This is a genomic window from Sphingomonas cremea (genome assembly GCF_021502585.1).
GTDB classification, from domain to species: Bacteria; Pseudomonadota; Alphaproteobacteria; order Sphingomonadales; family Sphingomonadaceae; genus Sphingomicrobium; species Sphingomicrobium cremea.
In genome coordinates, this window is the sequence record NZ_JAKFGM010000002.1 from 599,145 (window position 1) to 653,549 (window position 54,405).

General features: G+C 63.2%; 61 protein-coding genes and 1 tRNA gene (2 of these 62 running past the window's edge). 31 read left to right on the top strand and 31 right to left on the bottom strand.

All coding sequences use genetic code 11. The features are described from left to right. Positions 1–379: the start of a DUF3089 domain-containing protein gene (locus LVY65_RS09400; RefSeq protein WP_235067799.1), read on the bottom strand. The gene continues 770 nt to the left of window position 1, outside the view; the window shows 379 of its 1,149 coding nt (coding positions 1–379); the start codon lies at positions 377–379; the stop codon falls past the left edge of the window. Continuing rightward, complete coding sequence (gene ruvB, locus LVY65_RS09405; protein WP_235067800.1) at positions 376–1,416, bottom strand: Holliday junction branch migration DNA helicase RuvB; 1,041 nt, start codon at positions 1,414–1,416, stop codon at positions 376–378. Before ruvB ends, LVY65_RS09400 begins: the two co-directional genes overlap by 4 nt. A gap of 193 nt (positions 1,417–1,609) precedes the next feature. Here ruvB and LVY65_RS09410 point away from each other — a divergent pair, with 193 nt between their 5' ends. Beyond that, entirely contained in the window at positions 1,610–2,731 is a 1,122-nt protein-coding gene (locus LVY65_RS09410; RefSeq protein WP_235067801.1) for a dipeptidase, read from the top strand. Between the two features lie 81 nt (positions 2,732–2,812). Here the strand turns inward: LVY65_RS09410 and LVY65_RS09415 are convergent, their stop codons facing one another. Genes LVY65_RS09415 through ruvA form a run of 3 tightly spaced genes read right to left on the bottom strand, consistent with a single transcriptional unit; the run spans position 2,813 to position 4,532 of the window. Then, positions 2,813–3,214: a GFA family protein gene (locus LVY65_RS09415; protein ID WP_456242941.1), complete on the bottom strand. Its 402-nt coding sequence runs from the start codon at positions 3,212–3,214 to the stop codon at positions 2,813–2,815. After that, complete coding sequence (locus LVY65_RS09420) at positions 3,211–3,939, bottom strand: ParA family protein (protein ID WP_235067804.1); 729 nt, start codon at positions 3,937–3,939, stop codon at positions 3,211–3,213. The genes LVY65_RS09415 and LVY65_RS09420 overlap by 4 nt, the downstream gene beginning before the upstream one ends. Beyond that, positions 3,936–4,532, bottom strand: a complete 597-nt coding sequence (gene ruvA / locus LVY65_RS09425; protein WP_235067806.1) for a Holliday junction branch migration protein RuvA — start codon at positions 4,530–4,532, stop codon at positions 3,936–3,938. The genes LVY65_RS09420 and ruvA overlap by 4 nt, the downstream gene beginning before the upstream one ends. A gap of 181 nt (positions 4,533–4,713) precedes the next feature. Here ruvA and LVY65_RS09430 point away from each other — a divergent pair, with 181 nt between their 5' ends. After that, positions 4,714–5,589 carry an alpha/beta fold hydrolase gene (locus LVY65_RS09430; RefSeq protein WP_235067807.1) on the top strand — a complete coding sequence of 292 codons (876 nt, stop codon included), beginning with the start codon at positions 4,714–4,716 and terminating at the stop codon, positions 5,587–5,589. 3 nt (positions 5,590–5,592) lie between these two features. Here the strand turns inward: LVY65_RS09430 and ruvC are convergent, their stop codons facing one another. Together ruvC and LVY65_RS09440 are read right to left on the bottom strand one after the other, a co-directional pair. Next, entirely contained in the window at positions 5,593–6,081 is a 489-nt protein-coding gene (gene ruvC / locus LVY65_RS09435) for a crossover junction endodeoxyribonuclease RuvC (RefSeq protein ID WP_235067985.1), read from the bottom strand. Next, positions 6,078–6,821, bottom strand: coding sequence for a YebC/PmpR family DNA-binding transcriptional regulator (locus LVY65_RS09440; protein WP_235067809.1), 744 nt, complete (start codon positions 6,819–6,821; stop codon positions 6,078–6,080). The genes ruvC and LVY65_RS09440 overlap by 4 nt, the downstream gene beginning before the upstream one ends. Positions 6,822–6,990: 169 nt before the next feature. Between LVY65_RS09440 and LVY65_RS09445 the strand changes: the two genes are divergently transcribed. Both LVY65_RS09445 and LVY65_RS09450 read left to right on the top strand, forming a co-directional pair. Next, positions 6,991–7,383, top strand: coding sequence for a MarR family winged helix-turn-helix transcriptional regulator (locus tag LVY65_RS09445; RefSeq protein ID WP_235067811.1), 393 nt, complete (start codon positions 6,991–6,993; stop codon positions 7,381–7,383). Beyond that, positions 7,380–8,678 carry an MFS transporter gene (locus tag LVY65_RS09450; protein ID WP_235067812.1) on the top strand — a complete coding sequence of 433 codons (1,299 nt, stop codon included), beginning with the start codon at positions 7,380–7,382 and terminating at the stop codon, positions 8,676–8,678. The genes LVY65_RS09445 and LVY65_RS09450 overlap by 4 nt, the downstream gene beginning before the upstream one ends. Before the next feature lie 25 nt (positions 8,679–8,703). Here LVY65_RS09450 and LVY65_RS09455 read toward each other — a convergent pair whose 3' ends face one another. Beyond that, positions 8,704–8,946, bottom strand: a complete 243-nt coding sequence (locus LVY65_RS09455) for a DUF2312 domain-containing protein (protein ID WP_235067814.1) — start codon at positions 8,944–8,946, stop codon at positions 8,704–8,706. A 146-nt stretch (positions 8,947–9,092) separates the two neighbouring features. Here LVY65_RS09455 and pyk point away from each other — a divergent pair, with 146 nt between their 5' ends. The 6 genes from pyk (at position 9,093) to LVY65_RS09485 (ending at position 17,467) form a co-directional block, all read left to right on the top strand. Further along, positions 9,093–10,547 (top strand): pyruvate kinase, encoded by a 1,455-nt coding sequence (gene pyk / locus LVY65_RS09460; RefSeq protein WP_235067987.1) that lies wholly within the window; start codon positions 9,093–9,095, stop codon positions 10,545–10,547. A gap of 65 nt (positions 10,548–10,612) precedes the next feature. Beyond that, positions 10,613–12,139 carry an acyl-CoA carboxylase subunit beta gene (locus LVY65_RS09465; RefSeq protein ID WP_235067816.1) on the top strand — a complete coding sequence of 509 codons (1,527 nt, stop codon included), beginning with the start codon at positions 10,613–10,615 and terminating at the stop codon, positions 12,137–12,139. Between the two features lie 24 nt (positions 12,140–12,163). Then, positions 12,164–12,583: a methylmalonyl-CoA epimerase gene (gene mce, locus LVY65_RS09470; RefSeq protein WP_235067818.1), complete on the top strand. Its 420-nt coding sequence runs from the start codon at positions 12,164–12,166 to the stop codon at positions 12,581–12,583. 127 nt (positions 12,584–12,710) lie between these two features. Then, entirely contained in the window at positions 12,711–13,172 is a 462-nt protein-coding gene (locus LVY65_RS09475; RefSeq protein WP_235067819.1) for an OsmC family protein, read from the top strand. 41 nt (positions 13,173–13,213) lie between these two features. After that, positions 13,214–15,343: a methylmalonyl-CoA mutase gene (gene scpA, locus LVY65_RS09480; RefSeq protein WP_235067820.1), complete on the top strand. Its 2,130-nt coding sequence runs from the start codon at positions 13,214–13,216 to the stop codon at positions 15,341–15,343. Positions 15,344–15,457: 114 nt separating this feature from the next. Further along, positions 15,458–17,467, top strand: coding sequence for an acetyl-CoA carboxylase biotin carboxylase subunit (locus tag LVY65_RS09485; RefSeq protein ID WP_235067821.1), 2,010 nt, complete (start codon positions 15,458–15,460; stop codon positions 17,465–17,467). Between the two features lie 107 nt (positions 17,468–17,574). Here LVY65_RS09485 and LVY65_RS09490 read toward each other — a convergent pair whose 3' ends face one another. From LVY65_RS09490 to LVY65_RS09510, 5 genes are read right to left on the bottom strand one after another with little or no spacing between them, the layout of a single operon-like run. Next, positions 17,575–19,149, bottom strand: coding sequence for an AMP-binding protein (locus tag LVY65_RS09490; RefSeq protein ID WP_235067822.1), 1,575 nt, complete (start codon positions 19,147–19,149; stop codon positions 17,575–17,577). Beyond that, a complete protein-coding gene (locus tag LVY65_RS09495; protein ID WP_235067823.1) occupies positions 19,146–19,538 on the bottom strand; it encodes a RidA family protein in 393 nt (130 codons plus the stop codon). The genes LVY65_RS09490 and LVY65_RS09495 overlap by 4 nt, the downstream gene beginning before the upstream one ends. Then, a complete protein-coding gene (locus LVY65_RS09500) occupies positions 19,535–20,674 on the bottom strand; it encodes an acyl-CoA dehydrogenase family protein (RefSeq protein ID WP_235067824.1) in 1,140 nt (379 codons plus the stop codon). The genes LVY65_RS09495 and LVY65_RS09500 overlap by 4 nt, the downstream gene beginning before the upstream one ends. Beyond that, the gene (locus tag LVY65_RS09505; protein ID WP_235067825.1) at positions 20,667–21,476 is read right to left on the bottom strand and encodes an enoyl-CoA hydratase family protein; all 810 of its coding nucleotides are present in this window, start codon (positions 21,474–21,476) and stop codon (positions 20,667–20,669) included. The genes LVY65_RS09500 and LVY65_RS09505 overlap by 8 nt, the downstream gene beginning before the upstream one ends. Next, positions 21,473–22,243: an SDR family NAD(P)-dependent oxidoreductase gene (locus tag LVY65_RS09510; RefSeq protein WP_235067827.1), complete on the bottom strand. Its 771-nt coding sequence runs from the start codon at positions 22,241–22,243 to the stop codon at positions 21,473–21,475. Before LVY65_RS09510 ends, LVY65_RS09505 begins: the two co-directional genes overlap by 4 nt. 77 nt (positions 22,244–22,320) lie before the next feature. Here LVY65_RS09510 and LVY65_RS09515 point away from each other — a divergent pair, with 77 nt between their 5' ends. Genes LVY65_RS09515 through LVY65_RS09535 form a run of 5 tightly spaced genes read left to right on the top strand, consistent with a single transcriptional unit; the run spans position 22,321 to position 26,276 of the window. Continuing rightward, positions 22,321–23,433, top strand: a complete 1,113-nt coding sequence (locus LVY65_RS09515) for an S-(hydroxymethyl)glutathione dehydrogenase/class III alcohol dehydrogenase (RefSeq protein WP_235067829.1) — start codon at positions 22,321–22,323, stop codon at positions 23,431–23,433. Beyond that, positions 23,433–23,789: a cupin domain-containing protein gene (locus tag LVY65_RS09520; RefSeq protein ID WP_235067830.1), complete on the top strand. Its 357-nt coding sequence runs from the start codon at positions 23,433–23,435 to the stop codon at positions 23,787–23,789. Before LVY65_RS09515 ends, LVY65_RS09520 begins: the two co-directional genes overlap by 1 nt. A gap of 11 nt (positions 23,790–23,800) precedes the next feature. Beyond that, complete coding sequence (locus tag LVY65_RS09525) at positions 23,801–24,184, top strand: VOC family protein (RefSeq protein ID WP_235067832.1); 384 nt, start codon at positions 23,801–23,803, stop codon at positions 24,182–24,184. Then, a complete protein-coding gene (gene fghA / locus LVY65_RS09530; protein ID WP_235067833.1) occupies positions 24,181–25,029 on the top strand; it encodes an S-formylglutathione hydrolase in 849 nt (282 codons plus the stop codon). Before LVY65_RS09525 ends, fghA begins: the two co-directional genes overlap by 4 nt. Beyond that, positions 25,026–26,276 carry an MgtC/SapB family protein gene (locus LVY65_RS09535; RefSeq protein ID WP_235067834.1) on the top strand — a complete coding sequence of 417 codons (1,251 nt, stop codon included), beginning with the start codon at positions 25,026–25,028 and terminating at the stop codon, positions 26,274–26,276. The genes fghA and LVY65_RS09535 overlap by 4 nt, the downstream gene beginning before the upstream one ends. Before the next feature lie 47 nt (positions 26,277–26,323). Here the strand turns inward: LVY65_RS09535 and LVY65_RS09540 are convergent. The 5 genes from LVY65_RS09540 to glpX all read right to left on the bottom strand — a co-directional run bounded on the left by LVY65_RS09540 (position 26,324) and on the right by glpX (position 31,188). Continuing rightward, a tRNA-Glu gene (locus LVY65_RS09540) sits at positions 26,324–26,398 on the bottom strand. Positions 26,399–26,442: 44 nt separating this feature from the next. After that, on the bottom strand, positions 26,443–28,194 hold the full coding sequence (gene recJ, locus LVY65_RS09545) for a single-stranded-DNA-specific exonuclease RecJ (protein ID WP_235067835.1): 1,752 nt from the start codon (positions 28,192–28,194) through the stop codon (positions 26,443–26,445). Beyond that, positions 28,191–29,675 carry a PH domain-containing protein gene (locus LVY65_RS09550; RefSeq protein WP_235067836.1) on the bottom strand — a complete coding sequence of 495 codons (1,485 nt, stop codon included), beginning with the start codon at positions 29,673–29,675 and terminating at the stop codon, positions 28,191–28,193. The genes recJ and LVY65_RS09550 overlap by 4 nt, the downstream gene beginning before the upstream one ends. A gap of 10 nt (positions 29,676–29,685) precedes the next feature. Further along, complete coding sequence (locus LVY65_RS09555; protein ID WP_235067837.1) at positions 29,686–30,171, bottom strand: PH domain-containing protein; 486 nt, start codon at positions 30,169–30,171, stop codon at positions 29,686–29,688. A 39-nt stretch (positions 30,172–30,210) separates the two neighbouring features. Next, positions 30,211–31,188, bottom strand: coding sequence for a class II fructose-bisphosphatase (gene glpX / locus LVY65_RS09560; RefSeq protein WP_235067988.1), 978 nt, complete (start codon positions 31,186–31,188; stop codon positions 30,211–30,213). Between the two features lie 181 nt (positions 31,189–31,369). Here glpX and LVY65_RS09565 point away from each other — a divergent pair, with 181 nt between their 5' ends. Continuing rightward, positions 31,370–33,745: an arylsulfatase gene (locus tag LVY65_RS09565; RefSeq protein ID WP_235067838.1), complete on the top strand. Its 2,376-nt coding sequence runs from the start codon at positions 31,370–31,372 to the stop codon at positions 33,743–33,745. Positions 33,746–33,790: 45 nt separating this feature from the next. Here the strand turns inward: LVY65_RS09565 and LVY65_RS09570 are convergent, their stop codons facing one another. The 4 genes from LVY65_RS09570 to LVY65_RS09585 all read right to left on the bottom strand — a co-directional run bounded on the left by LVY65_RS09570 (position 33,791) and on the right by LVY65_RS09585 (position 36,158). Continuing rightward, positions 33,791–34,111 (bottom strand): hypothetical protein, encoded by a 321-nt coding sequence (locus LVY65_RS09570; protein WP_235067840.1) that lies wholly within the window; start codon positions 34,109–34,111, stop codon positions 33,791–33,793. Positions 34,112–34,279: 168 nt separating this feature from the next. Further along, on the bottom strand, positions 34,280–34,774 hold the full coding sequence (locus LVY65_RS09575) for a DUF2721 domain-containing protein (RefSeq protein ID WP_235067842.1): 495 nt from the start codon (positions 34,772–34,774) through the stop codon (positions 34,280–34,282). A 40-nt stretch (positions 34,775–34,814) separates the two neighbouring features. Further along, positions 34,815–35,396: a L,D-transpeptidase family protein gene (locus LVY65_RS09580; protein WP_235067843.1), complete on the bottom strand. Its 582-nt coding sequence runs from the start codon at positions 35,394–35,396 to the stop codon at positions 34,815–34,817. Between the two features lie 165 nt (positions 35,397–35,561). Continuing rightward, complete coding sequence (locus LVY65_RS09585) at positions 35,562–36,158, bottom strand: TetR/AcrR family transcriptional regulator (protein WP_235067844.1); 597 nt, start codon at positions 36,156–36,158, stop codon at positions 35,562–35,564. A gap of 73 nt (positions 36,159–36,231) precedes the next feature. Between LVY65_RS09585 and LVY65_RS09590 the strand changes: the two genes are divergently transcribed. Continuing rightward, positions 36,232–36,978, top strand: a complete 747-nt coding sequence (locus LVY65_RS09590) for an oxygen-binding di-iron domain-containing protein (protein ID WP_235067845.1) — start codon at positions 36,232–36,234, stop codon at positions 36,976–36,978. A 19-nt stretch (positions 36,979–36,997) separates the two neighbouring features. Here LVY65_RS09590 and LVY65_RS09595 read toward each other — a convergent pair whose 3' ends face one another. Next, positions 36,998–37,903 (bottom strand): LysR family transcriptional regulator, encoded by a 906-nt coding sequence (locus tag LVY65_RS09595; protein WP_235067846.1) that lies wholly within the window; start codon positions 37,901–37,903, stop codon positions 36,998–37,000. A 109-nt stretch (positions 37,904–38,012) separates the two neighbouring features. Here LVY65_RS09595 and LVY65_RS09600 point away from each other — a divergent pair, with 109 nt between their 5' ends. Continuing rightward, positions 38,013–38,642 carry a LysE family translocator gene (locus tag LVY65_RS09600; protein ID WP_235067847.1) on the top strand — a complete coding sequence of 210 codons (630 nt, stop codon included), beginning with the start codon at positions 38,013–38,015 and terminating at the stop codon, positions 38,640–38,642. Between the two features lie 17 nt (positions 38,643–38,659). Then, the gene (locus LVY65_RS09605) at positions 38,660–39,421 is read left to right on the top strand and encodes an alpha/beta hydrolase family protein (protein ID WP_235067848.1); all 762 of its coding nucleotides are present in this window, start codon (positions 38,660–38,662) and stop codon (positions 39,419–39,421) included. A 14-nt stretch (positions 39,422–39,435) separates the two neighbouring features. On the opposite strand, the gene LVY65_RS09610 is transcribed toward LVY65_RS09605, so the two are convergent. Then, on the bottom strand, positions 39,436–40,614 hold the full coding sequence (locus tag LVY65_RS09610; protein ID WP_235067849.1) for an LL-diaminopimelate aminotransferase: 1,179 nt from the start codon (positions 40,612–40,614) through the stop codon (positions 39,436–39,438). A 38-nt stretch (positions 40,615–40,652) separates the two neighbouring features. Continuing rightward, positions 40,653–41,270, bottom strand: a complete 618-nt coding sequence (locus LVY65_RS09615; RefSeq protein WP_235067851.1) for a trimeric intracellular cation channel family protein — start codon at positions 41,268–41,270, stop codon at positions 40,653–40,655. 91 nt (positions 41,271–41,361) lie between these two features. Here LVY65_RS09615 and LVY65_RS09620 point away from each other — a divergent pair, with 91 nt between their 5' ends. Together LVY65_RS09620 and LVY65_RS09625 are read left to right on the top strand one after the other, a co-directional pair. Further along, a complete protein-coding gene (locus LVY65_RS09620; protein WP_235067853.1) occupies positions 41,362–43,092 on the top strand; it encodes a PHA/PHB synthase family protein in 1,731 nt (576 codons plus the stop codon). Between the two features lie 13 nt (positions 43,093–43,105). Continuing rightward, the gene (locus LVY65_RS09625) at positions 43,106–43,525 is read left to right on the top strand and encodes a GNAT family N-acetyltransferase (protein ID WP_235067855.1); all 420 of its coding nucleotides are present in this window, start codon (positions 43,106–43,108) and stop codon (positions 43,523–43,525) included. A 42-nt stretch (positions 43,526–43,567) separates the two neighbouring features. Here LVY65_RS09625 and LVY65_RS09630 read toward each other — a convergent pair whose 3' ends face one another. Both LVY65_RS09630 and rarD read right to left on the bottom strand, forming a co-directional pair. Continuing rightward, complete coding sequence (locus LVY65_RS09630) at positions 43,568–43,789, bottom strand: hypothetical protein (RefSeq protein WP_235067856.1); 222 nt, start codon at positions 43,787–43,789, stop codon at positions 43,568–43,570. 52 nt (positions 43,790–43,841) lie between these two features. Further along, positions 43,842–44,780 carry an EamA family transporter RarD gene (gene rarD / locus LVY65_RS09635; RefSeq protein WP_235067857.1) on the bottom strand — a complete coding sequence of 313 codons (939 nt, stop codon included), beginning with the start codon at positions 44,778–44,780 and terminating at the stop codon, positions 43,842–43,844. A 211-nt stretch (positions 44,781–44,991) separates the two neighbouring features. Here rarD and LVY65_RS09640 point away from each other — a divergent pair, with 211 nt between their 5' ends. From LVY65_RS09640 to LVY65_RS09670, 7 genes are read left to right on the top strand one after another with little or no spacing between them, the layout of a single operon-like run. Continuing rightward, positions 44,992–45,570 (top strand): DUF4893 domain-containing protein, encoded by a 579-nt coding sequence (locus tag LVY65_RS09640; RefSeq protein WP_235067858.1) that lies wholly within the window; start codon positions 44,992–44,994, stop codon positions 45,568–45,570. Next, the gene (locus LVY65_RS09645; RefSeq protein ID WP_235067859.1) at positions 45,567–45,938 is read left to right on the top strand and encodes a ribose-phosphate pyrophosphokinase; all 372 of its coding nucleotides are present in this window, start codon (positions 45,567–45,569) and stop codon (positions 45,936–45,938) included. The genes LVY65_RS09640 and LVY65_RS09645 overlap by 4 nt, the downstream gene beginning before the upstream one ends. Before the next feature lie 9 nt (positions 45,939–45,947). After that, the gene (locus LVY65_RS09650; RefSeq protein WP_235067860.1) at positions 45,948–47,093 is read left to right on the top strand and encodes an RluA family pseudouridine synthase; all 1,146 of its coding nucleotides are present in this window, start codon (positions 45,948–45,950) and stop codon (positions 47,091–47,093) included. Then, a complete protein-coding gene (locus tag LVY65_RS09655; protein ID WP_235067861.1) occupies positions 47,093–47,701 on the top strand; it encodes an FMN-binding negative transcriptional regulator in 609 nt (202 codons plus the stop codon). Before LVY65_RS09650 ends, LVY65_RS09655 begins: the two co-directional genes overlap by 1 nt. Continuing rightward, entirely contained in the window at positions 47,694–48,356 is a 663-nt protein-coding gene (locus tag LVY65_RS09660; RefSeq protein WP_235067862.1) for an HAD-IA family hydrolase, read from the top strand. Before LVY65_RS09655 ends, LVY65_RS09660 begins: the two co-directional genes overlap by 8 nt. After that, positions 48,353–48,568, top strand: coding sequence for a hypothetical protein (locus LVY65_RS09665; RefSeq protein WP_235067864.1), 216 nt, complete (start codon positions 48,353–48,355; stop codon positions 48,566–48,568). Before LVY65_RS09660 ends, LVY65_RS09665 begins: the two co-directional genes overlap by 4 nt. After that, a complete protein-coding gene (locus tag LVY65_RS09670; RefSeq protein WP_235067865.1) occupies positions 48,565–49,260 on the top strand; it encodes an ATP12 family chaperone protein in 696 nt (231 codons plus the stop codon). Before LVY65_RS09665 ends, LVY65_RS09670 begins: the two co-directional genes overlap by 4 nt. On the opposite strand, the gene gmk is transcribed toward LVY65_RS09670, so the two are convergent. Beyond that, the gene (gene gmk, locus LVY65_RS09675) at positions 49,246–49,908 is read right to left on the bottom strand and encodes a guanylate kinase (protein ID WP_235067866.1); all 663 of its coding nucleotides are present in this window, start codon (positions 49,906–49,908) and stop codon (positions 49,246–49,248) included. The genes LVY65_RS09670 and gmk overlap by 15 nt on opposite strands. A 130-nt stretch (positions 49,909–50,038) precedes the next feature. Between gmk and LVY65_RS13350 the strand changes: the two genes are divergently transcribed. From LVY65_RS13350 to murA, 3 genes are all read left to right on the top strand, one after another. Then, positions 50,039–50,797 (top strand): phasin family protein, encoded by a 759-nt coding sequence (locus LVY65_RS13350; protein WP_235067867.1) that lies wholly within the window; start codon positions 50,039–50,041, stop codon positions 50,795–50,797. A 163-nt stretch (positions 50,798–50,960) separates the two neighbouring features. Continuing rightward, positions 50,961–51,296 carry an ATP-dependent Clp protease adapter ClpS gene (gene clpS / locus LVY65_RS09685; RefSeq protein WP_235067989.1) on the top strand — a complete coding sequence of 112 codons (336 nt, stop codon included), beginning with the start codon at positions 50,961–50,963 and terminating at the stop codon, positions 51,294–51,296. Between the two features lie 38 nt (positions 51,297–51,334). Continuing rightward, positions 51,335–52,618 (top strand): UDP-N-acetylglucosamine 1-carboxyvinyltransferase, encoded by a 1,284-nt coding sequence (gene murA, locus LVY65_RS09690; protein ID WP_235067868.1) that lies wholly within the window; start codon positions 51,335–51,337, stop codon positions 52,616–52,618. Here the strand turns inward: murA and LVY65_RS09695 are convergent. The 3 genes in view from LVY65_RS09695 to LVY65_RS09705 are tightly spaced (at most 31 nt apart) and all read right to left on the bottom strand, a layout consistent with a single transcriptional unit that may run on beyond the window. Then, complete coding sequence (locus LVY65_RS09695; RefSeq protein WP_235067869.1) at positions 52,615–53,040, bottom strand: GNAT family N-acetyltransferase; 426 nt, start codon at positions 53,038–53,040, stop codon at positions 52,615–52,617. The genes murA and LVY65_RS09695 overlap by 4 nt on opposite strands. Further along, positions 53,037–54,305, bottom strand: coding sequence for a DUF445 domain-containing protein (locus LVY65_RS09700; RefSeq protein WP_408021987.1), 1,269 nt, complete (start codon positions 54,303–54,305; stop codon positions 53,037–53,039). The genes LVY65_RS09695 and LVY65_RS09700 overlap by 4 nt, the downstream gene beginning before the upstream one ends. Before the next feature lie 31 nt (positions 54,306–54,336). Beyond that, positions 54,337–54,405: the final stretch of an efflux RND transporter permease subunit gene (locus LVY65_RS09705; protein ID WP_235067871.1), read on the bottom strand. 3,093 nt of this gene lie beyond the right edge of the window; 69 of the gene's 3,162 nt are visible here — the last part of the coding sequence; its start codon lies off the right edge, out of view; the stop codon is at positions 54,337–54,339.

Genomic DNA, 54,405 nt, shown 5'->3' on the forward strand with positions numbered 1-54,405 from the left:
CGACGGCGGTGATCAGCCCTACGGTCATTGAGCGGTACACGGGCGCAAAGGTTCGACAGGTGCCGGCAAAGCGGGCGAACTGGGTGATGACGGCTGCCTTTTCTTCGCCATCGCCAGGAGTGAGGTCGCTATTGACACCGCGATCGCGGCTGATTGTCGGGTAGACGTAGAAGCAATCGATCGAGGCATCCTTTGCCACCGGTGACTGACCGGTCGATCCGTAGCCGTTGGGATTGAGCGCCGTCGTCGGCAATGGAGTCGAACATATATCGGCTCGCCCGGGCAGGCAGAGCCAGCTCGAGGGTTTCGAATAGTCGGGCGATGCGGTGGCAGTACCCGCCTGGGCGGCGGCGAGCAGGGCGGCGGTAAGCAACATCATTTGTCTCCGCTATCGAACAGGCCGGTCTGTGCGCCGCTGGGCGGATTGAGACCCAGGTGCGTCCAGCCGCGCCCATTGAGGCAGCGCCCTCTTGCGGTGCGAGCGATTAGGCCAAGCTGAATAAGATAGGGTTCGACCACTTCCTCAAGCGTGTCGCGCGGCTCGCTAAGCCCCGCGGCGAGGGTTTCGATCCCGACCGGACCGCCGCCATAGAGATCGGCGATCATCATCAGGTAGCGCCGGTCCATCGCATCGAGGCCGAGCCGATCGATTTCCAGCCGGGTAAGTGCGCGATCGGCGACCCCCTCGTCGATCGCGTCGGCGCCCGCGGCATGGGCGAAATCGCGCACCCGGCGAAGCAGGCGGCCGGCGATGCGCGGCGTGCCGCGGCTGCGACGGGCGATCTCATGCTCTCCCTCGCCGGTGGTTGGCGCATTGAGCAGGCGGGCGGCACGGCGCACGACCTGCTCCAGTTCCTCGACTGTATAGAAATTGAGCCGGACGGGGATTCCGAAGCGGTCGCGCAATGGCGTGGTCAGGAGGCCCTGACGGGTGGTGGCGCCAACTAGGGTGAAGCGTGGCAGGTCTATCCGGACAGATCGGGCCGAGGGGCCCTCGCCAATCATCAGGTCGAGCGCGCGGTCCTCCATCGCGGGATAGAGAACTTCCTCGACGGCCGGATTGAGCCGGTGGATCTCGTCTATGAACAGGACGTCGCCATCTTCCAGATTGGTCAGCAGCGCCGCCAGGTCGCCCGACTTGGCGATGACCGGGCCGGACGTGGCGCGGAAGCCGACGCCCATTTCGCGGGCGAGAATTCCGGCGAGCGTGGTCTTGCCGAGACCGGGTGGGCCAAAGAAGAGGACGTGGTCGAGCGCCTCGCCGCGCGAGCGGGCAGCGTTGACGAATATGCGGAGGTTTTCGCGCGCACCCTGCTGACCGATGAACTCGTCGAGGCTTTTGGGCCGCAGCGCAGCATCCGCATCCTCGGCAGTGCGCTCGGGCGTGGTGATGCGGGCGGGGTCGGTAGCGCTCATCGTCCTAAATTCACAATTTTCATGGGGAGCGCGACCAATTTTGTGAAGTTAAGGCCGCCGATGTCTCCACTCGCCCTCGACTGCTGAAATCGTCGCCCACTCATTTGGTCATGATGCACATTTGCAGTGAGTAGGACAGGATTTTCGCGCCAGCCACTTCGGTGCTAGGCGGGGACAAGCGGAGGAGAGGGGAATGAAGCTCGACAGGCGAACGATGATGGCGGGTAGCGCGGCACTGGTAGCCGCGCCCGCACTGGCGAAGGCACGTGCGGCAAAGTCCGACTGGTATAACCGGGCGATCATCATCGATGCGCTTGGCGGCGTAGGCGATCCCTATTCTCCGCCCGAGCAACTGAGGCTTGGCGACCGCGCCTGGGCGGAAATGGTCGCTACCGGCGTTACGCTGCTGCGCGACACGGTAATGCCGGTCGGCAATCTTGCCGATCCATGGGGCGATTATCAGAAGGATGTCGCGACCAAGCAGGACATTCTCAACGCCAATCCCGATCGCCTGGTGCTGGTGAGGACCGCAGCGGATATCCTCAAGGCCAAGCGCGAGAAGAAGTTCGCGGTGGTACTAGGCACGCAGGACACATCGATGGTCGGGCCAGAACTCGACCGGCTGGCGCAGATGAAGAAGGACGGGGTGATGACCGTCCAGCTGACCTACAACAACCGCAATCTCGCCGGCGACGGCGCGCTGGAACCGGCCAATGCCGGCCTGTCGAAGCTCGGCCGGGCGACGATCGAGCGGATCGAGGCGGAGAAGCTGCTGCTCGACCTTTCGCATGGTGGGGCGCGGACGATGGCCGAAGCGACGGCTTATGCGAAGCGACCCCTGGTGATCAGCCATACCGGCGCACGCGCCTTAGCCGAACATCCGCGCAATACCGCCGATGAAACGATCAAGGCGGTTGCCGACAAGGGCGGGGTCGTCGGGGTCTATTTCATGCCTTTCCTGACGCTCGACAGTCACCCGAAGGGCGACGACCTGCTGCGCCATGTCGAGCATGTGGCCAATGTAGCGGGGGAGGATCATGTCGGCATCGGGACCGACAATGGCGTGCTGCCCACTACTTTGGACGAGGAAACCAAGAAGAAGCTGAAGGAATGGCAGGAACAGCGGATCAAGGCTGGAATCGCCGCGCCCGGCGAAGCGGTCGGAGTCTACCCAATGATCGAGGACTATAACAGCTTGGACCGCTACCGCCGCTTCGCCGACGACCTTGCCAAGCGTGGCTGGAGCGAGGCGCGGCTGGAGAAGCTGATGGGCGGCAACTTCCTGCGCGTCTACAAGGACGCGTGGGGCGGGTAGCCGTCAGCCGCTCGTCATTGCGAGCGAAGCGAAGCAATCCAGACTGGATCGCCACGTCGCTGCGCTCCTCGCGATGACGGACTATTGGCTGTGTTCGACCTTGTCGCCCAGAATCTCGACCCAGTCGTGCTTGCGCTTTTCCCAGACCGAAAAGCGGGGCTTGAGGAAGTATGGATCGTCAAAAGCGCCTAGCGGGATCGCCACCAGTCCGTCGAACTTGCCTTCGATGCGGAAATGCACCGTCGATCCGCAATCTGCGCAGAAATGATGGGTGATCCTGTTGCCGCTGTCGGCGAAATGAACCCAGGTCTTGGACTGGCCGTCCGTTGTGACCTGCTCTTCCGGCCAGCGAGCCTGGACGGCAAAGGCGCTGCCGCTTCGCTTCTGGCAATCGAGGCAATGGCATACCGATACGCGCACGGGATCTCCGGAGCACGTCGCCGCCAACTGCCCGCAGCGGCAGGAGGCCCGGCGGACGGTCACTTACCCGCCAGCTCTTTCTCAATCCGCTGCCACAACTCCGCGACCGCCTCGACCGCCGGGGAGGGGCGCGGGAAAAGCTCGCCAATGGGAGCACGGGCTTCGCTCATCTTTTCATAAGCGCTGGCCATTGGGATCGCGGGCCAGCCGGGCTGGCTTTCCAGCGCAGTGCGATGCAGGAGACGGCGGCGATCGACCATCGAAAAGACCGGGGCCAATATCACCTTGGGCCCCTTTTTTTGCCCGACATGTTCCTTGATTTCGTCCAGCGCCCGGCGCGACAGGATTGCCGGGATCAACGGCACGACCGCCAGGTCGGCCGCGCGCAGGATCTGGTCCGACGTGTCGGTCAGGCCAGGCGGACAGTCGATGATGATCCGATCATAATCGCGGCTGAGGTTCGAAGCGATCTTCGCCAGCCGCTTGCGCTTGCCAAGGTCGTGGAACGCATAGTCGAGCGTACGAAGCGACTCATCGGCCGGCAGCACGTCGAGGCGGTCGATGCCGGTGTGACGGATCAGCTGCGAAGGGTCGGCATCGCGCGTGATGCTTTGCCGGGCCTTGGCTCCGCCCGGCTCCTGGCCGAGAATATAGCTTGCCGCGCCCTGCGCATCGAGGTCCCACAGCAGGGTGCGGCGGGACGATAGCGCGGCGCTGGCCCAGGCAAGGTTGACCGCCAAGGTCGTTTTCCCGACGCCACCCTTTGCGCTGTAGACGGCGATGATCATTTGGCGGCCTTCCTCAGGGCAAGGCGGACGAGCGCGTCGAGGCTCGCCTCTACTCCTAGCTCATCGGTAGCCGCGGCAACAGCCGCGCTGGCCTCGGCAGGCTTGAACCCGAGGTTGGCGAGGGCCGATAGGGCGTCCGCCGCCGCGCCGCCACGCTGGGGCGGGGAGCCAAGCGATCCGGCCAGCGCCGGGCTGCCGAGCTTGCCGGCCAGTTCGTTGACGATTCGCTGGGCGAGCTTGGGGCCGACGCCATTGGCCCGCGACACCATCGCCTTGTCGCCGCGTGACACCGCTGCGGCGAGCTCGGCGGGATCGAGCACCGACAGGATGGCGAGTGCGACCCGGCCACCGACCCCCTGGACGCTGGTCAACTGGCGAAATGCCTCGCGCTCGCCGGCGGAGCCGAATCCGAACAGGGTCCAGCCGTCCTCGCGCACCTGAAGCTCGGTCAGGATAACGACATCGCCGCCGACCGGACCCAGGGCATCCAGCGTCCGCGCGCTGGCCTGCACCTGGTAACCCACCCCCTGCACATCGACGATCGCGCCGTCGGCGCCGGCTTCGACGAGCTTTCCGGCGAGGCGCGCAATCACGCGGAGCGAGCCATCATTGCGAGCGCAGCGAAGCAATCCATTGCGCTGGATTGCCGCGTCGCGGCGCTCCTCGCAATGACGAATTGAATCGGTTCGACTCCCCTTGATCCATGTTAAGGCGTAACAATCTCATTGTACGGAGTCGCCGGGGGGCGGGAACATAGGCCAAGGAGGCTAACCCATGCCGACGATCACCACGCGCGACGGAACCGATATTTTCTACAAGGACTGGGGCCCGCGCGACGCGCAGCCGATAGTCTTTCATCATGGCTGGCCGCTCAGTTCCGACGACTGGGACAACCAGATGATGTTCTTCCTCGACAAGGGCTACCGGGTGATCGCCCATGATCGCCGGGGTCATGGCCGGTCGAGCCAAACGGACGGCGGCAATGAAATGGACACCTATGCGGCCGACGTGAAGGAACTGGTTACCGCTCTCGACCTCAAGAATGCCTTCCATGTGGGCCATTCGACGGGCGGCGGGGAAGTCGCCCATTATGTCGCTCGGGCCGATCCGGGACGGGTGGCCAAGGCCGTGCTGCTCGATGCGGTGCCGCCAGTAATGGTCAAGAAGGATTCAAACCCGGGCGGGACGCCGATCGAGGTGTTCGACGGATTCCGCAAGGCATTGGCCGATAACCGTTCCCAGCTTTACCTCGATATCCCGACCGGCCCCTTTTACGGCTTCAACCGGCCTGGTGCGAAGGTATCAGAAGGCCTGATCCGCAACTGGTGGCGGCAGGGCATGATGGGCAGCGCCAAGGCCGGCTACGAGTGCATCAAGGCCTTTTCCGAAACCGACTTCACCGAGGATTTGAAGACGATCGAGGTTCCAGTGCTGGTGATCCACAGCGAGGACGACCAGATCGTGCCTTATGCGGACTCGGCGCCGCTCGCGGTCAAGTTGCTGAAGAATGGCAGGCTCAAGACCTACAAGGACCTGCCGCACGGCTGCGCTTCGACCCATCCGGACCTGATCAACGCAGACTTGCTGGCCTTCTTCGAAGGGCAGGAAGTTGGCGAGGCAGCGAAGCAGGTGGAGGCAGCGTTGGCCTGAGGCTCAGCCAAGCCGCCGGGCGCTGGCGAGGTGGTGCGCATGCGTGATTGCCACCGCCAGCGCATCGGCGGCGTCTGGGCCTGAAATTTCAACACCGGGAAGCAGGTGCTGGATCATGGCGTGGACCTGCACCTTTTCCGCCGAGCCGGTTCCGACGACCGCCTTCTTGACCAGCCGCGGCGCATATTCGCCGACTTCGATGCCGGCGCGGGCGGCAATCATCAGCGCGACGCCGCGTGCCTGCCCGAGCTTCAGCGTGGACTGGGGGTTTTTGTTGACGAACACCTCCTCGACCGCCGCGGCCTGAGGCGAGTGATCGGCGATGATCGCCTCCAGCTGGGAGGCGAGGTGAGACAGGCGCTTGGGCAGGCTTTCGGACGCGTCGGTCTTCAGCTGCCCATTGGCGACATGCGAAAGGCGATTGCCTTCGGCGCGGACCAGTCCCCAGCCGGTCGTCCCCAGGCCGGGGTCGAGACCGAGGATGAGCGTCAGCCGAGCTTCTCCAGTTCCTCGTCCGGAACATTGTAATTGCCCGAAACAGTCTGGACGTCGTCATCATCCTCCAGCGCGTCGAGCAGCTTCATTAAGGTCGCGGCATCGTCGCCAGTGACAGTCACCTCATTCTGCGGGCGCCAGGCCAGCTTTGCCGATTCGGGCTCGCCGAGGGCGGCTTCGAGCGCCCGGGCGACGGCATGAAGCGCGTCCTGCGCGGTCCAGATTTCGTGACCCGCCTCGTCGCTTTCGACATCGTCGGCGCCGGCCTCGATCGCGGCCTCGAGAACGGTTTCTTCGTTGCCCGCGGCGGATGAGTATTCGATCAGGCCCATCCGGTCGAAACCGTGGCTGACGCTGCCGCTGGCGCCCAGATTGCCGCCATTCTTGGAGAAGATGGTGCGGACGTTGGTCGCGGTGCGATTGCGGTTGTCGGTGAGCGCCTCGACAATGATCGAAACGCCGCCTGGGCCGAAGCCTTCGTAGCGGATCTCCTCGTAATTCTCGGCATCGCTGGCCGAGGCCTTGTCGATCGACCGCTGGATATTGTCCTTGGGCATCGACTGGGCCTTGGCGGCGAGAACGGCGGCGCGCAGCCGCGCGTTCATGTCCGGATCGGGCAGGCCCATCTTTGCCGCGACGGTGATTTCGCGAGAGAGTTTGGAGAACATCGCCGAGCGCTTTTTGTCCTGCGCGCCCTTGCGATGCATGATGTTCTTGAATTTGGAATGGCCGGCCATTCGATCCCCGCATTGAATATGTGCCGCGCTCCCTAGAGGACCCCGGCGCGCCGCTCAACCACATGCTCGCCGTGAAATCCGTGCGCAGTCCGAAATGTTTGACCTGTTCGATTTAGAATGTATATGCATTATGCATATGCATCATACGAATCGACAAGCCTGCGCCTGCATGGCGCTTCGCAAGGCATCTCGCGCCGTGACCCGGCTCTACGACGATCAGCTGTCGCACCGGGGCATGACGACTACTCAGTTCGCGATCCTGGGCACGCTTGACCGGCGAGGCGACCTGCCGCTGACCGAGCTTGCGGCGCAACTCGTGATGGACCGAACCTCGCTTTACCGCACGCTTGCGCCGGTGGAGCGCGCCGGGTGGGTTTCGATCGTCTCGGGCCCCGGGCGTTCGAAGACCGCGCGCCTAACCGATTCGGGCAGGTCTGTCCTTCAGCGCGGCCGAGAAGATTGGGCAGTCGCGCAAGAAAAAGTGCTCGGTGATCTGCCGGAGGAGGAGTGGGAGGGCCTGCTTCGAACTTTGAACCGACTGATCGAGGCAGCCCACGCATGAATGGCACAAGCAAGGCCCGGGCGGACTCGCTCCGCTGGGCGTCCATCGTCGCCGCCATCACCTTTGTTGCCCTGCTGGTCGCGGCCGGCGTCCGAGCGGCGCCGGGCGTCCTTATCATGCCGTTGGAGCATCAATTCGGGTGGGACCGGGCAAGCATCTCATTAACGGCGGCAGTCGGGATCTTCATTTATGGGCTGGTCGGGCCCTTCGCCGCCGCGTTGATGCAGAGCTTCGGGATTCGCCGGACCATGATCGCCGGCCTCACCTTGATGGCGGCCGCCACCTTTGCCAGCCAATGGATGCGCGAAAGCTGGCAATATCTCGTCACCTGGGGGGTGCTGTCCGGAATCGGAAGCGGAGCGATCGCGTCGGTGCTTGGCGCGGCCGTCGTCAATCGCTGGTTTGCGCAGAGGCAGGGGTTGGTCATGGGGATCCTCACCGCCAGCACCGCCACCGGATCGCTCGTCTTCCTTCCGCTGCTGGCCTGGCTTTCCGAGAATGGCGAGTGGCGGCCGATCATCCAGGTGGTCGGCCTGGCTTGCCTGGCGCTGGTCCCTGTCGTTGCCCTCTTCATGCCCGAACGCCCATCAGACGTCGGCACCACACGCTTTGGTGAAGTCGAACATGAAGCCGATTCTGCTCAGGTGAAACGGGCGCCGTCGCCCGCCCTCGCCATTACCGCGCTGATCGGTGCATCGCGCAGCCCGACATTCTGGCTGCTGTTCGGCACCTTCTTCGTGTGCGGGCTGACGACCAATGGCCTGGTCGGAACGCACATGATCGCCTTTTGCGGCGACCATGGCATTGCGCCGGTGGCTGCGGCCGGCTTGCTGACGACAATGGGGGTCTTCGACCTGATTGGAACGAGCATGTCCGGCTGGCTGACCGACCGCTACGATCCGCGGCGCCTGCTGTTTGCCTATTATGGCTTGCGCGGCCTGTCGCTGGCTGCCCTTCCGTTTATCGACTTCGGGACGCTCAGCCTTGGCACCTTCGCCGTCTTCTATGGGCTGGACTGGATTGCGACGGTGCCGCCGACGGTCGCCCTTGCCAACCGCACATTTGGCGAACGAGAAGGCCCAATCGTCTTTGGTTGGATCGTCGTCGGTCACCAGATCGGCGCTGCTGTCGCAGCATTCGGCGCGGGTCTCGTCCGCGAGGAGATGGGCAGCTATTCGCCTGCTTTCGTGGCGGCCGGCGCCTTTGCAGTGCTTGCCGCCTTCGCGGTTCTCAAGCTGCCGGTTATGCGGCGCGCGGTGGATGGGCCCGGCATGGCCGAAATGCAGGCAGCATAGGCCGGAACGAGTCCGCGCCCCCCTGCTAGGCTAGCCCGAGCGCGTTGCGATAGGTTTCAAGCAGGGCGTCGGCTTCCTGGCGAGCGTGGGTTTCCATTCTCCGCAGGCGGACAATGGCGCGCATCGTCTTGGTGTCGTAACCGTTGGCCTTGGCTTCGGCATAAACGTCCTTGACGTCGTCGGCGATGCCCTTCTTTTCTTCCTCAAGCCGCTCGATACGCTCGATAAACAGCCGCAGCTGATCGGCCGCGACATTGCCTTCGCTCATTGGTCCCTGCCCTTTTCGAATCTCATGAAAATGTAACGTGAGGCGGCTCACTAGGCGACGGACCGGAAAGCCTCAAGCCGGTTGAATGACCGGGCATTGCCGCTATGGCGGGGGCGGGCAAGACAGGGAGCAATACCAGGGTGACCATGCTGAAACCGCGCGCACGCAAGGTGAAGATCCTGGCCACGCTGGGCCCCGCTTCATCGAGCCCGGAGATGATTCGCGCACTGGTGGAAGCGGGGGCGGACGCCTTCCGGATCAACATGAGCCACGGCAGCCAGGCCGAGAAGGCCAAGCTGGTCGAAACGATCCGCGCGCTCGAGAAATCGCTGCACCGGCCAATGACGATCGTCTTCGACCTGCAGGGGCCGAAGCTTCGCGTCGGCAAGTTCAGGGGCGGTTCGGCCAACCTGGAGCAGGGCAGGATGTTCGTGCTCGATCGCAACCAGGAGCCGGGCGACGCGACCAGGGTCGAGCTGCCGCATCCCGAATTATTCAAGGCGGTCAGGAAGGACACTTGGCTGCTGATCGACGACGGCAAGATCCGGCTGCGCGTCGCCGCGGTCGAGGACGACAAGATCGCGGCGGTGGTCGAGGTCGGCGGCAAGGTCAGCAACAACAAGGGGGTCAATGTCCCCGACGTGCTGATTCCGATCCCGGCGCTGACCGACAAGGATCGCAGCGACCTGGCCTTCGCGCTGGAACAGGGCGCCGATTATATCGCCTTGTCGTTCGTGCAGCGGCCGGAGGATGTCGCCGAAGCGCGCGAGCTGGTCGACGACAAGGCGGCGCTGCTCGCCAAGATCGAAAAGCCCCAGGCGATCGACCGGCTGGCCGAGATATTGGAGCTGGCCGACGCGGTTATGGTTGCTCGCGGTGACCTTGGGGTCGAGCTACCGCCCGAAGGCGTCCCGCCGCTTCAGAACAGGATTGTCGCGGCTGCCCGGAAGGCGGGCAAGCCGGTAGTCGTGGCGACGCAGATGCTGGAATCGATGATCGTCTCGCCGACCCCGACGCGGGCCGAGGTCAGCGACGTCGCAACCGCCATTTACGAAGGCGCCGATGCGGTGATGCTGTCGGCTGAAAGCGCCGCGGGGGCCTATCCGATCGAGGCAGTCCAGATGATGGACAGGATCGGCCGCAGCGTGGAAGCCGACCCGGTCTATTCCGCACGCATCCACTTCACCGAGACGCCGGCCGAGGCGACCACCGCCGACGCGCTGTCGGAAAGTGCGGCACAGATCGTCCATATCCTCTCGGCCAGCGCAGTGGCTTGCTACACCTCGTCCGGATCCACGGCACGGCGGATCGCCCGAGAGCGCGCCCAGGTCCCCACCCTGGCGATGACCGCGAGCATGAAAGTCGCGCGGCGGCTGGGCCTGCAATGGGGCGTCCACGCCGTTCACACCCGCGACGTCAACAATTTCGAGGAAATGGTCGGAAAGGCCAAGCGAATGGTGCTTCGCCATCATCTTGCAGAGGCAGGCGACAAGGTGCTGATCATGGCCGGCGTGCCGTTCAAGACGGCCGGGTCGACCAACGTGATCCACGTCGTGAAGATCACCGGCGACGAGCTGGAAAATTATTCGAACGAGGTTTGAGGAGCTTCATCGCCAACAATTGACGCTCCGTCCTCTCCGTGGCAGCGCGAGAGCAGGGAGAAAGTATGGCGACGACCATCGAGGAACTTGAGGCCAAGCGCGCCCAGGCAAGGCTTGGCGGCGGGGAGAAGCGCATTGCCGCGCAGCACGCCAAGGGGCGGCTGACCGCGCGGGAGCGGCTCAGCGTGTTGCTGGATCCCGGCAGCTTCGAAGAAGTCGATATGTTCGTCGAGCACAATTGCGCCGACTTCGGGATGGAGACGCAGAAGATTCCCGGCGACGGTGTTGTCACCGGGTCGGGCACGATCAACGGCCGGCTGGTTTACGTCTTCGCGCAGGACTTCACCGTGTTCGGCGGGTCGCTGAGCGAGCGGCACGCACAGAAGATCTGCAAGGTGATGGACGCGGCGATGAAGGTCGGGGCGCCGGTGATCGGCCTCAACGATTCGGGCGGAGCTCGCATCCAGGAAGGCGTCGCGTCATTGGGCGGCTATGCCGAGGTTTTCCAAAGGAATGTGCTCGCCTCCGGCGTCGTGCCGCAGCTAAGCCTCATCATGGGTCCTTGTGCGGGCGGCGCGGTCTATTCGCCGGCGATGACCGACTTCATCTTCATGGTGAAGGATTCAAGCTACATGTTCGTCACCGGGCCCGATGTGGTGAAGACGGTGACCAACGAAGTGGTGACGCAGGAGGAACTGGGCGGCGCCGTCACCCACACCACCAAGTCGGGCGTGGCTGATGTGGCGTTCGAGAATGACATCGACGCGCTGCTCGCTACCCGCGAATTTTTCGATTTCCTCCCCCTTTCGAACCGCCACGACCTGCCCGAGCGGCCTACCGAGGATCCGTTCGACCGGCTTGAGGACAGCCTCGACACGCTGGTCCCGCCGAGCGCGGCGACGCCCTATGACATGCACGAGCTGATCCGGAAGGTCGCCGACGAAGGCGATTTCTTCGAACTTCAGCCGAACCATGCGGCGAACATCATTATCGGCTTCTGCCGCATCGAGGGGCGCACGGTCGGCGTGGTTGCCAACCAGCCGATGGTGCTGGCCGGCTGTCTCGACATCAACTCATCGAAAAAGGGCGCGCGGTTCGTGCGTTTCTGCGACGCGTTCGACATCCCGATCGTGACCTTCGTCGACGTGCCGGGCTTCCTGCCGGGCGTCGGCCAGGAGCATCACGGCATCATCAAGCATGGCGCGAAATTGCTGTTCGCCTATGCCGAGGCGACGGTGCCGAAGATCACGGTGATCACACGCAAAGCCTATGGCGGGGCATACGACGTCATGGCGTCGAAGCATTTGCGCGGCGACTTGAACTACGCCTGGCCGACCGCCGAGATCGCCGTGATGGGGGCGAAAGGCGCGGTCGAGATCATCTTCCGCGGCAAGACGCCGGAAGAGATCGCCGAGCATACGCGCGAATATGAGGAGCGCTTTGCCAATCCGTTCGTGGCGGCGAGCAAGGGCTTCATCGACGAGGTCATCATGCCCCATTCCACGCGGCGGAGGGTGGCGCTGGGGCTAAGGAAGCTGCGCGACAAGCAGCTCGAGAACCCGTGGAAGAAGCATGACAATATTCCGCTTTGAGTAAGAGCCGTCATAGGTGATGCAATGAAACTTGGCAGACTCAATCATGTGGGCGTGGCCACCCCGTCGATCGAGGCCTCGGTCGCCCTTTTCCGCGAGCGGATGGGGGCGGAGGTAGTGCGGGAGCCGTTCGACCTGCCGGCGCAGGGGGTGCGCGTCTGCTTCGTCGACACGCCCAACAGCCAGATCGAGCTGATCGAGCCGCTGGGCGCGGACTCGCCGATCGTGAAGTTCCTCGAGCGCAATCCCGAAGGCGGGCAGCATCATTTGTGCTTCGAAGTGCCGGACATCGAGGCGGCCCGGGCCTTCTATGACGGCAAGGGCGTGCGCATTCTTGGACCGACACGAATCGGGGCGCATGGGACGCCGATTTTCTTCCTGCACCCGAAGGATATGGGCGGGGTGCTGACGGAGATTATGGAAAGTCCGAAACAGGCGCATTGAGGTTGTGCCCCGGCGGAGGCCGGGGCCCAGTCATCGCAAATCCGGCTCAATGCCGGGTGCGGCGATTAGGTTTTGGGCCCTTCGGGCGTCTGGGCCCCTGCCTCCGCAGGGGCACTGGGAGATAAAAATGGCCAACCACAACGCCACCATCCGCTGGTTCGCTTCACCGGGCGAGGACTTCGCGCGGGGGAAATATAGCCGGGCGCATAGCTGGAATTTCGATGGTGGAACCATTGTGCCGGCATCGGCCAGCCCACACATCGTCCCCGCACCCTGGGCCGAAGCCGCGGCGGTCGATCCGGAGGAGGCGTTCGTCGCCTCGCTGGCCAGCTGCCACATGCTTTTCTTCCTGGATTTCGCCCGCCGGTCAGGGGTGATCATCACCTCATATGAGGATGAGGCGGACGGGGTGATGGAGAAGGGCGCGGACGGCAAGATCCGCATCACCAAGGTGACGCTTCGCCCGAAGATCGTGTTCGGTGGCGAAAAGCCTGACGCGGCGGCTTTGGATGCGCTTCACCACAAGGCGCATGAGGCCTGCTTCATCGCCAACTCGACGACGGCGGAAGTGGTGGTTCAGCCGAGGTGAGTGTTTGGCAAGGCACTGCGTTGGCGCTAGGTGCGTAGCCGATGACGAAAAAGCTAACTTTTGACGACTGGAAAGCGCTCGCCGGCAAGGAATCGCGCGGCAAGGATCTGTCGCGCGATACGCCGGAGGGGATCCGGCTGAAGAACGTCTATGGGCCGGAGGATGGGGTCGACAGCGGCCTGCCCGGCCTGCCGCCCTACACCCGCGGTCCCTATGCAACGATGTATGCGGGGCGGCCGTGGACGATCCGCCAATATGCCGGCTTCTCGACCGCGGAGGAGAGCAACGCCTTTTACCGCCGCAACCTCGCCGCGGGCCAGAAGGGGCTTTCGGTCGCCTTCGATCTCGCCACCCACCGCGGCTATGACAGCGACCATCCGCGCGTCGCCGGGGATGTCGGCAAGGCGGGCGTGGCGATCGACAGCGTCGAGGACATGAAGCTGCTGTTCGACGGCATTCCGCTTGGCGAAATGTCGGTCAGCATGACGATGAACGGCGCGGTGCTGCCGGTGATGGCCTTCTACATCGTCGCCGGGGAAGAGCAGGGGGTTCCCCGCTCCGCGCTGACCGGGACGATCCAGAACGACATTCTGAAAGAGTTCGCGGTCCGCAACACCTACATCTACCCGCCCGAACCCTCGATGCGGATCGTATCCGACATCATCGCTTACTGCGCGGCGGAGATGCCGAAGTTCAACAGCATCTCGATCAGCGGCTATCACATGCATGAGGCCGGGGCGACGGCGGTTCAGGAGCTGGCCTACACGCTGGCCGACGGCATGGAATATGTGCGAGTTGCGATCACCGATGGGCTCGACGTCGACGATTTCGCGCCCCGGCTTTCGTTCTTCTTCGGCATCGGCATGAACCTGTTCATGGAGGTAGCCAAGCTGCGCGCGGCGCGGACCCTGTGGGCGCGGATCATGACCCAGCTGGGCGCCAAGTCGGAGAAGTCGAAACTGCTCCGCACCCACTGCCAGACCAGCGGCGTGTCGCTGACCGAGCAGGATCCGTACAACAACGTCATTCGCACTACGATCGAAGCGCTGGCGGCGGTGCTGGGCGGGACACAGTCGCTGCACACCAACAGCTTCGACGAGGCGATCGCGCTACCGACCGATTTCTCGGCGCGGATCGCCCGTAACACCCAGCTGATCCTGGCCGAGGAGAGCGGGGTGACCGCGGTCGCCGACCCGCTTGGCGGCAGCTGGTATGTCGAGGCGCTGACCCGCGAGCTGGAGGAAAAGGCCTGGGCGCTGATCGAGGAGGTCGAGCAGCATGGCGGCATGACCAAGGCGGTCGCCGAGGGACTGCCCAAGATGCGGATCGAGGAGGCCGCTGCGGAGCGAGCGGCGAAGGTCGACACGGGCGAGACGGTGATTGTTGGCGTCAACCGCTATCGCCTCAAGGAAGAAGAGCATCTCGACATCCTTGAGGTCGACAATGCCAAGGTCCGCTCCGGCCAGATCGCACGGCTCAAGAAGATGCGCGAAGGGCGGGATGAGGCGAAGGCTCGTGCGGCGCTGGATATGCTGGAGACAGGCGCTCGCGATGGCGGCAATTTGCTGGCGCTTTCGGTCGAGGCGGCGCGGGAGCGCTGCTCGCTGGGCGAAATTTCCGAGGCGCTGGAGCGGGCATTCGGCCGCTACCACACCAATCCGCATCCGGTCAGCGGCATTTACGGGCGCCGCAATGACGGGCGCTGGAAGGAAGCGCTTGCGGGCACCCGCGCGGTCGCGGATCGAATGGGCCGCAAGCCCCGCATCCTGGTCGCAAAAATGGGTCAGGACGGGCACGATCGCGGGGCGAACCTTGTGTCTTCCGCGTTCGGCGATCTGGGCTTCGAGGTGATCGCCGGGCCGCTGTTCCAGACCCCGCGCGAGAGTGCCGAAATGGCGGTCGAGCATGATGTCGACGTGGTCGGTGCCTCGTCGCTGGCGGCGGGCCACAAGACGCTGATCCCCGAACTGATCGACGCATTGAAAGATATGGGCCGCGCGGACATCAAGGTCGTCGCCGGCGGCGTCATCCCGCCGCAGGATTATGCCATGCTGCGCGAGGCGGGGGTGCAGGCAATCTTCGGTCCGGGGACGAATTTGGCCGATGCGGCGGACGAGGTGCTGCGGTTGCTGGGGCACAACAAGCCGCCGGTTGAGGAAGCGGCGGAGTGACATTCAACAATTCGTCATGCTGAACTTGTTTCAGCATCCATTTTGGGGAAGGGCTGTGTGGGTGGCGGAATGGACCCTGAATCAAATTCAGGGTGACGGTTTGGTGGGGCGCTGATGTTCAAGAAAATTCTCATTGCGAACAGGGGCGAAATTGCCTGCCGCGTTATCCGCACCGCCAAGCGGATGGGGATCAAGACGGTCGCGGTTTATTCCGATGCTGACGCCCGAAGCCCGCATGTCCGCATGGCCGACGAGAGCGTGCGGCTCGGACCCGCACCGGCGGCGGAGAGCTATCTCAAGGCCGAGCTGATCATCGACGCCTGCAAGTCGACTGGGGCCGAGGCGGTTCATCCGGGCTATGGGTTCCTCAGTGAGCGGACCAGCTTTGCCGAGGCGCTGGAGAAGGCCGGCATTACCTTCATCGGCCCGCCGCCGAACGCCATCGCCGCGATGGGCGACAAGATCGAATCCAAGAAGCTGGCCAAGGAAGCCGGGGTCAACGTCGTCCCCGGCCATCTCGACGACATCGCCACCACCGAGGAGGCAGTGAAGATCGCAGGCGACATCGGCTATCCGGTGATGATGAAGGCCTCTGCCGGCGGCGGCGGCAAGGGCATGCGCCTCGCCTATAGCGAGAAGGATGTCCGCGAGGGGTTCGAAGCGACCAAGCGCGAGGGACTCAACTCCTTTGGCGACGACCGGGTGTTCATCGAGAAATTCATCGAGGACCCGCGCCACATCGAGATCCAGGTGCTCGGCGACAAGCACGGCAACATTCTCTATCTCGGCGAGCGCGAATGCTCGATCCAGCGCCGCCACCAGAAGGTGATCGAGGAAGCGCCGTCGCCCTTCGTCAGCCCGAAGATGCGCAAGGCGATGGGCGAGCAGGCGGTCGCGCTGGCACGGGCGGTCGGATATCATAGCGCGGGGACGGTCGAGCTGATCGTTTCCGGCAAGGACCCGACCGGCAAGAGCTTCTACTTCCTGGAAATGAACACGCGGCTGCAGGTCGAGCATCCGGTGACCGAGGAAGTGACCGGCCTGGACCTGGTCGAGCAGATGATCCGGGTGGCAGCGGGCGAGAAGCTGGCGTTCCAACAGGACGATGTGAAGCTGAACGGCTGGGCGATCGAGGCGCGCGTCTATGCCGAGGATCCGTACCGGCACTTCCTGCCGAGCACGGGGCGGCTCACCACTTACCGCCCGCCTGCCGAGCATCGAGACAAGGACAGCGTGATCCGCGTCGACGACGGCGTTGCCGAGGGCGGCGAGGTCAGCATGTTCTATGACCCGATGATCGCCAAGCTGATCAGCTGGGCGCCCACACGCGATGCTGCAATCGAGGAAGCCGTCGAGGCGCTGGACGCGTTCCAGATCAACGGCGTTTCGGACAATATCGATTTCCTGTCGGCGCTACTCCAGCACCCGCGTTTCCAGGCCGGGGAGCTGACGACCGGCTTCATTGCCGAGGAATATCCGGACGGATTCCAGGGCGCGCCGGCGGACGATGAGCTGCTCGCCGATCTTGCTGCGCTGGGCGCAATTGTACAGCTGACCAGCGACACGCGCGCAGCGCTGATCGATGGGCAGCTGGGCGAGCCGCAGTTCCCCGACGCGACCAATGTCGTCCGCATCGGCAAGCAGGAATTCACCGTCACGATTGCGCCCTATGACGGGGGCAATCTCGCCATCGTCGACGACAAGGAAGCGGTCGACGTGGTCGGCGACTGGTCGCCGGGCGGCAAGCTGCTGGTTGCCGACATGGATGGGCGCCCGCGAATCGTGCAGGTGGCGAAGAAGGGCCGCGGCTGGACGCTGACCACGCGCGGCGCGGCACATGCCGTGCAGGTCCTGCCGCGTCACGTTGCGGACCTCGCTCATCACATGATCGAAAAGGTCCCGCTCGACCTGTCGCGCTTCCTGCTGGCGCCGATGCCGGGGCTGCTGACGCGGCTTGAGGTCAAGGCGGGCGACAAGGTCGAGGCCGGCCAGCCGATCGCGGTGGTCGAGGCAATGAAGATGGAAAACATCCTCCGCGCGGCCAAGAGCACGACGGTCAAGGCCACGCCGGCCAAGGCGGGCGACAGCCTGGCGGTCGATCAGGTCATTGTTGAGTTTGAGTGAGTTGTTCCCCTGCTAAGGCAGGCGTCCAGTCACGCGAAGCGCTCACTTGTCTATCATTGCTGGCGCTGCCTGTGGCAGCGGTCTGGGCCGCTGCCTTCGCAGGGGAACTAGCGCTGCCGTAACTCCACCCGCCTCAACTTCCCCGTTGCCGTCTTGGGCAGCGCTTCCACAAACTCGATTTCGCGGGGATATTTGTATGGCGCAATCGTTGCCTTCACGAAATTCTTGAGTTCCGAAATTAGCGCCTCATCCGGCGTCACATTGGCCGCCGCGACGACGAACGCCTTCACTTTCTGGCCGCGTTCCGGGCAGGGCACGCCGATCACCGCGCATTCGGCCACCGCTGGATGGCCCAACAGTGCATGTTCCACTTCCGGCGCGCCGATATTGTAGCCTGAGCTGACGATCATGTCGTCGCTTCGCGCGACGTACCAGAAGTAACCGTCGGCATCCTTGCGGTAGGTGTCGCCGGTGATGTTCCAGCCACCCTCGACATAATCGGCCTGACGCGGGTCATCGAGGTAGCGGCAGCCGGTGGGGCCCTTGATCGCGAGGCGTCCTTCGCCCTCATCAAGAGGATTGCCCTGGGTGTCGAGGACCGTCGCCTCATAGCCGGGAACAGCACGCCCAGTGGAACCGTGGCGGATCGCGTCGCCGCTGGCGGATATGAAGATGTGCATCATTTCGGTCGAACCGATGCCGTCGACGATGCTGATCCCCGTCCGATCCTTCCACGCCTGCCAGGTCGCACTGGGCAAATGCTCGCCGGCGGACAGGCAGCATTTCAACGTCTTCAACGCCTCGTCCAAACCGGGTTGCGACAGCATGGCTTTGTAGGCGGTCGGCGCGGTGGCGAGATGTGTGACTGCGAAGGTAGAGATCGCTTCCAGCATCGCCGTTGGGTTGGGCTGTTCGATGGTCGCGGTCGCCGCGCCGAAGCGGAGCGGGAACAGCAGGGTCGCGCCGAGTCCGAAAGTGAAGGCGATCGGTGCCGAGGTCATCACCACGTCCCCCGGCTTCATCGCGAAATGGGCCGAGGCGAACGCATCGCAGGGCGCGAGGATGTCGCGGTGGAAATGTACGCAGCCCTTGGGAACGCCGGTGGTGCCGCTGGTGAAGGCGATCAGCGCCGGATCGTCGCGGCCGGTATCGACCGGCGGAAGTGGCTTAAGATTGGCGCACCTCGTCTCGAGCGCGCCCTTGCCATAGTCGCCGTCATATTTGACGAGGTGCTTGATGTGCCGGGTCTGGCTCATCGCATCGCGGAAGTCGCCGATGAAGCGGCTGTCGACCAGCGCATGGCTGATCTCGGCGCGATCGATCACGGTCGCAATCTCGCCAGGACGGAGCAAGGGCATGGTCGCGACCACCACCCCGCCAGCCTTGAGCACCCCGAGCCAGGCGGCGAACAAAGTGTAGCCGTTGGGCCCGCGCAGCAGCACGCGATTGCCGGGGGTCAGCCCTTCCACCTCCACCAGAAGCCGGGCGATGCGGCCGGAAAAGTCGTCGAGGTCGCGATAGGTCCAGCGGCCGTGCGCGTTGACCACGGCGAGATCGTCGGGCTTGCCGCCCTTCAGCAGTTCCGCAGCGGCGTTAAGTTGCTCCGGATAGTCGATCAGCAGGAAATCGGGCAGCTGGTCGGCCGGTGGCAGCCGGTCATTTACAAAGCTGTCGTAATTCACTCGGGCACCACCGCCGTCGCTTCGATTTCGATCTTCGCGGCCGGCTCGACCAGCCGGACGACCTGGACCAGCGCCATTGCGGGATAGTTGTCGCCCATGATCGATTTCCAGATAGGCCCGAGTTCGTCGCGGGAACTTAGATATTCCTGGAGCTCGGTGACGTAGACGGTGAGGCGAACGATATGCTCTGGCCCAGCGCCGTCCTCCTTCAGGATCGCAAGGACGTTGCGCAGTGCCTGTGCGAACTGGCCGTCGAGGCGGTGCGAGGGGAAGAATTCGCGCTCGTCCCAGCCAACGACGCCGGCGGTGAAGATCATTCGGCCGGTCGCGCTGATCCCGTTGGAATAGCCCTTGGGCCGCGGCCAGCCGGGGGGAAGCAATGACTTCATGAGCGATGCTCCTTCAGTAGATCGCGGGCGATGACCATCCGCTGCACTTCGCTCGCGCCTTCGTAAATGCGGAGCGCGCGGATCTCGCGATAAAGTTCCTCGACCTTGGCACCCTTGGTGACGCCGAGCCCGCCGTGAAGCTGCACGGCCATGTCGATGACCCGTTGCGCTTCCTCGGTGGCGTGGAGCTTGGCCATGGCCGCGGCGCGGCGATTGTCGGCTTTGCCCATGTCCTGCTGCCAGGCCGCGCGAGCGATGAGCAAGGCGGACGCATCGACGCTGGTCGCCATTTCACCCAGCCGTTCCTGAGTCACCGCGTTGTCGGCGAGGGTGAGGTTGCCCAGCTTGCGCGTGGAAGCAAAGGCAAGTGCCTCGTCGAGCGCGCGCTGCGCGAACCCGAGCGCCGCTGCGCCAACCGTCACTCGAAACAGGTTCAGGGTCTGCATCGCGATCTTGAAGCCGCCGCCCTCGGCACCAAGCAGTTCCGCCCGGACTCCTTCGAATTTGAGGCGGGCCAATGGATGCGGCGCAATCACCTCGATCCGTTCCGCGACCGACAGGCCCGGCACGTTCCCATGCACGATGAAGGCGGAAATACCCCTGGCGCCTTCGCCTTCTCCGGTGCGCGCGAACACGGTCAGCACATCGGCGAGCGTTCCGTTGGAGATGTAGCTTTTCTCGCCGTCGAGGACCCAGTCCTCGCCATCGCGGCGCGCGGTCATGGCGAGGTTGGCGGCGTCGCTTCCGGTTTCGGGCTCGGTCAGGGCAAAGGCGGCAATCGCCTCTCCCGATGCCACCTTGGGAAGCCATTCGGCCTTCTGCGCCGCGCTTCCCGACAGGCTTATCGCGCCGGATCCGAGCCCCTGCATGGCGAAGGCGAAATCGGCGAGACCGCTAGCTCGCGCCAGGGTCGAGCGGGCGATAGCCAGGCTGCGGACGTCCGGCGGAGTCCCGCCATTAGCGACGCACAGATTGAGGAAGCCTGCCCCGCCAAGCGCCGCGACGAGCGAACGGCAGGCGGCATCAACATCATCGGCATGTCCGCCTGCCAGATTGGCTTCGCACCAGCGCACCAGCCGATCGGCGAGCTCGCGATGGCGCGGCTCGAAGAAGGGCCAGTCGAGCCAGTCAGTCACCTTTGAACTCCGGCTTGCGCTTGTCGGCAAAGGCCTCATAGGCGCGGTGAAAGTCCTTGGTCGTCATGCACTCGGCCTGCACCTCGGCTTCCATCCCGAGCGCGGTATCGATCGACACGGCCCATTCGGCGTCAAGCTGCTGCTTGGTGATGTAGTGCGCCTGGACCGGGCCGTCGGCGAGGCTTCGCGCGAGTGCCTGCGCCTCGGCCCGCACATCGTTAGCTATGCGGCTGAAGAATCCCCATCGTTCGCCTTCTTCCGCGCTCATGTTTCGGCCGGTGAACAAAAGCTCGGCGGCCCGGCCATGCCCGATGATCCTTGGCAAAATCGCGCAGGCGCCCATGTCGGCGCCCGACAGGCCGACGCGCGTAAAGAGGAAGGCGGTCTTGGCGTCGGGCGCAGCGAGGCGCAGGTCGCTTGCCATGGCAAGGATCGCGCCTGCGCCGGCACACACCCCTTCAACCGCGGCAACGATCGGTTGCGGGCAGTCGCGCATCGCCTGTACGAGATCGCCGGTCATGGTCGTGAATTCGCGCAGGCCCAGCACATCCATCCGGGTCAGCGGACCGATAATCTCATGGACGTCGCCGCCCGAAGAGAAATTGCCGCCCGCACCGGTCAGCACCACGACCCTGACCTCAGGCGTTTCCTTGAGCGCCCGGAACAGGTCGCGAAGCTCGGCATAGCTGTCGAAGGTCAGCGGATTCTTCCGCTCCGGCCGGTTGAGCGTAATTGTGGCGACACCATCGCCGAAGTCCCACAGGAAGTGACTCGGGACCAAAGTTTCCGGGTGCAAGCTCAAGCGGTAGTTCCTCCATCGATGGTGACCGCAGCACCGTTAACGTCACGGCTTTGCGGCAGGCATAGCGTCAAGATCATCGTCGCCACTGAATCGGGATGGACCAGCCTCCCGCTCCTGTTCATCGCGGCGAGCGACTGGCGTGCTTCGTCTTCGCTGCGCTTCGAAACGCGCGCGATCCGCGCCGCACTGTCATCGACCATCGGCGTGTCGACGAAGGCCGGGCAGACGGCATTAACGGTCATCCGGGACCTGGCATACTCGCTGGCCAGGCTGCGCATCAGGCCGATCAGGCCATGCTTCGACGCAGCATAGGGCGCGGCGTAAGCGGCGCCGCGAAGGCCGGCAACGGATGCCACGAAGACCATCCGACCATCATCCTGGTCGAGAAGATCGGGAAGCGCAGCCTGGGCGCAATCGAATGCGGAAGTGAGGTTGGTAGATATGATTCGGTCCCACGCCTCACGGGGCGTGCGGTCGAACGGGGCGCTATCGCCGACACCGGCGTTGACGATCAGGAAGGAGATTGGCCCGTTGGCGGCGCGCGCTTCATCGAAGGCGCTAAAGACTTCGTCGCGATCGGTGACATCGCATTTGATAGCAGTTCCGGAAACGATCGCAGCCGTCCGCTCAAGCGGTTCAAGACGCCGTCCCAGAACGGAAATTTTCGCGCCCGCCGCATGGAGATGCGTGGCGGCAGCCGCCCCGATCCCGGTTCCGCCGCCGGTGATCAGCGCATGGCGCCCCTGAAGCCAATCATTTGCCGGCATGCTTTCCCCTTTCAATGGAGCATTGGCCGAAGCCGACGAAGGTGGCAAGGCAGCCAAAACAACCAGGGAAACGACTCATGAAGACCCGCGCAGCCGTTGCATTCGAAGCCAAGAAGCCGCTCGAAATCGTCGAACTCGACCTCGAAGGGCCCAAGGCCGGCGAAGTATTGGTCGAGATCATGGCGACAGGCATCTGCCACACCGATGCCTATACGCTCGACGGGTTCGACAGCGAGGGGATTTTTCCGTCCGTTCTCGGCCATGAAGGCGCCGGCGTGGTTCGCGAAGTGGGCCCGGGCGTGACGTCGGTAAAGCCCGGCGACCATGTCATCCCGCTGTACACCCCCGAATGCCGCCAGTGTAAGTCGTGCCTCAGCGGCAAGACCAACCTGTGCACAGCGATCCGCGCGACCCAAGGCAAGGGCCTGATGCCCGACGGGACCAGCCGCTTCAGCTACAAGGGGCAGACCATCTATCATTACATGGGCTGCTCGACCTTCTCCAACTTCACTGTGCTGCCCGAAATCGCGGTGGCCAAGATCCGTGAGGACGCGCCCTTCGAAACAAGCTGCTACATCGGATGCGGCGTGACCACGGGCGTCGGCGCCGTGGTCAAGACCGCGAAGGTCGAGCCTGGCGCCAATGTCGTCGTCTTCGGGCTCGGCGGCATCGGCCTCAACGTGATCCAGGGCGCCAAGATGGTCGGCGCGAACAAGATCATCGGCGTCGACATCAACTCCTCGCGCGAGGAATGGGGCCGGAAATTCGGCATGACCGACTTCGTCGACGGGCGCGGCAAGGATCGCGCGGCAATTATCGAGGAAGTGATCGCCCTTACCGATGGCGGAGCGGATTATAGTTTCGACGCCACCGGCAATACCGAAGTGATGCGGACTGCGCTGGAATGCTGCCATCGCGGCTGGGGCACGAGCATCATCATCGGCGTTGCGGAGGCAGGGAAAGAGATTTCGACGCGTCCGTTCCAGTTGGTGACGGGCCGCAACTGGCGCGGAACTGCCTTTGGCGGGGCCAAGGGCCGCACCGATGTCCCGAAGATCGTCGACTGGTACATGGATGGGAAAATCGCGATCGATCCCATGATCACGCACGTGCTGAAGCTTGAAGAGATCAACAAGGGTTTCGACCTGATGCATGCCGGGGAAAGCATCCGGAGCGTGGTGGTTTACTGATGCCCGACAAGGTCAGCATTGCCGACAAGCTGGGCAGCTTTTCCGACCATTGGGCACCGCGAATAATCGCGCGCTACAATGGCAATGAGGTCAGGATCGCCAAGGTCGATGGCGAATTCATCTGGCACCAGCATGACTCGACGGATGAACTTTTCCTGATCGTCGAGGGCGAACTCGACATGGAATTTCGCGATCGGACAGTGACGTTGAGGCCGGGCGAACTGATAGTCGTTCCAAAGGGCACCGAGCATCGCCCCTGTGCGCGGCGAGGCGAGGTGGCGATGATGATAATCGACCTTGAGGGCACGCCCAACACTGGCGATGAGCTAACCGCCACCAAAGCAGTCGAAATCTAGGAGGAAAGACGATGTTCAGCCATGTCATGCTGGGGTGCAGCGACCGGGAGAGGTCGCGCAAATTCTACAATGCAACCCTGAGTGCGCTCGGCATCGCGCCAGGGCAGGATTTCGGCAAGTCCGACTGGTGGATGACCCGTGATGGATCGCTTGGGGTCGGGCAACCGCTGGACGGTCAGCCATGCAGCCATGGCAATGGCTCGACGATCGGCTTGCGGGCCGGCAGTCCAGAGGAAGTCGATGCCTGGCACGCGGCGGGTGTCGCCAATGGCGGGACAGCGATCGAGGACCCTCCCGGCATCCGCGACGCCGGCTTCGGCAAGATGTACCTCGCCTATTTGCGCGATCCCGACGGGAACAAGCTGTGCGGTTTTTATCGAATGCCCAAGGAATGACGCTGGAGACCGTCAGCGAGGTCAAGAGTCACGGCGGGGTGCAGGGCGTCTATCGCCATGCCTCCGCCGCTACAGGCACCGAAATGACCTTTTCGGTGTTCGTGCCGCCGCAGCCTGAAAAGGGGGAGGCGCTGCCGGTGCTGTGGTATTTGAGCGGGCTCACCTGCAGTCATGCCAATGTCACCGAGAAGGGCGAGTATCGCGCCGCTTGTGCCGAGCATGGCATCATCTTCGTCGCGCCGGACACCAGTCCTCGTGGCGAGGGAGTTCCCGACGATAGCAAGGGTGCCTGGGATTTCGGCCTGGGCGCGGGCTTCTATGTCGATGCGACGACCACGCCCTGGTCGGCCAATTATCGGATGTGGAGTTATGTCGCGCAGGAATTGCCGGCACTGGTTGCCGATCATTTCCCCATCGATGCGGCGCGCCAGGGCATTACCGGTCACTCGATGGGCGGCCACGGTGCGCTGACCGTGGCGTTGCGTCATCCCGGGCGGTTCCGTTCCGTATCTGCGTTCGCCCCCATCGTTGCGCCAAGCCAGGTGCCATGGGGCGACAAGGCGCTATCCAACTACCTGGGCCTAGACCGTTCCAAGTGGCGCCCCCATGACGCGGTGGCGCTTATCGAGGACGGGGCGAGACTGCCCGACTTGCTGGTCGATGTCGGTGAGGCCGACCCCTTCCTTGAGCGCGAGCTGAAGCCGGAACTGCTCGAACGTGCTTGTGCCGATGCGGGTATAGCGCTGACGCTGCGCCGTCAGCCAGGGTATGATCATAGCTACTATTTCATCTCGACCTTCATGAACGACCATATCCGCTGGCATTCGGAGCGACTCGCCGCATGATCGACTTGGCGGACGAGGCGGTACGCATTGGCGCCGCCCTGGCCGCCGGTCTCCTGATCGGCATCGAGCGGGGCTGGAAACAGCGCGCCGACCGCGCTGGAACTCGCGTCGCCGGAATCCGCACCTTCACGTTGCTGGGCCTGGTCGGCGGACTTGCCGGGCTACTCGGCTCAATTGGCCAGCCCTTGGTTGGCGGCGCTGTCGCCCTGGCCGCCGCGGCTGTCCTGGTGATCGGCTATGCGCCGAAGCTCAAGGCCAAGGGTGACGCAACCAGCGCCATCGCTGCGCTTGTCACCCTGACGATCGGGTTCATCGCCGGATCGGGAAGCGCCGGGCTGGCAATCGCCGCAGCGGCGGTGGCGGTCCTGATATTGGCGATGCGCGAGGAATTGCACGGCTTCGTCCGCCGCCTCGATGAGCGCGACGTCAAGGCACTGGCTCGCTTTGCGGTAATTGCGCTTGGCGTCCTCCCCTTCCTGCCAAACGAAGCGATGGGGCCGTACCTTGCATGGAATCCCTATAAGCTGTGGTGGGTGGTGGTGTTGGTCACCGGCTTTTCTTTTGCCGGATATGTGGCCAATCGAATCTTTGGGGAGCGGCATGGAACCATCGCGACCGCGCTGATCGGCGGAGCATATAGTTCGACCGCCGTCACCCAGTCGCTGGCCCAGCGGCTAGGAGCCGACCAGAAAGGCGGCGCCGAACCGGCTGGAATCGCGCTGGCCACGGCGGTCATGTACCTGCGCGTCATCGTGCTGGTTGCGATCCTCGCCACGCGCATCCTGTGGCCGTTCGTCATCGTCATTCTGCCGCCGCTGATTGTCGCCTGGCTGGCCGGCTGGTGGCTCTATCGCAAGTCGCCCGCGACGGAAGGGCCCAGCCCGCCGGGCAATCCGATCGCGCTGGCTCCGGCGCTTGGCTTTGTTGCATTTGTCGCAGTCGCCGCGATCATCGCCCGCTGGGCCGAAGGCCGGTTCGGGGAGCAGGGCATCGCGGTGCTGCTGCTCATCATGGGATCGATGGACGTCGACGCGGCGATCGTCACCGCGGGCGGCCTGCCCCATGAATTGATTACGGCCGAACTGGCGGCGCTGGCCATCGGCGGAACGATCCTCGCCAATATGTCGGTCAAGGTCGGGGTGACGCTGGCCTATGCGCGCCGGAAAGGAATCGGCGCTGTCGCCGCCCTCGGCGCGAGCATGGTCGCGCTGGTGGCGAGCCTGGTCGTCGGCTGGCTGCGATTGTGAATCTGCTGCCACTGCATTGTCCGGCTTTCTCATGGAACGCCTGAAAATGGTGACCCCTACGGGAATCGAACCCGTGTTTCAGCCGTGAAAGGGCCGCGTCCTAACCGCTAGACGAAGGGGCCACTTGCGTGGTGCGGGGCGCGACTAGGGGATGAGCGCTCGGCGGTCAAGCAGGCGCGGCATCTTCCAGGTGCATTTCCGCCGCATTGCCGCCATTCCATTCGTCGCGCTTGATCGTACCCGCCAACCACCAGCGCCTGTCGGCGGGCGAGGACAGCATCGCCTGACCCAGCTCAGTCTCCGCGGCGCGGAAAGCGATCAGCTTGAACGATCGGCCGTCGTCGCCGCAGGCAATGGCGCGGACGTGGCCATTTCCGACGACGCCTACCTTGATCAGTCGCGCTGGCCCGGCAGCGACCCGAGGAGCGGGCCAGCCGGCCCCATAGGGTCCTGCCGCGTCGAGCGCGTCGCATAACTCGCCCGCGACTCCGCCGGGGGCAAGCAGGGCATCGAGCAATAACGCTCGTCCTCCGCGCGCCGATTCTACGTCGGCCCTCATCCGTTCGTGAAGGAAGGTGCGGAGCGCCTCGAGCCCGCCAGGTGCAACAGTCAAACCGGCCGCCATCGCATGTCCACCTCCAGCGACAAGCAGGCCATGGTCCTTTGCCGCAAGCACCGCCGCACCGAGATCGACGCCCGAGATGGACCGGCCCGACCCCTTGCCCGTGCCATCCTCTTCCTCCGCAACGACGATTGCGGGGCGGCCAAAGCGCTCTTTCAGGCGGCTGGCGACGATGCCGATTACGCCGGGGTGCCAACCACGCCCGCTGACCATGATCAGCGGAGCCTCGGATTGGGCCTCCGCCGCCTCTCCCGCCTGTTCCGTAACGAGCATCTCAATCGCGCGCCGCTCTTCGTTCAGCCGGTCGAGCTCAGCTGCGATGGTTCGCGCCTCGTCGGGATCGGTCGATGTCAGCAGCCGGACGCCAAGATCGGACTTGCCGACCCGCCCGCCGGCGTTGATCCGAGGGCCGAGCGCAAAGCCGAGGTCCCGGCAGGTCGGCGGCTTCACCAGCCGTGCCGCCTGGGCCAGCGCGACGAGCCCGATGTTGCGCCGCTCGGCCATCACCTTGAGCCCTTGGGTTACGAAGGCGCGGTTGAGCGTCTTCAATCGTGCGACGTCGGCGACGGTGCCAAGCGCGACAATGTCGAGCAAATCCATAATCCGGGGCTCTGCCCGATCCGCGAAATAGCTGCGGCCGCGCAGTTCGCGGAGCAATGCGACGCCCAGCAGGAAGGCCATGCCGACCGCGGCGACATGGCCATGCGCGACGCCAACTTCGCTCTCATCGAGTCGGTTGGGGTTGATCAGCGAATGGGCGACCGGAAGGCTGGCGGCGCATTGATGATGATCGCAGACAATGACATCGAGGCCAGCGTCGGCTGCTTCCTGCAGCGCGTCGAACGCCTGCGCGCCGCAATCCACGGTGATTGCCAGACTGGCGCCGCGCCGCTTCAACTCGACCAAGGCCGCGCCTGACGGGCCATAGCCCTCCATCAGACGGTCGGGGATATAAACGATCGGGTCACTGCCGAGCTGGCGAAGAAGGATGGTCAGCAGCGCCGCAGAAGTCGCACCGTCCACGTCATAGTCGCCGAAGATCGCGACGGTTTCGACAGCCTGCACGGCATCGGCCAATCTTGCGGCGGCCTTGTCCATGTCGGCAAAAGCCGAGGGGTCGGGAAGGAAGTCGCGGATGGTCGGCTGACGGTGTCGGGCGAGGTCTGCTTCTTCGATCCCGCGCGCGAGCAACAGCTGGTCGGTGAGGTCGCGGCCCAGCTCGTCGCCTCCGACACGGCGCCAGCGCCAGGGCTGGCCCGTGAGGCTTTTCTCGACGCCGCAGGCAAAGGGACTCATGACAGTAACTCCGTCCGAAGCGCTTCGGCCTCGGCGCGGCTCAATGCTGGTACATGGTGATCGGAGAAGCCGCTGCCCCCGGCGACGCCGAGCCTTAGGGTGCAAATGCCAAAGGCGCGGCTCCAGAAGTTCTCGGAAAGGTCTACGCTCTGGATCTTGCGCACGGGCAATATGTTGCGGCGGTGACGCCACCAACCTGACTCGACGAACAAATTGCTGGCATCGAGCGAATAGCGGGTTCGCCGCCAAGCGAGCCAGCGCATGGCAATCGCCAGGAAGCCGCCAAGCAGCCACAACAGGCCGACCGGCCCGACAAATGGCAGCACAATGATCGTCGCCAGTGCGGCGGGGATCAGAATGCCGGTGAATGAGGTGACGAATGCGCGCGAGACGGCGAGCCACGAGCCCGAAGGCGGAGCGAGCGGCCAGCCGAGCGAGGCAAGGATTGCAGCGGCTTCCCCCTCACGCGCAAGCGGAGCGACGACGTGATCGCCCTTCCCACCGTCCTGGGCGAGACTTTGAAGCTTCAGAACCCACCAGCCGAAGCGTTGGCGGATTGGGCCGTTGGCAAGAATTGCCGCCTGCGCCCGCTTGGCCGGAATGGTGACATCGGTCAGCGTCAGCAGGCCGCGGCGGCGGCGGAATCCGGTTTCCGTCCGGTCGAGGCGAAAGCCATAATCGCGCAGGACAGTGCGGACCAGGCCGGTGCCGATTCCCAACAGGATCAGCAGGACGCTGCCCCCGAGAACCGCTACGATTTGGTGCGTCAGGACCAGGTTTTGCAGCGGCTCGCTACGGTTCAGCAGGTCGATCCAGAAGCTGCGTTCGAACGGATCGAAGCCAAGTGCGTCGCCCATCGTCTGGGAAATACCGAACAGGCCTGCGATGACCGCCAGGGAAAAATTGAACAGGCCGGCGGTCACTACACGGCGGTTGTCCATCGCGAACAATGCGGGCCCGTCCTCCGCCGCCAGCCCAGCATCGGCCGTCGCGGCTCGGCTGCGCCGGGCGCGGATATGGTCGCGCAGCGCCTCCGCCCGCTTTAGCGAAATGGTATGGAGAACGCCTTCCTCTTCCTTGCTTCCAGCCGATGCGCCGGTTTCAAGCTTGACCTGGGCGAGGCCGAACAGGCGCTGGAGCGGGCCTTGCTCTATGTCGACGTCGGTAACCCGGTCGAACGGGATGGCGCGGCTGGTGCGCGACAGGAAGCCGCTGTCGATGCGGATCTCATGCGCGCCGACGCGATATTCGAGCTTGAGCCAGCGAAGGACCAGCGCCCCTACCGACAGCAGGGCGAACAGCAGGCCCATCACCGCCACTAGCAACCAGCGTCCCTGAGTGGCGAAATAGGCACTGCCGGCAAGCATGCCCCAGGCGCCCTTCACCGACTGGCCAAGTCCGGTCACGAGGTAAAGCGGATGTAGCCGCTCAGGCGGCCCGAGCTCCTCGTTGGGCAGGGCAAGGGCAGCGGATTCGCTCATTTCGCCCACGTCACTCGGCGTCCGCGCGGATCTCGGAGCGGATCGCCTCGCGAATTTCGGCGGCGCGATCCGGCGACAGACCCGGCAAGACGACAATGCTGTTGTGGGTGCCCGCCGTATGGACGACCAGGCTGGCGGTGCCGAACAATTTGTCAAACGGTCCGCGAGTCACATCGATATGCTGGACCCGAACGAAGGGCACCACAGTGTCGGTGTGGAACAACCAGCCGCGCACCGTGCGCAGCAGCCGCCCGTCGATCGCATAGCCGAGCCGACGGTAAATCCGATCGGGCGCGACCATGATCGCGCTGAGCCCGATTGCTCCTGCCAGGACGGGAAGCAGGCTGGAAACCGGGGTCGTGGCCAACAGCTGCTGGTCGACAACAAGCGCGACAAGGAAGATCGGCACCCAGAAGACTGCTGCCCGGGCGCGGATTGCGTTGCGATAGGCTGGCTCGACCGGCTGCAGGTCGGCCGGAATGGCATGAGCTGTCATGCGCCGACGATACAGCAAGCGCGACTGCTCACAAGCGGGTCAGGCGAGCTCCCGGTGAGATTGGGTGCTGACCCGGCGCACCGTGCCGGAGCTGGCGCGCATGACGATGCTCTCGGTCTCGATACAGCCGCCCTTGCGGCGCTTCACGCCCGACAGCAGCGAGCCATCGGTCACGCCCGTGGCGGCAAAGATGCAGTCGCCCTTGGCCATATCCTCCATCGAGTAGATCCGATCGAGATCTTCGATGCCCCAGCGATGCGCTCGGCCGCGCTCGTCATCGTTGCGGAACAAGAGTCGTCCCTGCATCTGCCCACCGACGCAGCGCAGTGCCGCCGCGGCGAGCACGCCCTCCGGCGCGCCGCCGGTGCCCAGATAAATATCGACGCCGGTGTCCGGGTCGGTGGTGGCGATGACACCGGCGACATCGCCATCGGGAATGAGCTTGATGCCGCAGCCCAGTGCGCGAAGCTCCGCGATGATTTCTGAATGGCGCGGCCGATCGAGCACGCAGGCGATAATTTCGCTCGGCTGCACATTCTTTGCGGCCGCCACCGCGCGAACATTGTCGGCGACCGATTTATCGAGGTTGATCGTGCCGTCAGGATAGCCGCCGCCAATCGCGATCTTTTCCATGTAGACGTCGGGCGCATTGAGCAGGCAGCCCTTTTCGGCAATCGCCAGTACGGCAAGCGCATTGGGGCCGGCCGTGGCGGTAATGGTGGTGCCTTCCAGCGGGTCCAGCGCGATATCGATCGCGGGCCCTTCGCCTTGGGCGCTGCCGACCTTCTCCCCGATATAGAGCATCGGCGCTTCGTCACGCTCGCCTTCGCCGATGACCACGGTCCCGTCCATCGGAAGCTCGTTGAGGGCCGCACGCATCGCTTCGACTGCGGCTGCATCGGCCGAGTCATTGTCGCCGCGGCCGATCCATTTCGAAGCGGCGATTGCCGCGGCTTCGGTTACCCGGACCATTTCAAGGACGAGGACGCGATCGAGGACGTGGCTGGCACTAACCATGGCTTGGAGAATTTCCCGGACGAGTGAATCGATGCCGCGCCGATAGGCCGGGGGGCTTGCGCTGTCGAGAGCACCAGCCTGCCGGATGCGCACCAGCCTTGGGATAATTACCTATTCCAGCCCCCTACACATAAGTCCAACTGGCGAGTTCGAGTCTCATCCCCATGACAGGAGCACTCCGATGCCCGCGACTCCCGACTCGCTTTCCCGCACGATTCTCCCGATCCCCGACAAGCCCTTCAGCGGGCTCATTTGCTATGATGGCAAGGATCCGGCGAGCCACTTCGATCCGATTAGCCAGCTTCGTCCGCCAAAGGGCGCGCCCAATGTGCTGGTCATCCTGATTGACGATGCTGGATTCGGTTCGTCGAGCACATTCGGCGGGCCATGCCAGACGCCAAATGCCGAGAGGCTTGCAGCGGGCGGCCTTAAATATCGCCGCTTCCATACGACCGCGCTTTGCTCGCCGACCCGGCAGGCGTTGCTAACCGGCCGGAACCATCACTCGGTTGGAATGGGCTGCATCACCGAAACGGCGACCGGCGCACCTGGGTACAGTTCGATTCTGCGAAACACCGCGGCCCCATTGGCGAAGACGCTCAAACTCAATGGCTACAACACAGCTCAGTTCGGCAAGTGTCACGAAGTGCCTGTGTGGGAAACCAGCCCGATCGGCCCATTCAACCAGTGGCCGACCGGAAGCGGATTCGAATATTTCTATGGTTTCATCGGCGGTGAGGCCAACCAATGGTACCCGACGCTTTACGAGGGCACTACGCCGGTCGAGGCGGATAAAACGCCCGAGGAAGGCTACCATTTGGTCGATGACATGACCGACAAGGCCATCGGTTGGATCGGCCAGCAGAAGATGCTGGCACCGGACAAGCCGTTCTTCGTCTATTTCGCGCCGGGCGCCACCCACGCCCCGCACCATGTGCCCAAAGAATGGGCCGACAAATATAAGGGCAAGTTCGACGATGGCTGGGACAAACTTCGCGAGCGGACCTTTGCCCGCCAGAAAGAGCTTGGCGTCATCCCGGCCGACAGCGAGCTGACCAAGCGCCACAAGGAGATACCCGCCTGGGACGAGATGCCCGAGGAAATGAAGCCGGTCCTTAGCCGCCAGGCCGAAGTCTACGCCGGGTACATGGAATATACCGATCATCATGTCGGCCGTTTGCTCGACAGCATCGAAAAGCTCGGCATCCTCGACGACACGCTGGTCTATTATATCATCGGCGACAACGGTGCGTCTGCCGAAGGGACGCTCAATGGCACCTTCAACGAAATGCTGAATTTCAATGGCATGAGTGCCTTCGAGACACCCCAATATCTGATGGGAAAACTCGACGAGCTAGGCGGCCCTAACTCATACAATCACTATGCCGTTGGCTGGGCCCATGCGATGAACACGCCATACCAATGGACCAAGCAAGTCGCCTCGCACTGGGGCGGTACTCGAAATGGCACGATCGTCCACTGGCCCAGCGGCATCAAGGGCAAAGGCGAGCAGCGGGACCAGTTCCATCATGTGATCGATGTCGCGCCGACTATTCTCGAAGCGGCTGGCCTGCCTGAACCGACCATTGTCGAAGGCGTGCAGCAGACACCGATTGAAGGCGTCAGCATGCTTTATTCGTTTAACAACGCCGACGCACCCGAGCAGCGTGAGACCCAATATTTTGAAATGTTCGGTAATCGGGGCATTTATCATCAGGGCTGGACCGCGGTTACACGGCACAAGACGCCGTGGTTGCTCATTGGCGAAAAAACGCCGCAGTTCGACGATGACGTCTGGGAGCTTTACGACACCAACACCGACTGGAACCAGGCGAGGGATCTGTCGAAGGAGAATCCGGACAAGCTCCACGAACTGCAGCGGCTGTGGCTGATCGAAGCGGTAAAGTATAATGTGCTGCCACTCGACGACGATATTGCCAAGAAAATGGATCCTGACCGAGCCGGACGGCCGATATTGATCAAGGGCAATACGCAAATCTTGTTCGGTTCCATGGGCCGCCTGTCCGAAAACTGCGTGCTCAATATCAAGAACAAGTCGCACTCAGTATCGGCTGAGATCGTCGTTCCCGATCACGGTGCGCAAGGCGTGATTATCGCCCAGGGTGCCAACATTGGCGGCTGGTCGCTCTACGTTCACGCCAACAAGCTCAAATATTGCTATAATCTGGGCGGTCTCAAATTCTTCTATGTCGAAGCGGAGAATGAGCTTCCGGCCGGGGAGCACCAGGTGCGGATGGAGTTCGCCTATGATGGCGGGGGCCTCGGCAAAGGCGGAAACGTAACCCTATATGTCGATGGCTCGAAAGCCGGCGAGGGACGAGTGGATGCAACCTTGGCGATGATCTTCTCGGCCGATGATGGTTGCGACGTCGGACGGGATACCGGCGCAGCGGTTTCCCAGGACTATGGGCCGATTGGCAATGCCTTCAACGGCACGATCAAGGGCGTTCAGCTGGCCATCGCCGATGCCGCCGAGGAGGCCGATCACAAGGTTGACCCCGAGCAGGCGCTCGCGCTTGCAATGGCTCGGCAATAGCTGGCGAAACCCCGGCCGTGTCAGCGCGGCCGGGGCTTTTGCCGCCTAATTACCAATCGGAACCGGATCGGCGATGGCTGGCTTCAATGTGCGAAGCATAGCCTTGAACAGCTCCAGCTTTCGCGCCTCTGGGCGGTAGACTCGCCGGAAGCGCCGCGCGTCCCAGCCGCAATCTCCGCAGGTACAAGGTCCGCCCATGTAGCAACTTGGCGCCAGTTCGTTGAGGCGCAGGCTGTAGCCTCCGGCGATGAACCTCACCTCTTCGACCGTATAGAGGCGGTCGCCTTCAGGCATGATGGTGCTGATTGGGGATCGTGGGGAATTGTCGACACATTCGACATAATCACCGGGCCTTAAATCAAGCATGTTTTCGCCGTATCCGCCGGGACGCAACAAGAGCCTTATGCAGGCGATGCTACGCCCCAGCTTGACCAGGGGGATGAATCTTGCCGCTCGACCTTGCGATCGCATGCGACCTCGCACGGGGAAATGATCAGAGCGCTTTTTGGTTCCGATCGACGGGCAGGCTGGTCGTCATCTGCCCTCGTCCTCGTCGGGTTCGTGATCGAGGATGTGGGAGCCGATGCGAACGCTGCGGGTGCCGAGGCGGGTCTCGTGGAGGAAAATGGCGAAGCCCGAGGCGGTGGCGATCATCGCAGCGATGAACAACAGGGCAATCAGGGTGCCGAACCGGTAGCCGGTGAGGAAGGCGCCGAACAGCAGGATCACGACGATCGAGATGAGTACCGCGGCCAGCACCGAGGTGAAGATGGCCGTGTTAACGACGCGGATTCGCCGGTCGAGCATTCGAATCTCGCGGATCAGCCGGTCATGCTCCTGACCGCGACTTTCCAGGATGCGGGGCTCAAGCCTGCGGGCCCGGTCGACGATCCTCGCCAGCCGCCCTGCGCAGACGTTGAGAAAGGCGCCAAGCCCCGCCAGCAGGAACACCGGCGCGACCGCCAGCTGAATGATCTGGGCCAGTTGGGCCAGCGCGGGCGTATGGGGAAGTAGCGAAGGCGTGGCCATGGGCGCCGATATGCCCCAGCAATGTGTACAATGCGAGGGCTTAGCCCTCGATGACCACCTTATCGCCAGGCTTGGTCAGCGTGTAGAGCTGCTTGGCAAAGGCCATCGGCAGGCGGATGCAGCCATGGCTGGCCGGATAGCCGGGCGTCACGCCGCCATGCATCGCGATGCCCTTGTCGTCGATATTCTGCATGAACGGCATCGGCGCATTGTCATATTTCTTCGACCGGTACATCGGCCGCTTCCAGTTGATCGTCCAAAAGCCCAGCGGGGTCGGATGCCCCTTCTTGCCGGTCGACACATTGGTTACGCCAATCAGCTGCGAACCCTTGAACACGAAAGCGATCTGGTTTGCGGTATCGACGGTAATCGCAACGTCCCCGTCGGCAGGGATCGACTGCGCCCAGTGGAACTCGGCCGGGCGAAGCGCGGTGCGGCCGAGCATCTTGTGCATCGCCTCATAACCTGATGCCGAGAATCCGTTGGTCCAGCGATAATTGGTTTCCGGAGGGACAAAGGCGGGGGTTGCAATCCGTGGCGCCGGCGGCGGCGGCGGAACGGTCGAACAGGCGGCCAGCGCAAGCGTGCCGGCGACCGCCATCCAGGACCAAATCTTCCTCATGCCACACCCCACGCTCTCAAAAACCCTTTGCCGATCAAGTGCATGAAGCCGACCGCACGCACAAGCCGAAGTCGTTAAACTCGGCACGCGGACTGTCGTTCCATCGGCTCGGATGGGCGATAACCTGATAATTGGTCGGTCGCGGAGTATCGCATCCGCTTCCAATCAAAGACATGCGATTGCATCGCTCATTAGTTCCGCAGCAGTCGCCGGCGTCATTTTCTCGCTCAGCGAACGCCAGCATCGGAATTCCAGGGCAACGCCAAGCAAGGACTGGGAGCGCTCGCCCATCCCTTCTCCCAGGAGGCGAGAGCAATTGCTGAAAAATGGCGTCAAACGTAGCTCGACCATTTCGCGGGTTAGTTCGTGATGCTCCGCATCCCGTAACACGCAGGCAGCAAGCTGTTCATTCCGCTCATACCAGCTGTACAGTCTCTCCAGTCCGATCCGCACGCGTCCGGGGCCAGCCGGGAGCAAGTGCAATAGCTCGAGATCGGGCAGCGGATCGCGCTCCAGCGCAAGGCCCGAGCAGGCCAAGTAGAGCTCCCTCTCATCTGGAAAGTGAGCGTAATAGGTGTGCCGCTGAACACCGGCGCGTTCGGCGATCTGCGAAACCGTCGTTCGGGCCGGACCCAGGCTACTGTGAAGGTCAACCGCAGCCTCCACGATCCGCTGCCGCGTCTCATCCAGTTTTTCCGCGCGCTTGCCCATCCGATAGGGCCGAACATTGGTTACACATTTGTGTGCATCTAAACTTGACATGCTCCCATGTTAATTGCACAGCGCCGTGCAGTCAAATACGACTCGCTAATTCCATGAGAGGAGGAGATGGTCGATGACCACTTGCGTGGACGAAATCAGTGACGGCATTTTCCGGATCTCCACCTTCGTGCCGGAAGTGGCCGCACCCGCCGGTTTCACTTTCAACCAATATCTGATCGTGGGTGACGAGCCGCTGCTATTTCACACCGGCCATCGGAGACTCTTCCCGGCGGTCCACGAGGCGGTCGCTCGGGTCATCAAGCCCGAGCGCCTGCGCTGGATCAGCTTCGGTCATGTGGAGGCCGATGAATGCGGCGCCATGAACCTGTGGCTCGCAGCAGCCCCAAGTGCGGAAATTGCCCATGGGGCAATTGGCTGTGATGTAAGTCTCAGCGATTTGGCCGACCGCCCGCCGCGCGTGCTGGCAGATGGCGAAGTAATCGACCTGGGTGGAAAGCGTATCCGCTACATCGATACACCACATACGCCGCACGGCTGGGATGCGGGCCTGCTATTCGAAGAAACGACGAGCACGCTGCTTTGCGGCGACCTGTTCACTCAGGCAGGGCAGTCGAAGGCGTTGACCGAATCCGACATTGTCGGTCCAGCATCGGAAGCCGAGGATTTGTTTGGCTTCTCAAGCCTTCATCCGGAAATGGGCGCGACGATCCGCCGTCTCGCTTCACTTGCACCAAAGACGCTTGCACTGATGCATGGGCCCGCCTTTGCCGGCGACGCATGTGCGGCGATCGATGCGCTGGCCGACGATTATGATCGGCGCACAATGGCTTGGCGCGAGAAGAACGCATTGGCTGCCTAGGTTCGGCACGGTGCCAAGGCTATTGATCGCGAGAAAGCCCCGCAGCCAAGGCGTCGATTGCGACCCTTGTGCGAAGCGACATGTGCGGCACGGTCGGCCATACTGCATAGCTGTCATAAAGGTGGCTTGGCCAATCGGGAAACAGTTGGACCAAACCACCTGATGCCAGCCGCTCCTCAATGAGCGCCTTGGGGAGCCAAGCGATGCCCAAGCCTGCCTCGGCGGCATCCGCGATCGCCTCGAGATCGTCCAGCGCGAGCCGCGAGCTCGGCTCGATCTCAACCGGGCCCTGCACATCGTCATAGAGCAACCAGCGGCTCTTCCCGTTTGGGCGGGCGTAGGTCACCGCCCGATGCGACGTTAGCTCAAGGAGCGAAGCAGGCGTTCCAAGAAGCTCCAGATAGGAAGGCGCCACGCACAGGATCATCCGCTCTTGCCCGATCCGGCGCGCGGACAGGCCGTCACTATATCCCAATGGCCCGTTGCGAACGGCCAGATCGAAGCCTTCCGCAACAAGGTCGACGACGCGATCGGTGAAGCGCAGCACGAGGTCGAGATTCGGATGCTCGGCAACCAGGCGCGTCAGAATCGGTGCGATGCGGCGACGGCCAAGGAGGATCGGAAGCGACACCTTTAATTGCCCGGCGGCTTCCTGCCGGCCAGCCTCCAACATCGTGCGCGCGGTTCCGAGTTCGGCCAGTGCCCTTAGGCAATATTCGTAAAATAGCTGGCCTTCGTCGGTTAGCCTCTGAACCCGGGTCGTACGATGAAAGAGCCGAACGCCAAGCTGGCTCTCAAGCCGTGCGATTGTCTTTCCCACGGCCGAACGGGACCGGTTGAGCCTGGTAGCTGCCGCCGAGAAGCCTCCGGCGGTGACCGCCTCCACGAAGACGGGCACTCCGGAAAGAAGTGGTTGTACGGTCATCGGGCGCCCTTTGTAGATATTTATTCTACTATAGTAGGCAAAAATGGCGCAACTGTTTCCCTTGCTTATGCCTTAGGTTCCGCACGTCCCATCGTGCGGAGTGACGGAAATGCAATTGGATGCAACTATCGGCTGGGGATCCGCCGCGGCCTATGCCGGTGCCCTCTTGCTGGCCGTCGCGACACCCGGACCGGCCATGTTCACGGTGATCGGGACTGGACTTAGCCGCGGCCCCAGACCCGCTGCGGCAATCGGCGTCGGCATTGCGGTTGGGGACGTCCTGTTGGTCGCGGCGGCGCTCCTAGGCCTCGCCGCCCTAATCGATTCCGCCGAATGGATGCTGTCCGTAATTCAATACGGCGGCGCACTTTACCTCCTCTACACGGGAATCCGTCTTTGGCGGTCGATCCCGGTGACGGCTTCGATCGAAGCGATGGCCGGCCAAGGGCTGTTCGGGTCCAGCGCTCCCGGACTGGCAGTTGCGCTGTCGAACCCAAAGGCCATGCTTTTCCACGCAAGCTTGATGCCGTTGCTGCTGAACGTTCGCCGAGTCAGCTGGGCCGATGTCGGGATCATTTTCATCATCGTCGCGGCAGTGAACCTCTTGGCGATGTGTGGATATGCCCTGCTTGCGGGGCGTGCTTCGCATTGGTTCAGGAGCCCGGATCGTGTGCGGCGCCTCAACCGTATTTGCGGGGGCGCCATCGCCGCGACCGCAATCCTTATTGCGTGCCGTTAAGGGGTGAACTCAGCAAGATGAAGCTTACCCTCAGATATGGCTCGCAAGAGCCCCAGGCAGGCGACCTCTACTTGCCCGACCTGCCGGCCCCGCCGGTCATATGCCTACTCCACGGCGGCTTCTGGAAGGTGCCTTACGGCCGCGACCAATTCACACCGATCGCCGAGGACCTGGTTGGCATGGGTTATGCCGTTTGGAACCTTGGCTACCGACGCGTGGGCGACGCCGGAGGTGGGTGGCCCGGTACCTTCGATGACATTTGCTCGGGTGTCGATTTCCTGGCGACTATTTCAGCCACAGCAAACGCCCTGAACCTCAACCGCGTCGTGCTTATAGGTCATTCGGCAGGGGGCCATCTGGCTCTCTGGCGCGCCGCGCAGCATGGGCCCGATCGCCAAGCGCCTTGGCCTTGCATGGTTCCGATCTGGCGGGTCGCGGCGCTTGCGCCGATTGCCGACCTCGCTTCGGCGCTACGGCAAAGGATCGGCGGCGATGCGGTTGGGCAGCTGTTGTCCAGTGCACACCAGTCCCCGGAGGCGCTTTGCCGGGCAACTTCGCCAGCGAACCTATTGCCGCTTCATCTTCCGCAGCTCGTACTGCACGGCGACCGGGATGACCTCGTGCCGCCGGCGCTTTCCGCGCAATATGCCGAGTCAGCCGCAAGGGCTGGAGATTCCGTCGACCTGAGGATTCTCCCCGGCACGGGCCATATGGACTTCCTCGATCCTGCCTCAACGGCGCATGAAGAATTATGCCAATGGCTTCGTGAAGCGGCATGAAGCGGACATAAGAGCTACGCCCCCGCCATCATCTTCTTAACGCCGCGCGCGGCCTGCCTCAGTCGTTGCTCATTCTCAACCAGGGCAAGCCGCACAAATCCCTCGCCTTCCTCGCCGAAGCCGACGCCGGGAGCGACCGCGACATGGGCTTCGGTCAGCAGGCGCTTGGCGAATTCCATGCTTCCGAGGTGCCTGAACGGTTCGGGGATCGGGGCCCAGGCGAACATGCTGGCCATCGGCACGGGAATGTCCCAGCCAGCGCGGCCGAAGCAATCGACCATGACGTCGCGGCGCTTCTTGTAGAGCTGGCGGTTGGCCTCGACGCAGTCCTGCGGTCCGTTAAGCGCGGCGACTGCGGCGGCCTGGATGGGGGTGAAGGCGCCATAGTCGAGGTAGCTTTTCACCCGGATCAGGGCGCTGATCAGCCGCTCGTTACCGACCGCAAAGCCCATCCGCCAGCCGGCCATCGAATAGGTCTTTGACATGGAGGTAAACTCGACCGCGATCTCCTTCGCGCCCGGGACCTGGAGGATCGACGGTGTCGGCGTGTCGCCGAAATAGATCTCGGCATAGGCGAGGTCGGAGATGACCCACAGGCCCTCCGCCCGGGCGAAGGCAACCAGCTGCTCGTAAAAGGCGAGATCGACCGTCTGGGCGGTCGGATTGCTGGGATAGCCGATCACCAGCACCTTGGGCCGCGGCACGGTGTAGCTCATTGCCCGCTCCAGCCGCTCGAAGAAGTCGGGGCCGGGGACGGCGGGGATCGAGCGGATCGAGGCCCCGGCAATGATGAAGCCGAAATGGTGGATCGGGTAGCTGGGGTTAGGGGTCAGCACGACATCGCCCGGCGCGGTGATCGCCTGGGCGAGGTTGGCGAGGCCTTCCTTGCTGCCGAGGGTGACAATCACTTCGCGGTCGGGATCCAGCTCGACGCCGAAGCGGCGCTGATAATAGCCCGCCTGGGCCTTCCTCAGGCCCGGAATACCCTTGGATGCCGAGTAGCGATGGGCGGTCGGCTTGGCCGCAACTTCGGCCAGCTTTTCGATGACATGCTTCGGCGGCATTCCGTCGGGATTGCCCATGCCGAGGTCGACAATGTCCTCCCCGCGCGCCCGTGCCGCAGCCTTCATCGCATTGACTTCGGCGAAGACGTAGGGCGGCAGGCGCTGGATGCGATAGAATTCATCGGTCATGACGCCAACATGGCCGATGATGCTGCAGTGCGGCAAGCCTACTTATCGTATGCGGGAAGCGACAGGCCGCGCGCTATTGCCGCACCGCGCAGGCTGAAACCCGCCAGGCCCGCGACCAACGCCGCCAGAGCGGGCGGGGCGCCGAACAGCGCGAGGATGACGAAAAGGCCCGACGCCAGCGCCGCGGCGGTGACGTAAAGCTCCGGCCGCATCAGGATCGACGGCTCGTTGGCCAATACATCGCGGATGATTCCGCCGACGCAGGCGGTCATCACACCCATGGCGAAGGCCGGCACCGGAGCGACTCCGTAACGTAGGGCCTTTGCGGCGCCATAGGTGGCGTAGGCCGCCAACCCGATCGCGTCGAACCACAGCAGCGCGCGATCGGCGATCGCCTGGCGCGACAGGAACCATACGCCGAGCGCCGCGCCGATGCAGATCAAAAGGGTGGCATTGGTGTGCATCCAAAATACCGGGGCACCGATCAGCAGGTCGCGTAGCGTACCGCCACCAACGCCAGTGATAACCGCGAAGAAAATGAAGGTAACCAGGGTCTGCTTCTTCTCCGCCGCGAGCAGCGCCCCCGAAACCGCGAACACGGCGATCCCGACATAGTCGAGCAGGACGAGCGCGTCGGGGAGAAGCGGCGGGGTCATTACGCGACTGTCATTGCTAGGAACGAGGAGACGAAGCAATCCAGAAACTGGATCGCTTCGCTCTGCTGACGATGACGAGTATAGGGCAGTCATGACGGACGACACGACAACCATTCCGACCCTTGATGACTGGCAGCAGTGGGCACTGGTCATGGCGCGGGCCAATCAGATGATCATGGAAGCCTGGGCCGACAATCTGTCCAAGGGCAAGTCGATGCCGGGACTTGGCCTGCCGGTAGGCAAGGCGACGACCGACCCAATGGCGTGGATGAGCGCGGGCGCGGATGCCTGGTCCAAAGGCCTGGAGGCGTGGAGCCAGATGCTCGGCCAATATTCGGAGGCCGCGGAAACCAAGGATCGCCGCTTTAGCGCCCCCGAATGGCGAGAAAATCCGATCTTCGACACGGTTCGCCAAAGCTATCAGGCCATTAGCGACAAGCTGCTGGGCACCGTCGAAGAGATTGAAGGGCTCGACGAGGATGCGCGCAGCCGCCTCCGCTTCGCTACCAAGGGATTCGTCGACGCGATGAGCCCGGCCAATTTCATGGCCACCAATCCCCAGGTGATGAAGCGGACGATCGAGACCAAGGGCGAGAACCTGCTTTCCGGCCTCAAGAACATGCTCGCCGACATTTCGCGCGGGCAGGTGACCCAAAGCCCCGAAGGCGCGTTCGAGCTGGGGCGAAACCTGGCGACTACTCCGGGCAAGGTGATCTACGAGACCAAGCTGTTCCAGCTAATTCAATATGCGCCCTCAACCGAAACAGTGCTGGAGACGCCGCTGGTGATTTTCCCGCCGTGGATCAATCGTTTCTACATCCTCGACCTGACGCCCGAAAAAAGCTTCGTCAAATGGGTCGTCGATCAGGGCGTGACCCTGTTCATGGTGAGCTGGAAATCAGCCGACGAGACGATCCGCGACGTGATGATGGACGATTATGTCGCGGCGCAGGTGGAAGCGATCGACGTGATCCGCGACCTTCTCGGCGTGAAGTCGGTCCACGCCATCGGCTATTGCGTCGCCGGGACGACGATGGCGGCGACGCTCGCCTATCTCGCCGGCAAGGGCGAGGCGGACAAGGTCGCCTCGGCAACTTTCTTCACCGCCCAGGTCGATTTCGAAGACCCGGGCGACCTCAAAATGTTCGTCGGTGACGATACGCTGGCGACCCTGAAACAGTTGACTGCCGAGACCGGCGTTCTCGATGGACGAGTGATGGCCGCGACCTTCAACCTGCTGCGCGGCAAGGACCTCATCTGGAATTATGTCGTCAACAATTACCTGATGGGCAACGACCCGCCGCCGTTCGACCTGTTGCATTGGAATGGGGACGTCACCAACCTGCCGGGCGAATGGCATCGTGATTATCTGGAACGGCTGTATCGCCAAAATTTGATGATGAAACCGGGCGCGATCGTGGTGAAGGGCGTTCCGGTCGACCTCAGCAAGATTAAGACCCCAGCGTACATCCAGGCAGGTCGCGAAGATCATATCGCCCCAGCGCCGAGCGTGTGGAAGCTGACCCGGGTGCTGAAAGGCCCCAACCGATTCATTCTCGCCGGCTCGGGTCATATCGCCGGCGTGGTCAACCCGCCTGCCGCGGGGAAATATCAATACTGGACCAACGACGGCGCCGCATCGACCCTGGACGAGTTCGTCGCCGGGGCTGCGGAGCATAAAGGCAGTTGGTGGCCCGACTGGATCGAGTGGCTGAGGGGACTTGGCGCCAAAACCGTCAAGCCGGACGGGGCACGGGTGCCGGGGTCGGGCAAGCTCAAGCCGATCGAAGACGCGCCTGGACGCTATGTCCGGACACGCTGACCTTCGCATTCGATTGGCACGACCAGACGAACGATCGGAATTGGAGGATTTGCAGCGTCGGGCGAGCCTGGCGCTGGACGATTATCGCGACCAGCTGGAAGCCGAACCGGACGCGATCGAACTTCCTATGGAGCATATCGAACGAAAGCAGGTCATCGTCGCCGACCTGGGAGACCGGATTGCCGGCTTTGCAGTCGTGCTTGTCGACGATGAAATTGCTGAACTCGACGGGCTGTTCGTCGAGCCGGAACTGTGGAGGCAGGGTGTCGGCGCGGCGCTTGTCGACGCCGCCGTCCACGAGGCGCGCCGCCAGGGCCTGGCGATGACGGTCGTCGCCAATCATTCGGCGAAGGAATTTTACGAGCGATGCGGATTTACGCTGGAAGGCGCGGCTAAGACGCGGTTTGGACCAGCGCTACGGATGTCGCGCTAAATCGCCCTAGCTGCAAATTCGCGCTTGCGCCCGGGTCGCGGCTCAAAAAATTCCACCGCCGATCATCAGCCGGACGATGCCGACGACAATCACGAACAGGTTGAGGTTGCGACCGGTATTGCTTCCCGACATGGCGCCAATTCCTGCGCCGATCACGGCCAGCGGGATTATCAGCCAGTTGGCCCAGCCGAGCAGGGGGATGAAAGCGATCGCAGCGCAGACAAGCGCAACGATTCCGATGATGAGCGACACGAGGTTGAGCAAGTTTCCGCCTCCCCAGCTTGTTGCCGGCCTTTAGCAGCTGGTTCGCTGCCTGTCAGGCCTCCGCCAATTCGCTGCACTCGAGTTGCTGCCTTGCCCGCCGGTCGCGAACCATCGATCCAAGATAGAGCGCCAGTGCGGTCCAGATGCAGCCGAAAGCAATCGCATGGGCGTTGGTGAAGGGCTCATTGTAAATGGCGACGGCCAGCAGGAACTGCAGGGTCGGAGCGATGAACTGGAGCATGCCGACCGTCGAGTAGGCCAGGCGCCGAGCCGCCGCGGTGAAGCACAGAAGCGGGACCGTCGAGACGATGCCGGTGGCGACAAGAAGGACGGTTTCGCTTCCCCCAGAGCCGAACATCGGTCGGCCCACAGTCCCGCCCATCAGCAACCAGCCGAGTGCTATGGGGAAAAGCAGGGCGGTTTCGATCGTAAGCCCCGCAAGCGATTCGACGTGGATGATTTTCCTGAGCAGTCCATAGGTTGCAAAGCTGAAACAGAGCGTCAGGCTAATCCATAGGGTTCCGAGAGCGCCTGCCGCGAGCACGGCAATGCCAACAGCGGCAATCGCAACCGCTGTCCATTGCAGCTTCGTCAGGCGCTCCTTCAGGATGAAGCGGCCAAGCAGGATGTTGGCCAGGGGGTTCAGATAATATCCGAGGCTTCCGGCCAGGATGTGCCCGCTGTTGATCGCATAGACATAGAGCATCCAGTTGGTGCCGATCAGCAATGCTGTCACGAACAGGAACGCAAGCGTTCGTCGATGCCGGATCGCTGCCCGAACCTGGTCCCACGCTCCCGCAAGGGTAGCGAGGATCGCGAGCGCGACCAGCGACCAGACGATCCGGTGCGCGACGATATCGATCGACGGAACCGCCTTCAGCCATTTGAAATAGATGGGCATGATGCCCCACAGCCCGTAGGCGGCGAGGCCGTAGAGGAGGCCAGCGCGAGCTCGGCTGGCGGCGGCCTCGGCAGGGGTTGTTCCGTTCACTGAGCGTGCGCGTAGCGGCAGTTTTCGCCCAGTCAATCGACATGCTGAACATATCGTTGGTTGAAAGCATTGCGCGCCTTAGTCATCCTATGGTTGGCCGGGGCCATCATTCGGAGTCGCGCATTTGAGACCTTTTCGGTCCGCCTTGCTGATGTTTGCACTCGTCGTGACGGGCTGCACAGCGCCGCGCAAGGAACCTCCGAGGCCAATTGTGACGGCACCGCCCCCGACAAAGGCCGACATCTGGCAGGGAGTCGCCAGCACTGCCGATCTCAACCGAATCCGCCGCGTCGCCACCGGCTGGTCAAGCGGGCTTGCCGAAGCCCGCGCAGGCGGTTTTCGCGATCAGATTCGTGCCGAAGGTGATTTGCTCGATCCCGATTCGGCCAAGCCCCGGCCGGCACCGACCCCGGGAAGCTACAGTTGCCGGATGGTACGATTGGGCCGGGAGGCCGGCAAAGGGCCGGCTTTCCAGAAGTTCAAGCCCTTCTTCTGCTATGTCGAGGTCGAGGGACCGTTGTTCACGATCGTCAAGCAGACCGGCAGCCAACGGCCTGCTGGACGGCTATGGGAAGATGATCTGCCCAACAGACTGATTTTTCTCGGTACGCTCGCGCTTGGCAATGAAGACGAGGCGCGCGCCTATGGCGACGATCCCAAGCGCGACATGGCGGGTGTATTCGAGCGTATCGGACCCTTCGTATGGCGACTGGTCATCCCCTATCCTCAGAACGGTGCGAGACTCGACGTATTCGAACTGACCCCGGTCGCCGAGCAGCCCAAGGAATGAGCCTCCACGACCCGGACGAAGTTCGGGCGCACCTGATTGCAGCGGCTGCGGCCGGCCACGCCCTCAGCTATTCGGAGCTGCTCGAGCATCTTGGCTATGTCTTCTCAAGGCCCAAGATGCGTGCGCTGTGCAAGACATTAGGGGTTGTCGATGAAACCGCGGCAGCACGGGGCGAGCCGGAACTTGCGGTGCTGGTCGTGCGCCAGTCGGACGGACTCCCTGGGCAGGGCTGGTGGGTTTCCGGTGGCGGCTCGGCACATGGCTATGCAGGCGCGCGGGAGGGACCGAAGGCAGCTCGCTTCATCAAGAAGCTCCAGCAGAAGACCTTCGATTATTGGGCGATGGCGGACCTCGACGCTTCGGGCTAAGGGGCGGCCATGGCCCTGGCTCCAAGCGATAATGTGCGGACGTTCACCGTCGGAGAAGATGACGACGGCATTCGCCTGGACCGCTGGTTCAAGCGGCATTTGCCCGACGTCAGCTTCAATAGCGTGTCGCGCTGGGCGCGGACCGGTCAGCTTCGCGTCGATGGCAGGCGTGCCGCGCCGGGCGACCGGCTGGAGACGGGGCAGGTCCTGCGCGTTCCTCCCGCCGAGCCGGCGCCGGCAGAGGGCCCAGGCGCGCGGCCGAAACGGATCGTCGAACCATTGACCGACGAAGAATCCGAATTCGTCCGCGACATGGTCATGGCCAAGGGACGCGACTGGTTCATGCTCAATAAGCCTCCGGGACTTGCAACCCAGGGCGGCACCAAGACCGTGCAGCATCTCGACCGCCTGCTCGACGGCCTTGCGGACGACCAGGGGCAAAGGCCGAAGCTGGTCCATCGTTTGGACAAGGACACCAGCGGGGTGCTGCTGGTTGCGCGATCGGCGCGCGCGGCGGGCCATTTCGCCAAGGCCTTTTCCGGCCGCACGGCAAGGAAAGTCTATTGGGCGCTGATCGTCGGCGTCCCTTCGACCGACGAAGGTTTGATCGATGCCCCGCTAGCCAAGCAGCCCGGGACCGGCGGCGAAAAAATGCACGTCGACGAACAAAGCGGGCTGCCGGCCCGGACGCGTTACCGGCTGATCGATCGCGCAGGCAACCGGGCCGCCTGGGTCGAGCTGCAGCCGCTGACCGGTCGCACTCATCAGCTTCGCGCGCATATGGCGGCGATAGGCCACCCGATCGTCGGCGACGCAAAATATGGCGGGGCCGAGGCGTTCCTGACCGGCGGTATCAGCCGCAAGCTCCACCTCCACGCAAGGCGGCTGAAGATCGACGGGCTGGACAATAAGCCGATCGATTATACTGCGGAGCTCCCACCCCATTTTGTCGAGAGCCTGGGAATGCTTGGGTTTGACATGATCGCGGGCGACATGATGCCGCTGGACAATCCCGACCCGGCCAAGTCGCCGGCCGTCAAGGCCAAGCGCGCCGCCGCAGCTGCCAAGTCCGCCCGCAAGGCCCGCAAGGGCGAGCGACGAGCACGCGGTGGACAGCCTGCCAAGCCAGCGAGGCGGCCGAGGAAAAAGAGCTGATGCACCCGAATCGTGTTTTCGACTGGCAGGACAAGTCGGAGATGCTGCATTTTGCGGCAGACCGGAGCTTTGCCCATATCTTTACTGCGTCGAATGACGGCTTGTTTGTCGTACACGCGCCGGTCCTTGTCACCAAAGAGGGAAGGATCTGGTTCCATGTCTCTCGGCGCAACCGCATCGCCGACCGGCTTGACGCTCAACCGCTGTTGATCAGCATTTCCGGCCGCGACGGCTATCACAGTGCCAACTGGTATGTTTCGGAAAACCAGGTGCCGACCTGGCACTATGAAACGGTCGAGATCGAGGGTGTTTCACGGCAGCTGTCGGACGAGCAACTGGTCATGCTACTCGATGGGCTTAGCGACTTGCACGAGCGGCGCCACTCGCCGGATCGACCCTGGACTCGAGGCAAGATGGCTCCTGGTAAGTTCGAGGCGATGACCAAGGCGATCGTCGGCTTCGAAGTTGATCCGACTGAGATTCGCGGGACGCGCAAGTTCAACCAGCACAAGGCCGCGGACGACCTTGCGGCGACGATTGAAGGGCAGCGCGGGGTCGGGCGCGACGATATCGTTGCTGCCATCAGCGAAGTGGGCGGGCATGAATAAGCTTGCAATCTTCGACTGCGACGGGACGCTGGTGGACAGCGGATCGACGATCCATTCGGCGCTTCAGCAAGCTTTTGAGGCCCACGGGCTGGAATGCCCCCCACGCGACGTGACCAAGAAGGTGATCGGCTTAAGCTTGATGGAGGCGATGGCGGCGCTGGTCCCGCATGGAAATCATGCTGCGCTGACCCAGACGTATAAGGACGCGTTCTTCGCAATGCGTGGCGCAGGTCAGGTTGACGAGCCCCTGTTCAACGGCATTGTCGAACTGCTCGATGTGCTTGAAGCGGACAATTGGCTTCTGGGTGTCGCGACCGGAAAGAGCGACCGTGGGCTTCGGCATTGTCTGGAAAAGCACGGTCTGGGCGATCGCTTCGTCACCCTGCAGACCGCCGACCGCAACCCTTCCAAACCGCATCCCGCAATGGCGCTGGCTGCGATGGCGGAGGCAGGGGCCGAACCGCGGCGAACGATCTTTGTTGGCGACACGGGATGGGACATGGGCTGCGCGCGGGGAGCGGGCGTTGGCGCGATCGGCGCCGGCTGGGGCTATCATGAGATTGAGGAACTGACCGCCGGAGGCGCGCATGTCGTGGCCCTTACGCCGCCCGATGTAAGCAATCTCGCCGACATGTGGTTGGAGAATGGCGAATGACCGAAGACGAGATTGCGAAGAAGCGTTTTCATGCGTTTCTGGTGATCAGGCTCTTTGGAGTCGCCCTCTTCATTCTCGGCACCGCAATTGCCTTTTCAGATATACTGAGGCCGGGCGGCTGGCCGCTGCTTGGCGCAGTGCTGGCGATCACCGGCGTCGTTGATGCCGTGTACGCGTCCAGGATCGTCAAGCGAACTTCGGAGCGAAAGTGAAGCGCTTCTGGAAGCAGGCGGAAGTGGTCGCCGCTGACGTTGGATTTGGAATCGCACTCGACGGTCGGCGTATAAAGACTCCCGGGCATATCGACCTTGCCGTGCCTACACAGGCGTTGGCCGACGCCATTGCTTCCGAATGGCAGTTGTGCGGCGAAACAATCGAGCCGCAGAAGATGCCGCTGACGGGATTGGCCAATGCCGCTATCGAGCGCATTGCTTCCGACCGCGGGGCATTTGCGGCAGGTCTCGCTCGCTATGCCGAAAGCGACCTCCTTTGTTACCGCGCCGAGGGTCCGGCCGCCCTGGTTGCCCTGCAGGAAGCAAGCTGGGATCCGTTGCTGGGCTGGGCGCGCCGTCGCTATGACATTGATTTCACGTGCCAGCCGGGCGTCATGCATGTCGCCCAGCCGGCCGAGACGATACGCAAGCTCGACCACGCCGTGGCTTCGCTCGACGATTTCCAGCTGGCGGGTCTGTCCCCCATGGTGACGATCGGAGGATCGCTGGTCACCGCACTTGCGGTGCTGGAGGAATATATACTGGCAGAGGCGGCATGGGAGGCAGTCAGCATCGACGATCGCTGGCAGCTAGAGCATTGGGGCGAGGATCCGGAAGCGCGGACGGCGCTCGATGCCCGCCGGAGCGACTTTATCGCCGGAGCAAGGTTTCTGCAGCTATTGCGCCGTTGAACCCGCAACCAGGTCGCGGACAAAGCTGACCAGGCCGGCCTGCCGCCAGCGCTTGAGCCGTTCGGCCGCGAGGATCGAGCGGACTTCCTCCAAACAGCCATCCATGTCTTCGTTGATCAACACATAGTCGTATTCTGCCCAATGGCTGATCTCGGCCGCGGCTCGCTGCATTCGCGAGGCGATGACCTCGTCAGAATCCGTGCCGCGTTCGTGAAGCCGCCGCTCCAGCTCCTTCATAGAGGGCGGCAGGATGAACACTCGAACAAGGTCTTCGCCCATCGCGGCGTGCAGCTGCTGAGTCCCCTGCCAGTCGATGTCAAAGATAACGTCGCGCCCTTCACGGAGAGCCGCCTTGATTGGCGCTTGAGGCGATCCGTAGTGGTGGTCGAACACAGGTGCCCATTCGGCGAACTCGCCCTCCTGGATCATCCGCTGGAACTCGGTCTCGTCCACGAAATGATAATCGCGACCCTCCACCTCTCCGGGACGCTTCGGACGAGTGGTCGCGCTGACCGACATGGTGATGTGCGGATCAGCTTCCAAAAGCATGCGACTGATCGTCGATTTGCCGGCGCCCGATGGCGACGAAAGGACGATCAGGAGGCCTCGGCGGCGGCGATGCGGATGGGAGCTGGTCAGTTCGGCCATGGCCGCACTTGCCTTGGGCCACGCCACTCCGTCAAGCGCGGCTCAAATCCGTTTTATTGTGCAATGCACAAAAATAGTTGAAATCCATGCCGCACTGCATTATGTTGCGCTGCAGCAAAGGAGTTATGACGTGGCTGAAGAGACCAAGGTCGAAGAGAAAATTGTAGCAGCCAGCAAGGCTGTCGCGGCTCCGGTGAAGGCCGTTGCCGACAAGGTCGAAGAATCGGTTGCCCAGGTCGTGAATACGCCGGTGATCGAGACCAAGCCGGTCGCCAAGACCAAGCCAGCAGCCCGTCGTGCCCGTAAGGCCCCGGCGAAGATCGTCGAGGCTGTGAAGCAAGTAAACAAGCGCGCGGCCAAGACCGTCAAGCGTGCCCGCAAGGCCCGTGTCGCCCGCGTCAAGCAAATCGAAGGGACCAAGACCATGACTTATGATTTCAACCAGCTGTTCGCTGGATTCCAGATCCCGGGCACCGACAAGGCCCAGCAACTGTTCGCCGAAGCCGGCGAGCGCAGCCAGCAGATTGCGGCCAAGTCGCAGAAGGCGGCGGAAGAGCTTTCCGAGCTCGCCAAGGCAAATGTCGAGGCGTTCGTCGAAGCCGGCAAGATCGCCGTTGGCGGTGCCAAGGCGATCGGCCAGGACGTCGTCGCTTCGGGCCGTGAGGGCATCGAGCAGGCTTCGGACGCGGTCAAGACGCTCGCCGAAGCCAAGTCGCCGGCCGAGTTCTTCCAGATCCAGTCGGAGCTGGCCCGTGCGTCGTTCGACCGTTTCGTCGCCGAGACCTCGAAGCTGACCGAGCGCGTCGTCAAGCTGGCGGGTGAAGCGGCCGAGCCGCTGCAGACCCGCGCCAGCCTGAATGCCGAGCGCATCAACACTTTGGTTGCCTGACCTCTCCCCCTCTTTGTGAAGGCAACCCTGTTCGGCGGCCGTCCCCTTCGCAGGGGGCGGCCGCCTTTTTCTTTTCTTTTCGGGACAGTTGCATCGAGCCACCTTGCGAGGCGCTGCCACGTTGCCATATTTTAGGCCGAACATGTTGGATGACCTGATTCTGATGAGCGGCGATGAGCCGGGGCAGGGCGACGGGCTCGACGAGATCGAGCGCGGGGTCGTCACGCGTACCCGGCCCAAGACCAAGAAGCCCAGCAATTACAAGGTGCTGATGCTCAATGACGACTATACTCCGATGGAATTCGTCGTCCTGGTTCTGCAACGCTATTTCTCGATGGACATCGAAGACGCGACCCGTGTCATGCTTCAGGTCCATCAGCAGGGCGTCGCAGTGTGCGGCGTGTTCACCTACGAAGTGGCGGAGACCAAGGTTTCCCAGGTCATCGACTTCGCTCGGGAGAACCAGCACCCGCTCCAGGCGACGCTGGAGAAGGCCTGACACCTTGTGAGTCTCATCAGGCACGTTAAAGCGCGCCGATGGACTCCATTCGCATCACTGGCGGCAAGCGCCTCGAAGGCAAGATTCCGATTTCGGGCGCAAAGAACAGCGCGCTGGCGCTGCTTCCCTGTGCGCTGCTGACCGAGGAGAAGCTGACGCTCGGCAATTTGCCGCGCCTGGCCGACGTCGACAATTTCTCGCACCTGTTGAACCAGCTCGGCGTCTCGACGTCCGTCGCCGGGGTCAAGAAGGGCGAGATCGGGCGCAAGATGACGTTAGAGGCGAAGGAAATCGCTTCGACCATCGCGCCCTATGACATGGTGCGCAAGATGCGCGCGTCGATCCTGGTCCTGGGGCCAATGCTGGCGCGCGCCGGCGAATCGACCGTCTCGTTGCCGGGCGGCTGCGCCATTGGCGACCGGCCGATCGACCTGCACCTGAAGGCGCTTGAGGCGATGGGCGCTGAAATCGAGCTCGCTGCCGGTTATGTGAAGGCGGTCGCGCCCAAGGGCCGACTGCCCGGGGGCGACTTCAGCTTCCCGGTGGTCTCGGTCGGCGCGACGGAAAACGCGGTAATGGCGGCGGTACTGGCAACCGGCCGCACACAGCTGTTCAACGCCGCTCGAGAGCCGGAAATCGTCGACCTTTGCAACCTGCTGGTGGCGATGGGTGCCAAGATCGAGGGAATCGGTTCGTCACACCTGATCATCCAAGGGGTCGACGCGCTCCACGGCTGTACCTACGAGGTGATGCCCGACCGGATCGAGGCGGGCAGCTATGCCTGCGCCGCAGCAATTACCGGCGGATCGATCGAGCTCGTCGGGGCGCGTCCCTCGGACATGCTCGCGATTACCAACGGCCTCGCCGCGGCGGGCCTCATCATCGAGTTGACCAATGGCGGCATGAAGGTCACCGCCGACGGGCCGCTCAAGCCGTTAGCGATTTCCACGGCCCCCTATCCGGGCTTTCCGACCGACATGCAGGCGCAGTTCATGGCCATGCTGGCCGTTGCCGAGGGGCAGAGCTTCCTTGAAGAAACCATCTTCGAGAATCGGTACATGCACGTGCCCGAGCTTCGGCGAATGGGAGCGGATATCGAAGTTCACGGCCGCTCGGCGATCGTCAAAGGGGGCAATCCGCTAACCGGCGCCAAAGTGATGGCGACCGATCTCCGCGCCTCGATGAGCCTGGTCCTCGCCGGTCTTGCGGCCGAAGGTGAAACCGAAGTGCTGCGCGTCTATCACCTCGACCGAGGCTATGAGCGGCTGGAGGAGAAGTTGAGCGCGGTCGGAGCGAGCATCGAGCGGGTCAGCGCGGGCTAGAGCTGTTTGGCGAACCGTTTGCTGGTGTGCTCGAATCCGATACGCCGGTAGAAGTCATGGGCTTCGACCAGCCGCTCATTGCTGGTCAACTCGATCATCCCGCAGCCGGCCTCCCGAAACCGGTCCTCCGCATGCTTGACCAGGGCGCTGCCCACGCCTTGACCGCGAACGCCGGCTTCCACCTCCAGAATCGTAATCCGCCCGACCCTCCGAGGGCGGTGAATTGCCGTCATGATATGCAACCCGCAAAGTCCTATCACTCGGTCGCCCGCAGCGGCGACCAACTGGCGACAATCACTCCGATGCAGCTCTTCAATTCGTTCTCGAACGGTGTCCGCGGACATGGCATGACCAAGGTCGGCGATCAGCTCCACAATCCGCTCGGCATCTTCAGCGCGAGCGTCGCGAATCTCGTAGTTCACAGCGAATCCAGCGAGTGCAGTATGAGCCCGACCATCCCACCCACCAGCGTTCCGTTGATCCGGATATATTGAAGGTCGCGGCCGACGGCGGCCTCCAGGCGGTTGGTGATCGTCTGGGCGTCCCAGCGGCGGACCGTTTCGCTAACCAGTTTGACGATCGACCCGCCGTAGCTCGCCGCCATTCCGGCCACCGCGCGGCGGGCAAACATGTTGATGGCGCCCTTCATACGTGGGTCCTGTTCAAGGCTCTGGCCCATCGATTGAAGCACTTCGCCGAGCTTGCCCGCCATCGCCGCGTCAGGATTTCGCGCGGCGCGGATCATCGCCTCACGCCCCTTCTGCCACAGCGTGTCGAGCCACAGCGATACGGATTTGTTGTCGAGCAGTTCGACCTTCATTGCCTCGACCCGCTCACGCGTGTCGGGGTTGGTTTGCAGGTCGTTGGCGAGCTGGGCGAGCGCCTCCTCGATCTTGATCCGGACCGGATGAGCCGGGTCGGTGTGCATATCGGCGGTAAGCTTACGCAGGCCATCGACGATCGCGTCGGCGAGCTTGGCGTCGAGTCCCGCGAGTTTCAGCACCCAATTGGCGCGCTTATGCACCATCTCGCGGATGAGACCTTCGTTGGCGTCGAGTGCTCGGGCAGTCCAGCGGATCGCCGCCTCAAGCATCGGCACATGGCGGTCTTCGTTGATCGCTGAGGCAAGCGCATGGCCGAGCAGCGGCGATACTTCCATTTTGCGCAGGCGATTGGCGATCGAGCTTTTGACGAGGCCGCCAAGGCGCTCATCGTCTAGGCTTTCGAACAGGTCGGCGATCAGGCGGCTCGCGCCTCGGCGGATGCGGGTTTCCTGGCCTTGCGGGGCCTGGAGGAATCGGCCGACTGCGCCGGCCAGGTCAATATTGCGCATTCGCCGCGCGACCACGGGCGCGATGAGGAAATTCTCTCTGAGGAAATTGGCCAGCGCCTCGCCGATCCGGTCCTTGTTGCGCGGGATGATCGCCGTGTGGGGGATCGGCAGGCCAAGTGGGTGACGGAACAAGGCAGTAACCGCGAACCAGTCGGCAAGGCCGCCGACCATCGCTGCCTCCGCAAAGGCTTTTACATAACCAAGCCAAGGAAGGGCGGCTTCGAATTGGCGGGCAGCGATGAAGACCGCTGCCATAACCAACAGAAGTCCTGTCGCTGCAGCCTTCATCCCGGCCGTGCCCGGCTGCACCGGGTTGAACCGCGCAAGGGCAGGCTGGGGCAGCGGCGCAGTCATCGCCGCCACTCTAGCCGCCTTGCCGCCGATGTCACTCCGCCGGTGCTGGGATCGGTCCATCCATCGGCTTGTGGGCCTCGCCATTGTCGATCAGCCGGTT

Excerpts from the sequence above, each read along its gene's own strand:
- LVY65_RS09650 (WP_235067860.1), top strand. The coding sequence starts at position 45,948 with ATGGCCCTGGCTCCAAGCGATAATGTGCGGACGTTCACCGTCGGAGAA.
- glpX (WP_235067988.1), bottom strand. The coding sequence starts at position 31,188 with ATGGTTAGTGCCAGCCACGTCCTCGATCGCGTCCTCGTCCTTGAAATG.
- LVY65_RS09495 (WP_235067823.1), bottom strand. The coding sequence starts at position 19,538 with ATGAAGTCATTGCTTCCCCCCGGCTGGCCGCGGCCCAAGGGCTATTCC.
- LVY65_RS09660 (WP_235067862.1), top strand. The coding sequence starts at position 47,694 with ATGAATAAGCTTGCAATCTTCGACTGCGACGGGACGCTGGTGGACAGC.
- LVY65_RS09550 (WP_235067836.1), bottom strand. The coding sequence starts at position 29,675 with ATGAGCGAATCCGCTGCCCTTGCCCTGCCCAACGAGGAGCTCGGGCCG.
- pyk (WP_235067987.1), top strand. The coding sequence starts at position 9,093 with ATGCTGAAACCGCGCGCACGCAAGGTGAAGATCCTGGCCACGCTGGGC.
- LVY65_RS09515 (WP_235067829.1), top strand. The coding sequence starts at position 22,321 with ATGAAGACCCGCGCAGCCGTTGCATTCGAAGCCAAGAAGCCGCTCGAA.
- LVY65_RS09570 (WP_235067840.1), bottom strand. The coding sequence starts at position 34,111 with ATGCTTGATTTAAGGCCCGGTGATTATGTCGAATGTGTCGACAATTCC.
- LVY65_RS09410 (WP_235067801.1), top strand. The coding sequence starts at position 1,610 with ATGAAGCTCGACAGGCGAACGATGATGGCGGGTAGCGCGGCACTGGTA.
- LVY65_RS09565 (WP_235067838.1), top strand. The coding sequence starts at position 31,370 with ATGCCCGCGACTCCCGACTCGCTTTCCCGCACGATTCTCCCGATCCCC.
- LVY65_RS09450 (WP_235067812.1), top strand. The coding sequence starts at position 7,380 with ATGAATGGCACAAGCAAGGCCCGGGCGGACTCGCTCCGCTGGGCGTCC.
- LVY65_RS09465 (WP_235067816.1), top strand. The coding sequence starts at position 10,613 with ATGGCGACGACCATCGAGGAACTTGAGGCCAAGCGCGCCCAGGCAAGG.
- clpS (WP_235067989.1), top strand. The coding sequence starts at position 50,961 with ATGAGCGGCGATGAGCCGGGGCAGGGCGACGGGCTCGACGAGATCGAG.
- LVY65_RS09600 (WP_235067847.1), top strand. The coding sequence starts at position 38,013 with ATGCAATTGGATGCAACTATCGGCTGGGGATCCGCCGCGGCCTATGCC.
- LVY65_RS09535 (WP_235067834.1), top strand. The coding sequence starts at position 25,026 with ATGATCGACTTGGCGGACGAGGCGGTACGCATTGGCGCCGCCCTGGCC.
- murA (WP_235067868.1), top strand. The coding sequence starts at position 51,335 with ATGGACTCCATTCGCATCACTGGCGGCAAGCGCCTCGAAGGCAAGATT.
- LVY65_RS09590 (WP_235067845.1), top strand. The coding sequence starts at position 36,232 with ATGACCACTTGCGTGGACGAAATCAGTGACGGCATTTTCCGGATCTCC.
- LVY65_RS09585 (WP_235067844.1), bottom strand. The coding sequence starts at position 36,158 with ATGTCAAGTTTAGATGCACACAAATGTGTAACCAATGTTCGGCCCTAT.
- LVY65_RS09700 (WP_408021987.1), bottom strand. The coding sequence starts at position 54,305 with ATGACTGCGCCGCTGCCCCAGCCTGCCCTTGCGCGGTTCAACCCGGTG.
- LVY65_RS09510 (WP_235067827.1), bottom strand. The coding sequence starts at position 22,243 with ATGCCGGCAAATGATTGGCTTCAGGGGCGCCATGCGCTGATCACCGGC.
- LVY65_RS09555 (WP_235067837.1), bottom strand. The coding sequence starts at position 30,171 with ATGACAGCTCATGCCATTCCGGCCGACCTGCAGCCGGTCGAGCCAGCC.
- LVY65_RS09665 (WP_235067864.1), top strand. The coding sequence starts at position 48,353 with ATGACCGAAGACGAGATTGCGAAGAAGCGTTTTCATGCGTTTCTGGTG.
- fghA (WP_235067833.1), top strand. The coding sequence starts at position 24,181 with ATGACGCTGGAGACCGTCAGCGAGGTCAAGAGTCACGGCGGGGTGCAG.
- LVY65_RS09525 (WP_235067832.1), top strand. The coding sequence starts at position 23,801 with ATGTTCAGCCATGTCATGCTGGGGTGCAGCGACCGGGAGAGGTCGCGC.
- LVY65_RS09575 (WP_235067842.1), bottom strand. The coding sequence starts at position 34,774 with ATGGCCACGCCTTCGCTACTTCCCCATACGCCCGCGCTGGCCCAACTG.
- LVY65_RS09475 (WP_235067819.1), top strand. The coding sequence starts at position 12,711 with ATGGCCAACCACAACGCCACCATCCGCTGGTTCGCTTCACCGGGCGAG.
- scpA (WP_235067820.1), top strand. The coding sequence starts at position 13,214 with ATGACGAAAAAGCTAACTTTTGACGACTGGAAAGCGCTCGCCGGCAAG.
- LVY65_RS09605 (WP_235067848.1), top strand. The coding sequence starts at position 38,660 with ATGAAGCTTACCCTCAGATATGGCTCGCAAGAGCCCCAGGCAGGCGAC.
- ruvB (WP_235067800.1), bottom strand. The coding sequence starts at position 1,416 with ATGAGCGCTACCGACCCCGCCCGCATCACCACGCCCGAGCGCACTGCC.
- LVY65_RS09520 (WP_235067830.1), top strand. The coding sequence starts at position 23,433 with ATGCCCGACAAGGTCAGCATTGCCGACAAGCTGGGCAGCTTTTCCGAC.
- LVY65_RS09420 (WP_235067804.1), bottom strand. The coding sequence starts at position 3,939 with ATGATCATCGCCGTCTACAGCGCAAAGGGTGGCGTCGGGAAAACGACC.
- LVY65_RS09645 (WP_235067859.1), top strand. The coding sequence starts at position 45,567 with ATGAGCCTCCACGACCCGGACGAAGTTCGGGCGCACCTGATTGCAGCG.
- LVY65_RS09655 (WP_235067861.1), top strand. The coding sequence starts at position 47,093 with ATGCACCCGAATCGTGTTTTCGACTGGCAGGACAAGTCGGAGATGCTG.
- LVY65_RS09610 (WP_235067849.1), bottom strand. The coding sequence starts at position 40,614 with ATGACCGATGAATTCTATCGCATCCAGCGCCTGCCGCCCTACGTCTTC.
- recJ (WP_235067835.1), bottom strand. The coding sequence starts at position 28,194 with ATGAGTCCCTTTGCCTGCGGCGTCGAGAAAAGCCTCACGGGCCAGCCC.
- gmk (WP_235067866.1), bottom strand. The coding sequence starts at position 49,908 with ATGGCCGAACTGACCAGCTCCCATCCGCATCGCCGCCGCCGAGGCCTC.
- LVY65_RS09430 (WP_235067807.1), top strand. The coding sequence starts at position 4,714 with ATGCCGACGATCACCACGCGCGACGGAACCGATATTTTCTACAAGGAC.
- LVY65_RS09485 (WP_235067821.1), top strand. The coding sequence starts at position 15,458 with ATGTTCAAGAAAATTCTCATTGCGAACAGGGGCGAAATTGCCTGCCGC.
- LVY65_RS09595 (WP_235067846.1), bottom strand. The coding sequence starts at position 37,903 with ATGACCGTACAACCACTTCTTTCCGGAGTGCCCGTCTTCGTGGAGGCG.
- LVY65_RS09620 (WP_235067853.1), top strand. The coding sequence starts at position 41,362 with ATGACGGACGACACGACAACCATTCCGACCCTTGATGACTGGCAGCAG.
- LVY65_RS09580 (WP_235067843.1), bottom strand. The coding sequence starts at position 35,396 with ATGAGGAAGATTTGGTCCTGGATGGCGGTCGCCGGCACGCTTGCGCTG.
- mce (WP_235067818.1), top strand. The coding sequence starts at position 12,164 with ATGAAACTTGGCAGACTCAATCATGTGGGCGTGGCCACCCCGTCGATC.
- LVY65_RS09440 (WP_235067809.1), bottom strand. The coding sequence starts at position 6,821 with ATGGCCGGCCATTCCAAATTCAAGAACATCATGCATCGCAAGGGCGCG.
- LVY65_RS09615 (WP_235067851.1), bottom strand. The coding sequence starts at position 41,270 with ATGACCCCGCCGCTTCTCCCCGACGCGCTCGTCCTGCTCGACTATGTC.
- LVY65_RS09455 (WP_235067814.1), bottom strand. The coding sequence starts at position 8,946 with ATGAGCGAAGGCAATGTCGCGGCCGATCAGCTGCGGCTGTTTATCGAG.
- LVY65_RS09445 (WP_235067811.1), top strand. The coding sequence starts at position 6,991 with ATGGCGCTTCGCAAGGCATCTCGCGCCGTGACCCGGCTCTACGACGAT.